Raw genomic sequence first — 57,360 nt, forward strand, 5'->3', positions numbered from 1 at the left:
TTGTGGCGGGCTACCAACGGGGTGCAGCGGTCGCCGTTTCAGTGGCACAGGACTACATTCTACCCAAGGGTCAGGATGTTTCCGCTGAGTTCGACAACCAACCCCATCTGGATTGGGCAGTTCTGGTGTTGAGCGACCCCATAGGAACCGAACTTGGTTTTCTTTCGCTTTCGGATGAACGTGCACAAGCGGGATACGTCGTGGGCTATCCTGGCGTCAGACCGCATATCCAGAGCCGGACCAAAACCTGCACTGCGAACCGGTTCGGCACCGGGCTGCTCCGTGCGATCTGCCCGGTGATGATGGGCGATTCCGGGGCTCCGTTGATCGTGGAAACGCCGGAAGGGCCTCAGATCGCGGGCATTTTGTCCCGTATTTCGCCGACCCCTCAGGGGATCGACGCGTTGTTTGTCGTAGTTCAGCAATTGGACGGAATTCAGGTTCCGTAGGCGGGGACGGGACCGACGATCTCGCCTACTGAAGCCAGAAGAATGTCGGCGATAACGTCCAATTCTGCGCGCGTCAGACGCACCGGCAGGCGCACGTCACAGGCTTTCATCAACATGTCACGCGTCTGCGGCAGATCGAACTGTTCGGGCAGAAACTGCCAGTTCCAGAATGCGCGGGCATTGTCTTCGCTCAGACCGAAGACCTGAACCTTGACACCGCGTGCGTCCGAAGCCGCAGCAAAGGCGCGGATTTCGGCCTCATCCATCCCGACCAGATTGAACTGGATCGAATCCGGTGCCCGGCGTTCAGGAGACAGCGGAGCAGGGACATTGATATGCGCCGAACTGTTCAGGCGCTTTGCCACATAGTCGTGGTTCGCCAAACCGTCCCGAACCCTTCGTGCCAGTTCAGGCAATTGCGGGCGTATCACGGCAGCGCTCAGGTTGCTCATACGAAGGTTGTATAGCGGCAATTGGTTCTGCCAGCGGGTAAAGGCCTGCTCCAACTCGGGCGAGTTGTCGCCTCGTGGCGTGTTGTGCTTCTTCCAGTTGTGCTCATACGCGCCCGACATGATCACAGCGCGGGCCACCAGATCGGCATCGTCTGTGATCAGAATGCCCCCTTCACCCGCATTGATCATCTTGTAGGACTGGAACGAAAAGCACCCGACCTTGCCGATCGTGCCAATGTTGCGACCGTGCCAGGTGGTGCCCAGCGAATGGGCGGCGTCTTCGATCACGGGGATGTCGCGCGCAGCGCACAGTTCCATGATCGCGTCCATATCCGATGTATGGCCCCGCATATGGCTGATGATCACAGCCTGAACGCTGTCCAGCTTGGCCGCAAAATCAGCCATGTCGATGCGATAGTTCTCGCCAACTTCGCAAAGCACCGGCACACAATCCGCATGAACAACCGAGGACGGCACGGCGGCAAAGGTAAAGCCGGGGATCAGCACCCGCGCGTCCCGGGGCAGGCCCAGTGCCTTCAGTGACAAAAACAACGCCGCTGAGCAGGATGAGACAGCCAGAGCGTATTTCGTGCCAAGCAAAGCAGCGAATTCGGATTCGAGCAGGGCGACAGGTGCGTCTTGCGGCGCTGTATAGCGAAACAGGTCGCCCGACTGCATCAAAGCGTCGATGGCATCACGTGCTGCGGCGGGGATGGGTTCGGCGTCATGGACGTTGGGTGGCAGCGTCATATTTGGATTTCCCGAATTCTAACTTTCGATTATCTAAATCAACTGCGCAGTCGATGCCAAGCCCCCAATCTAAGGATCGGCGAAATTTCACCAAATTGTCGTAATGGAACAAGGGTTCAGATACCCAAACGATCCCGCATTGCGTACCAGGTCATCGCCAGCACCAGCAGGGGGCTGCGCAGGGCAGGGCCTCCGGGGAAGGGCAGGGCGGGCACACGGGCCATGGTGTCAAAGCCTCCGGCCTGTCCCTGAATGGCCAAGGCCATCAGCTGACCTGCATGGGTTGCCGTTCCGACGCCATGACCGGAATAACCCGAGGCCGACAGAATATTCGGAGCAACCCGCGAAAGGTAGGGCATCCGACGCATCGTGATTGCCAGGGTGCCGCCCCAGGCATAGTCGATCTTGACATCTTTCAGATGCGGAAAGATCTCGGTCATCGGTTTGCGCACTGTAGCGGCGATGTCCGACGGGAACCGATAGCCATAACTCTCGCCGCCGCCGAACAACAGACGCCCATCGGCGCTGAGGCGGAAATAGTTCACCACGAATTTGGTATCCGCAACGGCAACATCGCGGGTGAGGACACGTGCTGCTTCGTTCTCCAGTGGCTCGGTCGCCGCAATGAAATTGTTGATCGGCATGACCCGAGCCGCCACCTTGCGGTTCAGCGCGCCGAGATAGCCGTTGCAGGCCAAAATAACATGTTTTGCGCGAACCGAACCACGCTCTGTGCGCACCAAGGCAGGATCGGCCTCATCGACCGCCACAACCTCTGTGCCTTCAAAAATGCGAGCACCTGCGCTTCGCGCGGCCCCTGCCAATCCAAGCGCATAGTTCAGCGGGTGCAAGTGGGCTGCACCCATATCCAGATAGCCACCTTTATAGGCCGGGGAGGGGCAGATGGCATGGCCCGCGTCTGCGTCCAGCAACTCGATCTGATCGTAGCCGTACCGGTCTGCCAGGTGGGCGGCGTGCGCGTGAAGCTCTTTTTGGTCTGACAGGGACAACCCAAGCCCGGCAATACCGGGTTTCAAATCGCAGTCGATCTGGTGCTTGGCGATCAGGGATTTGACCAGAGTTTTGGCATCTTCCGCCAAGTCCCACAGCTTGGCCGCATCATCAATGCCGACCAGACGTTCGAGATCTTCCTGATCCATCCGTTGGGCACTGCCCAGTTGCCCGCCATTGCGGCCCGAAGCGCCAAATCCGACGCGATGCGCTTCAAGCAAAACAACTTCCATGCCGGCCTCGGCCAGATGCAGCGCTGCCGAAAGCCCCGTGTAGCCGCCGCCGACGATACACACATCGGCCCGCACCTCGCCCTCAAAGGCGGGGAAACGGGCCATGGAATTTGCGGTGGCCGCATACCAGCTTGCTGGGTACTCGGTCTTTCGGTCGTTGGAATAGAGCAGGTTCATCTTTTTCTCGTTCCAAACATGGAAATCCGGCGCGAACCTTCAGGCTCAGACATTCAGCAACAGATGTTCACGCTCCCAAGGCGAAATCACTTGCAGGAACTCTTCATACTCGGCCCGTTTCACAATGCCGTAGACTCGTGCGAATTCCGCGCCCAGAACCTTGTGCAATTCCGTGGCCTCATCAAACAGATCCAATGCGTTGCCCATGACCTGAGGGATATCGCCCTCACCTTCATACGCATCGCCATAGAACTGACGACGCGGGCGTTCTTGCTGTGTGAGACCCAGATAACCACAGGCCAGGGACAGCGCGATCCCCAGATACGGATTGCAATCCATCCCGGCGATGCGGTTTTCGATCCGTCGCGCCTCGGGTCCCGACAGTGGGACGCGTATACCCGTGGTGCGGTTGTCGCGCGCCCATTCCAGATTGATCGGGGCCGCGTGATCTTTGACATAGCGACGATAGGAATTCACGTAAGGGGCCATCACGGCCAGACCGGCGGGCATATGGGTCTGCAGGCCGGCGATGAAGTGATAGAACGCATCTGTCTCGCCCCCTTGCGGGCCCGAAAAGATGTTGTCACCCGTCTCAATATCAATGATCGAGTGATGAATATGCATGGCCGAGCCCGGCTCATCCTCGATCGGTTTGGCCATGAAGGTCGCAAAGCAATTGTGGCGCAGGGCAGCCTCGCGGATCAGGCGTTTGAAATAAAACACCTCATCGGCCAGCTTGACCGGGTCCCCGTGGCGCAGATTGATTTCCAACTGACCTGCGCCGCCTTCCTGCGTGATGCCGTCGATTTCAAAGCCCTGATGTTCGGCGAAATCGTAGATATCGTCGATCACCGGACCAAACTCGTCCACGGCTGTCATCGAATAAGCCTGACGCGCAGCGGCCGGACGGCCCGAGCGGCCCATCATCGGCTCGATCGACTGGGCGGGATCGACATTGCGCGCAACCAGAAAGAACTCCATCTCTGGCGCAACAACCGGTTTCCATCCCTTGTCGCGGTACAACTGCACAACGCGTTTCAGTACGTTGCGGGGGCTGAAAGGGATCGGCTCTCCGTCACGATCATAGGCGTCGTGGATCACCTGCAAGGTCCAGTCGCCGGTCCAGGGTGCAGCGGACGCGGTCGAGAAATCGGGTTTCAGGATCATGTCCCGTTCGATGAACCCATCCTCCCCTGCAGCCTCGCCCCAGCCACCTGTGATCGTCTGGTAGAAGATACTGTCAGGCAGGTGGAAATAGCTCTGCCGGGCAAACTTGGATGCAGGAACGGCTTTGCCGCGTGCAATGCCGGGCAAGTCCGAGATGATGCACTCGACCTCGTCCAGTCGATGCCCCTCGATATAGGCTTGTGCCGCCTGCGGGAGTGCGTCTGTCCATTCGGCCATCAGGCCCTCGCTTTCTTCAGGAAGTTCGCCATGACCTGTGCGATCTGGGCGTTGTGGTCAGGCGCGGTCTGTCTGTTTGCTGCGGCTTGCATCAGGTCATTGGGCACCACGCCCTTGCCGCGCGTACGCATAAGACCGGCAACGAAATCGTTGGAGAACTCGGGATGCGCCTGAACTGTCCAGATCTGATCGCCATAGCGCAGCATCGCGTTCCGGCAAAAGTCGTTATGCCCGGTCACTTCGGCCCCGGCAGGAAGTTTAACCACCTGATCCTGATGCCACGCGTTCAGCCAGACTTTCTGTCCGTCAAAGTCATATTCGGTACGTCCGACGGCCCAGCCGCCGTCGAATTTCTTGACTTCTCCGCCCAGAGCCTGCGCGATGATCTGATGGCCAAAACATACGCCAACCAGCGGTTTGCCGCTGTCATGTATTTGCCGGATCAAGTCCTCCAGCGGGGGAATCCACGGCAAATCCTCATAGGCTCCGTGGCGCGAGCCGGTAATCAGCCAGCCGTCCGCGTCTTCTGCGCTGTCGGGGAATATCCCATCCACAACTGCAAATGTCTGAAAGTCCAGCCCGTGACCATCCAGCAAGGCAGGAAACAGGGAATCGTAGTCCCCGAATTCATCCTTGAGCAGGTCGGGGGTGTGGCCGGTTTGTAAGATACCGATTTTCATGAGTCACCGAATTTGATCAAATTCAGGAATACCCGAGTCTGCGCAGGCGGGCAAGGGGGTCAGACGGCTTCGAGGTAGCTGATCCAGTGTTGATCCTCGGGGCGATCCGCAAAGCGTGCGATCTCCTGCCGCTTGGTCATCGCCAGATTGCGGATCAAGCCCGTTGGAAAGAAGCGGGTAGCAATCGGGTCTGTCTCGAACAGGTCGACAGCTGCGGCCCAACTGTCTGCAAGCTGTGGCAAGCCTTGAATCTCGTAGGCGTTTCCGGTGATTGGGGGCGGCGCTTGCAAGGTGTCCGCGATCCCGACCAGAGCGGCACCAAGGACAGCGCTCAGCATCAGATAGGGGTTGATGTCGCCCCCCGCGACGCGATGTTCGATACGGCGCGCCTTTGGCGCTCCGCCTGGAATGCGGATAGCTGCCGTCCTGTTTTCGTAAGCCCAGCTTGCCCCGGTGGGCGCATGGGCGCTGGGCACCAGACGGGTATATGAGTTTCCATGCGGCGCAAAGATCAAGGTGCTGGCGGGCATGGCGGCAAGGCATCCTGCGACAGCGGATCGCAGCAGATCCGTGCCGTCCGGGCCGCCGTCGTCGAAGATGTTGCGCCCGTCCTGATCCAGAACCGAGAAATGCACGTGCATTCCGTTCCCGGCGTCATCGGCATAGGGCTTTGCCATGAAAGTTGCAGCAAATCCGTGTTTCCGCGCAAGGCCGCGCGTCAAAGCTTTGAAAAGCCATGTATCATCGGCGCAACGCATCGCGTCCTGGTGGTTCAAATTGATCTCGAACTGACCAATGCCGCTTTCTGAGATCGCGGTTTGTGCCGGTATGCCCATGGCCGCGCAACCATCGTAAAGGTCGGTGAAGAATGCCTCGAACGCGTCCATCTCAGCCACGGACAAGACGGCCTCGTCCAACAGGCGCCGCCCCGTGATCGGGTTGATCGGTGGCTGGGGTTGCAGGCCCGAGGCATCCAGCAGAGTAAACTCCAACTCGGTTGCCGCAACGACCGACCAGCCGCGTTCGGCGTAGCGCGCCAATACCGCGCCAAGCGCATGCCTGGGGTCGCCCTCAAAAGGGACGCCGTCATCGTCATACAGGCACATCGGCACCAAGGCTGTTTCCGTGTTCAGCCAGGGAACCGGAACCGGCCCCCGTTCGGTTGGAAGCAGAACACCGTCTGCATCGCCGGTTTCAAACACCAGTGGGCTGCCTTCGATGTCGGCGCCCCACAGGTCGACATTCAGCGCCGAGAACGGCATGCGCACAGCACCGCCCGCCAGTTTTTCAGCATAGATGGGTGGCACGCGTTTGCCGCGCATCTGACCATTCAGGTCACAGGCAGCGACGCGGAAATTGTGCAGGGTGTTCAGGTCCATCGGGGCAACCGCTCTTCTCGTCACCCGAGATGTAGCGAAGCCAGCCGGTCTTGTCACGGAATTTGATCAAATTTCTGCAAGTGGGGTAGGGCGTCGGCACTTATTGTGCCAACGCCCTGTCTACTGGATCAGACAAAAGTGGCGCCGTTTTCCGCCATAGGCAACGTCGTGACCTTCACGCCGGACAAGGCGCGGATGGCGTTGGCCAGCGCCGGTGCGGACGGGGGTGTGCCCGGCTCGCCCACACCGGTGGGTGCTTCGGCCGACGGTACGATATGCACGTCGATGGCCTGGATGTCGCCGATCCGCAGTGGCTCGTAGTCCGGAAAGTTGAATTGATCCACCGCTCCGCTGGTCAGCGTAATCTGGTTCCGCATGACGTGGCCGATGCCATAGCCGACCCCGCCTTCGATCTGTGCCTTGATCACATCAGGGTTCACGGCGATTCCGCAATCAACGGCACAGGTCACCTTTTCGATTCGGATGCCGCTGTCGATGTCGCCGGATACTTCGACCACCTCGGCCACATACGAGCCAAAGGACTTATGCACCGCGATACCCTGCGCATGCCCAGCCGGAGCGTTGCCCCAATCTGCCTGTTCGACGGCAAGTTTCAAAACACCGGCCTTGCGAGCCTGGTCGGTATTGGCGGCATCACTGAGATGTGCGAGGCGGAACTCGACCGGATCACGGCCTGCTGCCTCGGCGGCTTTGTCCATCATGGTTTCCATGACATAGGCTGTGTGGGTGTGGCCCACCGAGCGCCACCAAAGCAGCGAGGTCGCCTTGGGTGTGTCCGTCAGGCCCAGTGACATACCGGGGATGGCGTAGGGGCTGTCAGCGATGCCCTCAATCGAGCTGTGGTCGACGTCATCGTGGACCAGCACCGCCTCAAACGGGGTGCCCTTCATGATCGATTGCCCGGCAACTTTGTGTTCCCAGCCGACAACCGCCCCCTCGCCATCCAGACCGACACGGACCTTGTGGCCAAAGGCCGGGCGGTAGTAGCCGCTGCGAATGTCGTCTTCCCGCGTCCAGACCAGTTTCACCGGACGGGTTCGATCGGTCTGGACAAACGCCAATGCTGCTTCGACCTGATAATCCGCTTCGGGCGTCGCGCGACGACCGAACGAGCCACCTGCCAGCAGGGTCTTGATCTGAATCTTCTCAGGTGGAAGCTGGAAAATCTCAGCGAATGCAAAATGAGTGAGCGTCGGGATCTGCGCTGCGTCGTGCAGCAGGATACCGCCATCTTCCGTCTGTTCGATGGTGCAATTCATCGGCTCCATCGGGGCATGCGCCAGAAGCGGGAAGAAAAAGGTCTCTTCCAGCACCGTATCGGCACCATCGACCGCTGCCGCAACAGCTGCCATGTCCGCCTTGTTCACGTTGTACTGGGGTGCGGCGTCCAATGCGGCGCGAATTTCGGCCTCAATGTCATCCGAATGCCGGGTCTCGGCTGCCGAGATATCCCAATCGACCTCAAGCGCGTCCCGCGCCTGAATCGCGGCCCAGGTGTTTTCGGCATAGACCACGACGCCGGCCTGATTGGGCAGGGTGGCGGCATTGATGAACCCTTTGACCTCTTTCGCCGCGCTGTCGTCGAAATCTGCGACCGTGGCTCCGCGGGACTCGGGGCGCTTGATCATCGCGATCATCTGGTTGGGCAAATGCAGGTCCATACCATAGATGGCCTGACCGTTGCCTTTTATGGCCGAATCCTTGCGGCGCACATCCGGGTTGCCGATCAAACGGAACTCGGATGGATCTTTCAAACGGGGTGCGGTCGGGGCTTCGAGCTGAGCGGCGGCTGCAACGAATTCGGCAATCGGGCCTGCGGTGTCACCCGCTTTGACGATGCCCTCTTCTATCTTCACACCGGATGTATCCACGCCCCACGCCTGTGCAGCGGCTGCGATCAGCATCTCGCGTGCTGCAGCACCAGCCTGACGGTATTGCTGCCACGAGTTCGCAATTGCGGTCGAGCCGCCGGTTCCCTGGGCCTGTCCAAAAGCGAGGTTGGCATAAATCTGCGGGTTTGATGGCGCAAAATCGTATTCGATCTGGTCCATACGCAGGCCCAGTTCCTCGGCGATGATAGTCGGCAGACCGGTCGCAGGGCCTTGTCCCATTTCAAAATGTTTGACGATAGCGGTCACTGTGCCATCTGCGTCAATCTTGACAAACGGGTTCAGCAGAACGCCCTCGGATGAGGCCGCAGCAAGTGCGCCATCCGGACGAACGCCAACCAACAGGACCGCACCAGCGGCAGCGGCGCTTTTCAGGAACGCACGGCGAGAAGTGTTGATGGTCATGGATCAGACCTCCAGAATTTCGGATGCGCGCTGGATACCGGCGCGGATGCGTTGATAGGTGGCGCAGCGGCAGGCATTGCCGTACATGTATGCGTCGATCTCTTCAGCGCTGGGCTTGGGGTTTTCGGACAACAGGCCCACCGCCGACATCACCTGACCCGATTGGCAATAGCCGCATTGCACGACATCCACCTCGACCCAGGCCTGCTGGACGGCAGCTCCGATCTTGTCTGCGCCGACCGCCTCGATCGTGGTGATCTCGGCATCTTCGACGTCTTCGATATATGTCTGGCACGCGCGCACAGGCTCGCCATTCAGGTGCACGGTGCAAGCGCCGCACGCGGCAACACCGCAGCCGAATTTCGTTCCGGTCAGTTTCAGGTCGTCCCGTATCACCCACAGCAGGGGCGTGCCGGGTTCGGCGTCTACAGTATGTGTCTCGCCGTTCAGTTTCAGATTTATGGCCATGAGGGGGTCTCCATGTTGGCTTGCTACCCGAGTCGGTAAACTTGCGGGTTTACATGTGGCACAGAAGTGGGCGCATGTAAACTCTTGCGTTTACCTAGGGTTTGACCCGCCCCCGTCAATAGGTCTATAGCTCGGGCATGAACGAAATCAGCGCGCCCAATGCGTCCAAGTATGCGCAGATCATCGAAGCAGCCGTGGCCGAGTTCCAGGAAAAGGGATTTGCTGCGGCCAGTATGGATCGTATTTCACGCAAGGCTGAAGTGTCCAAGCGCACGCTGTACAAGTATTTTGAAAGCAAGGAAAACCTGTTTCGATCGATTGTGATCGAGCTGTCCAGCCGTTTTGCCGAAGTGCTGGAGATCAAGTATGAGAAAGGGCGCGATGTTCGCGCGCAGCTGACTGAATTGGCCTGGGCCGAAGGGCGAATTCTCATGCTGCCGGATGTGATGGCGATGTCCCGCATGGTCATCAGCGAAACTTTGCGCAACCCAGTGCTTGCAGCCGAGGCACAAGGCAAGCTCGACAAAACGGCCTCGTTCATCGCCATGCTTCGCGATGCGGCTGATGACGGGCAGTTGCAGATCGACAACCCCGATCAGGCAGGCCGCGAGTTTATTGGCCTGATCAAGGCGCGGGCCTTCTGGCCCTTGCTTTTCACAGGTACGGTTCTCAGTCGCGAAGAAATGACCGAGACCATCGACAGCTGTGTCGAGATGATAATGCGACGCTATGGTGTCGTGGATGCGTCGAAACCATCCTGAATTCGCGCAGCGACGGATTATCCAATGGTTCGGGTTCTTGCGACCGCCGCGTCCAGAGACGTGGTGATCAGTTCCGAAACGGACGATTGTTCCAGAGCTACCAAGCCTGCCGCCGTGGTGCCGGCATATGTGATCATCTCGTCCACGTAGCCAGCTGGCGTCATCTCGCCTTGTGACATGGTGTGGCCCGCTGCCAGAAAAAGCTGCCGAATGGACCGGTCTGCCAGCGTGTTTGGAATGCCTTGAGCCGTTGCAAAATCAACCATTGCTTTGGCAAAAAAGGCAACAAAACCGGGGACCGGGCCAGTAAGGGCCGTGAAGCATTCAATTTGCGCTTCGGTTTCGACCTCATCGCTCAGGCCGCAGGCTTGGAACAGGGCCAGCGTGGTCTGCCGGTCGCCCTCGGTAACACCTGCACTGGCGCACCATGGGGAATAGGCAAGCTTGTCCTGCGCTGCCGGGCTGCTCATGGCGCGGATCACGCGTCGGGACCCTGTAAGAGCCTGTAGCCGCTCCAGCGAGACGCCAGCCATCACCGAGACGATCAGCTTGTCCGGGGTCGTGATGCCGATTTGCTCGGCCGCTGCCGGGGGGACACACAGAACGACAACATCACATGTATCGGCAAGCTTTTGATTGTCTTGCGCTACATTCACGCCCGGATACTCCTTGGCAAGCGCGGATTGCCCGCTTCGGTTCGAGACCCAGAACCGTTCCGAAGGTATGATGTTTGCATCAAGAACCGCTTTGGAGATGGCCTGCCCAAGCATGCCAGTGCCACCGATAATTCCGATCTCAAGCTTTTCATCAGACATGGGTTTGTCCTTTCCAAGTCCTGGTCTTCCGCGTTGTGGCGCGTTCCGGACAAGCATGGTGCGTACTATGCTTCAACCGGTGCTCAGCATCAGGAATTCAGGTAATCGTGCCAAGCCCTTTGGGCTACATGCCATTGCGTGGTATCACGTGATCCCATTCTGTTTTGAAGAACAGCGCGTCTCCGTCCCAGCATTCCACACTGGCCTTGATCACAAAGTCCGTCGCCGTGGCCGTCTGCTGAGACCAAGTTTTGATATGGGTGTCCCAGTTGCCTCGGCGGAATCGGGTTTCCTGCGTCATTGTCGCAATTGCAGACAACGGATCATCCGGCAGAATGGAATAGGTCCGTTCTGAAACGTCGGAAATCTCGGTCCCGGTATCCAGAACTTTCTTCGCCGACGGCCCCATAACGCCGCCGTCGATAAAGACCCGCTCCGTATGACGTCCGGTGTCCGCATTTCTGGTTAACGTCCGTTCAGCGCCACCAGACCCGCGCATCGGCAGAACCGGAGCGTCAACCGGTGCCGGAACGGGCAAGTCACGCAGCGCAGAAGCGTCTTGTGTGACCGTGCGAACGGGAAGGGACAAAGTGGACGCCCCGGGAGTGATTGTAGCAGTCACGGGCGCAGGCGCCGGCCAGAGGACAGGCCAGTAGGCGGTTGCGATTTGTACCATGACCCGGTGCCCGACAGGAACGGAGTACCCGATTGCGTGCAACTGCACCCAGATGTCCATGTCCTGCCCGGGAACCACGGGTGCTGGATCTACATCACTTTCCCGATGCATCAGGTTGAAAAACCCGCGCGAAATCAAGGTCTGCGCGCCGTTCGGGGCTTCATCGATCAGCAGCGCAGCGATGAAGGCCTGAGGTTGATCAACGCTGACGCGCAATTTGATTTCGGGCTGGCCCAGAATACTGAGCGGTTCGCCCAACGGCTCAGATTGGAACGCCAACGCCCCAGCCGCATCGATGCGGCAATCCAGGGGCATGTCGCCGGGGATTGCAAAGGAACACATGTCCCCTCCGGCAGATCCGAAGGTTTGGGGCGAGGTGATCTGCAGCGGTGCGCCGGGCTCGGGCTGCTTGCCCAGCGCCCCGTTATTCAACCAAAGCGTTTGCGTCGCTACGTTCGGCGAAGGCCAACCCGGCTCTTCAACCCAGCTTCCGGGCCTCTGCAGATGCGTGCCCGCAGGCTGAACGCTGTCCAACATGTAAAACCGCAGCGCCGGTTCGTCAGTGATGCCCGTATCGATGCCCTTCAACCAATAGTCCCAAAAGCGCAGAACCTCGGCCACGAAATCCACCTGAGGGCCAGGTTTGCCCTCATGCGGGTAAAGATGTGCCCACGGGCCCATCAAGGCTTTGACCGGACCCTTCAAATGTTGAGCGATACGGAACGGTGTGTCACGGTAAAGGTCTGCCCATCCTCCGAAATAATAGACGGGTACGTTGATTGCGTCATAATCCTCGCAGATCGATCCGCGGCGCCACATCTCGTCATGGGTCTGGTGTTCCAGCCACATGGCGGGCCAGAACTCCATCGCCTCAAGCCGTTCGCGCCAGATGGTACGCCAATTGTCGTCTCCTACAATTTCCGGGTCTGGTGGGAATGCATTCAGCAACTGCATGATCGAGCCCCACCAGAAGTTGTCACCTGCCAAGACACCGCCATAGAAGTGGATGTCCTCGCGCCAGCGGTCGTCACAGCCCATCACCGGGGCGATGGCCTTCAAGGCAGGCGGACGTTTGGCCGCGACCTGGAACGAATTGTAGGCCCCCCAGCTTTTGCCAAACATGCCCACATTGCCATCGCACCAGGGTTGATCTGCCAGCCACGCGATGACATCGACCCCGTCCTTCGTTTCCTGATGCGAATACTCATCCTCGGCCAACCCACCGCTGTCACCATTGCCGCGTATGTCGACCCGGATCGAGGCATATCCGGCCTCGGCAAATCGCGGATGCATGGTTTCGTCGCGCAGACGGGTCCGGTCGCGGCGGCGGTACGGGATGTACTCCAACAGGCAAGGCACCGGGTTGTCCTGTGCATTTGGTGGCAGCCACAGGCGTGCGGCCAACCGCGTGCCGTCTGGCATCGGTATCCAGACAGTTTCGATCACTTCAACGCTGTTCACGCGTGGCCCCTTTCTTCGTGTTTGGCGTCGGGATATCCGAGAATCGCATGTCGCGGTCCGACGAACTGTTGCCATTCAACCAATGCCCGGAAACAGCTGCACGGCCGGCCTGTGGCTAAAGGGTATGAAACGCACATCCGGTTCTGCGCGCAAGCGATTAGAAATCTCACGCGGGAAAAAATGTGACTCAAGTTTACCAATCCGGTGTGATAGCCACACGCTGACATAAACCGGGGTTCCGTAGGTGACAGACAAGAACGCAACAAACTTGGACCGATCAGCCCGGCTGAGCGTGGCCCCCATGATGGATTGGACAGACCGTCATTGCCGGTTCCTGCACCGATTGCTGAGCGCACAGACGTTGTTGTACACCGAGATGGTTACGGCCCCCGCATTGGTGCGCGGTGGGGCATTGCATCTGCTGGACTACAGCCCTCAGGAGCATCCTGTCGCGTTGCAACTTGGTGGCTCGGACCCCGAGGAACTGGCGCATGCGGCGCGGCTTGGGGCTGACGCGGGGTATGATGAGATCAACCTGAACTGCGGGTGTCCTTCCGACCGGGTGCAATCCGGTACATTCGGAGCTGTGCTGATGAAGGACCCCGCGCGGGTGGCCGAGTGCATGGCGGCCATGCGCACAGCGGTCGAGGCCGAGGTTACCGTCAAATGCCGGATCGGAGTGGATGAACAAGACCCCAGGGACGTTCTGCCCGCCTTTCTGGATCAGATACAGGCGGCAGGCTGCCGTCGCGTGACAATCCATGCCCGCAAGGCGTGGCTGCAAGGGCTCAGCCCGAAGGAAAACCGGGATATTCCGCCGCTGGACTATGATCTGGTGCATCAGATGAAGGCCGTGTTCCCCGATCTTCATATCTCGATCAATGGCGGGATCACCTCGTTGACAGAGGCACGCGCGCATTTGGATGCCGGGCTGGACGGGGTGATGATCGGTCGCGCTGCCTATCATCAGCCGACCGACGTTCTGGCCGAGGCTGACGCGCTGATCTATCAGGCCGGGCCTGCGCGAGACCCGATCGATGTGGCACGGGAAATGGTGCCGTATATCGAACAGCACCTTGTCAAGGGCGGGCGGTTGCATCAGATCACACGGCACATGCTTGGCCTGTTTGCCGGACGCCCGGGCGCGCGCGCGTGGCGTCGTGCGCTATCGGAAGGAGCGGTGCAGGATGGGGCAGGGCCCGAAGTGATGCTGAACGCGCTGGATCATCTGGCGCCTCTGGCGGAAGTTTGAACAAAAAATCCGGTTGTTGACCGGTTTGGGGGAACGATGCCCGAAACGATGTTGCTGGCCCAGATGCTGGGCCTTTTGCTTGTGATCGGTGCGCTTGCCGGCGTGTTGGCAGGATTGTTGGGCGTGGGCGGAGGCATCGTGCTGGTGCCCGCGTTTTTTTACGCGTTCCAAACGCTTGGATATGGCGGGCCGCAATTGATGCAGCTGTGTCTGGCCACGTCACTGGCGACCATCATCGTGACATCGGTCCGATCAGTGTTGGCCCATAACAAGAAGGGTGCCGTTGACTGGGGTATCCTGCGCGGTTGGGGGCCGGGCATCGTAGTGGGTGCGGTAGTTGGCGTTCTGGTTGCCTCGGCGCTGCGCACAGAAGCGCTGCAGGCCCTGTTCGGCGTCCTGGGGATGGTGATCGGTGCCTACCTTGGATTTGGCCGCGCTGATTGGCGGCTGGGGGATGCAATGCCCAAGGGGATCAAGCGCGCGGTTCTGTCTCCCTCGGTCGGATTTCTGTCGGTGCTGATGGGGATCGGAGGCGGCAGTTTCGGTGTGCCGTTGATGAGCCTGTACAACACCCCGATCCACCGTGCAGTCGCAACGGCGGCCGGGTTTGGCGTGATCATCGCCGTGCCTTCGGTTCTGGGTTTTCTGTTTCTGGACATCGCGCCGGAACACAGGCCACCCCTGACCATCGGAGCGGTGAACCTTGTGGCCTTTGGTATCGTTGTTGCGATGACGATGATCACTGCACCATGGGGGGTGAAACTGGCGCACGCAATGAACCCCAAACCGTTGAAGCGTGTTTTCGCGCTGTTCTTGACGCTCGTAGCGCTCAACATGTTGCGTAAGGCACTGGGATGGTAGAGGATTTTTGGGCAAAAGGTTGGGTCAAATTCCCCTATGACCCAGAGTTGGCATTGTGGATTGAGCACGCGCTGCCTGCTGCGCGTCACTCGGTCCAGGATCCCGAATTTGCCGAGTGGCTGGATTGCGAGGGCACTTGGTTTGTCGGCGTTGATGCATTGCCAAATGACTCAGAGGGCCGGGTCGGACCGTCAGAGCCATTGTCTGGCATGGCGATCGATTTCATTGCCAACCATCTGGGCGCATTGCCGCTGCATCGCGGACAGGTGTCGGTCACGTATCCGGGTTATCCCCGGCCTCGGAAAGGTGAAAGCGAGGCTGCCGGGCGGTATCGGCGCAACCGTGACGCGGCCCATGTGGATGGGCTGCGACCCACAGGGGCGGATCGGCGTCGCCGGGTCGATGAACCTCATGCCTGGATTCTGGGCATCCCGCTGACCGAGGCCAGTCCGGAAGCCGCGCCGATGGTGCTGTGGGAGAGGAGCCACATACCGTTGGGCGCCGCGTTCAAAACTGCGCTGAAAGGGTACGCGGACGATGCCATGCATCAAGTGGATATCACCGACACCTATCAGTCGGCCCGTCAGGCGGTATTTGAAACCTGCCAGCGTATCGAATTGCCCGCCAAACCCGGCGAGGCGTATGTGCTTCACCGCCATTGTCTGCACGGCGTAGCCCCTTGGACGCAAGAGGCGACCGCCGGGTCGGACGGGCGTATGATCGCCTATTTCCGCCCAGAGTGCGAATATGGCGTGCCGGAATGGATTGAGACCCGATAGGGTTGCACTGCGCCCGGTTCAGACCCTTCCGGGTGAATTGAACAATCGGTTGAAACTACGTAGCCAGAGTTTGTTTGTGCAGGATAAGCGCTTTTTTAAGACGCAAACCCAGTCCGGCTATGCGTGATCGGATTTCGTCAGAGCGTTGGAAATGACGTTGGGGAACTGGCAATCTCGTTTCTTGACTGTCTGATCAAAAAAGTTAGAACCGATGTTGTTTTCCTCGTCATTCCGGCTGAGAACACTTTAGCCAGACCGCGCCGCTGCGGGTCGCCACTCACTCACGAACCCTGCCTGGGACTTGCACTGTTCAAGGCCCGGATAGGATCCGCAGCGGGCACATTTTACTTTGGATATTGCGATGCCCTGGAAATTAGTTTTGCAAAGATTGTCGCACCTGCGGGACCAGGACCGACCCATCCCGCAGGACGCAGCAAAAACCCCTGGTGAAAAATACCCCAAAACCAGCCAATCCGAGTTTGTCAGCCTGTTCCAAGAGGAATTGCGCAATGAACGCCCGGATCAGCGGCGCTCAAACAGTGCAGGTTCTGACTGATACAGCTAGTCCTTGAGGCGCGCGGCACGTCCGCCGCGCCGTTTGGCAAGGCGCGGTTTGCGCGCTGGCAGCGCGTCCATGATCTCGGCCCGTTCGCTGCTGTCCATCCGCGACCATCGTGAGATTTCGTCCAAAGTGCGATAGCACCCGGTGCAGATCCGTTCGGTCGGGTGGACGACACAAATCTGGACACAGGGGCTTTCAACCTCGTCCCGCTTCCATACCATGTTTGTCATCTACCGGCTCCGACCCGTTACAGAAAGCGCAATCTGTCCAGCGCACCTTGCAAGATATAGCCCGCGGCCACGTGGTCGATAACCTGTCCGCGACGTTTTCGTGTCGTATCCGCCTCAAGCAGTGCTTTTTCTGCCGCAACCGTGCTGAGCCGTTCGTCCCAGAATCCGATGGGGCAACTGGTCAGGCGGGACATGTTGCGGGCAAAGGCGCGGGTCGATTGGCACCGTGGCCCTTCGGTGCCGTCCATGTTTCTGGGCAAGCCCAGAACAATGCCTCCGATCTCGCGGTCCTCGATCAATTCAAGCAGGCGTGCCGAATCGAGGGTGAATTTTTTGCGTCGCACCGTTTCCAGCGGGCTGGCAACACCGCGCATCCGGTCCGAGACGGCGACACCAATGGTCTTTTCCCCCAAATCCAGCCCCATCAGCGCGGTCATCGGGGACAGCGATGCGGCAAAATCTTCGAAGCCATCGTGGATCATTGCGCGATCCCGGCTTGCAGCGCGGCGGCGTCGATCATTTGCAGAGCAGCGGGGTTGTCCGCGAACACAATCACGGCCTCGTCTCGGATATCGATGGCGCGTTGTGCCTGACCCAAAACCCCAAGAGCTGCGATAAGCCGTGCCCACTCTTCTGGCGACCCGCCTTCGGTGGCCAGCCGGTCTGACAATCGGTCGACCATGCCCTGGATCATCTCTTGCCTTTCTTCAGGCGTCATTTCGGCGGCAGCGTCGACGTCGCCCTGGTTGGGACCGGGTTGGCCCACGGCGCTTGGATCCGGACCATTGAAAACACCGGCGCGAAAGGCCAGTTCGTCCAGTTGCGCGCGAATTGCATCACCCCACGGCGCGCCAGCGGGTGCGTCCTGCAGGGTCGCAACCCAAATCGGGTACGCGATGTCCGGGCGCCCGATCTGCGCCAGCATCTGACCCCAGTAATACCGCGCCGGACCATGCTTTGCGTCACGATCCAGAGCTTGGGTCAAAGCTTGTTCAGCTTCGGGTGAAACATAGCCACCCGCCGCAAGGATCATCATCTCGGCCAGATCGGCATAGGCATCTGCCGTGGCAGTCTCACCCGTAAGTTCAATGACCCGTTCTTGTGCCGTGTAGCCAGCTTTGAAATTGCCTGCATTGGTTTCGTGCTGGGCCAGCAACATGTGCCCCTGCAGATCGTCCGGTCGGGCTTTGACTGTGTTGCGGAGCTGTTGCAGCAGCGTCGCATAGCTTTCATCCAATTGCCGAGGCTGCGGCGGCGTGGCAAGGGCTTCGGCGGCGCTTTGAGGTGGGCGGTTCGCGCGCACGTCCTCGGCCAGGTCCAACCGCGCGCTGAGCGGCATGTCTGGCAGACCCACTGCACCTGTTCGATGATAAAGGGCCAGCGCACCGCCGATCATGACCACCATCAAACCAACAATTGCCACCACCGACACCAGAGGTGAGGGCCCTTTTGCGGTTGAGCCGGCTTGCAACTGAGCATCGGCTGCCAATATGCGGCGCGAGATTTCTGTACGCACCCGGTCCGCATCGGCCTCGCCTATCACGCCCCGCGCCAGATCCCGATCAACACCGGCAAGCTGCTCGCGATACACCCGCAGGTCATAGGCCGCAGCCGGCTCATGGCTGCGGCGACCGCGCAGGAGTGTGATACAGAGAAATGCGGCAACCAGCAGCGCGATCAGAAATGTCAAAACCCAGAACGTCATTGTCTCTCCGAAAGTGTTGCCCTGACTTAGACCTGCTGGTCCGCCGACAAAAGGGACAAATGGCCGCGAATAGGCGACATGTCGCAATAGTGCGATATTGCGGCGCTGCGCGGCAGGGTTAAACTACGGGCACACGGCATATCTGCGCACAATCACCGAACCGGATGGATTCGCTCATGAAACACTATTCAGCTTTTGCTGTTGCGCGCGAGGCTCTGCGCTATCACACCGGATGGGAACGCGCCTGGCGGTCTCCTGAACCCAAGAAACGCTATGATGTGGTTATCGTCGGTGCGGGGGGGCATGGTCTGGCGACAGCCTACTACCTCGGCAAGAACTACGGCATTCAGAACGTTGCCATTATTGAAAAAGGCTGGCTGGGCGGTGGCAACACGGGCCGGAACACGACCATCATCCGGTCGAACTATTTGCAGGATCCGTCGGCGGCGCTCTACGAAAAGGCCCGGGGCCTGTACGAAGATCTGAGCCAGGAGCTGAACTACAACATCATGTTCAGCCCGCGCGGCGTGATGATGCTGGCCCAGACCCAGCACGAGATTCGCGGCTATCAGCGCACCGCGCATGCCAACGCACTCCAAGGCGTAACGACCGAGTGGATCACCCCCGAGCGCGTCAAAGAGCTGGTGCCGATTATCAATATCGACGGTCCGCGCTACCCGGTTCTGGGTGCGCTCTGGCAGGAACGCGGCGGAACGGCCCGCCACGACGCCGTGGCATGGGGTTATGCCCGCGCGTGCTCGGCCATGGGAATGGACATCATCCAGCAGTGCGAGGTTCAGGGTGTCCGGTCCGAAAATGGCCGCGTTGTCGGCGTGGATACGACCAAGGGTGCCATCGACTGTGACAAGCTGGGCATCGTGGTTGCGGGCCATTCCGGTCAACTGGCCGAAATGGCGGGGTTCCGCTTGCCGCTGGAGGCAATCGCCCTGCAAGCGCTGGTGTCCGAGCCGATCAAACCCTGCATGGATGTGGTTGTGATGGCCAACACCGTACATGGATACATGTCTCAGTCCGACAAGGGCGAGATGGTGATCGGCGGCGGCACCGACGGGTTCAACAACTACACCCAGCGCGGCAGCTTCCACCACATCGAGGAAACCGTGCGCGCTTTGGTCGAGACCTTCCCGATGATCTCGCGCCTGAAGATGCTGCGGCAATGGGGCGGGATCGTGGACATGACCGGGGATCGCTCGCCCATCCTGTCAAAAACGCCTCTGGGCGGATGCTTCATCAACTGCGGCTGGGGCACGGGCGGCTTCAAGGCCATTCCGGGCTCGGGCTGGGGCATGGCACAGCTGATGGCCACGGGTCATTCACCGCTGACCGAAGCCTTTACACTCGAACGCTTCAAAGAGGGCCGCTTTATCGACGAAAGCGTGGCCGCCGGAGTGGCACACTAAGGGCGTTGCCCGAGGTTGCCAGCTAACAGAATTCAGGTTGGCCCCGCGCCGACCGATCGCCAAAAGGATGACAACATGCTGATCCTGAATTGCCCGTATTGCGGCGTCGATGCTGAAGAAACCGAGCTGACTGCCGGTGGGGAGGCGCATTTGAAACGCTACGGTCCGGGCTCGTCCGATAACGAGTTCCACGACTATCTGTTCATGCGCGAAAACCCCAAAGGCGTGCATTTCGAACGTTGGCGTCACAGCAATGGCTGCGGCAAGTGGTTCCATGCCGCGCGCTGCACCCAAACGCTCGAGGTTTTTGGCACCTATCCCGCCCAGACAACCGAGCCGCCGCAAGAGATCAAGGACGCCATCACCGCCAAGCGCCCTGATTGGTCGTGGAGAGAGTTCGCCGTATGAGTCACTTTTTCCACAATACTCCCGTCGGAGGTCCTGATGCCTCCATCTGCGAAAGGTCCGCAAGATGAGCACCCGTCTCGCAAAACATGGCCGCCTGATTGACCGGTCCAAACCGGTGAACTTCAGCTTCAACGGTACTACCATGCAAGGGTATCAGGGCGACACGCTTGCCTCTGCTTTGCTGGCAAACGATCAGATGATGATGGGCCGGTCGTTCAAGTACCACCGCCCGCGCGGCGTTGTCGCCAGCGGCGCGGAAGAGCCGAACGCCTTGGTCGGTCTTGGGCAGGGCAACCGGTTTGAGCCGAACCAGCGCGCCACCACAACCGAGCTGTTCAATGGTCTGACCTCGGTCTCGCAGAACCACTGGCCAAACCTTGAGTTTGACATTGGCGCGGTGAACACGGCATTGGCCCGGTTCTTGCCTGCTGGTTTCTACTACAAGACATTCATCCATCCCAAACCCTTCTGGAAACACGTCTACGAACCGTTCATCCGCCAATCCGCCGGTTTGGGCAAAGCGCCGGACAAGGACAGCCGCGACGCGGATACCTATGAGCATTTCTATGCCTTCACCGATGTGCTGGTGATCGGTGGTGGCGTGGCGGGTCTTCAGACGGCCAAATCGGCGGCGGCCTCCGGTGCCAAGGTCATGCTGATCGAGCAGACGGCGCATTGGGGTGGCCGCGCTCCGGTCGATGGTGGAACCGTGAATGGTGATCCTGTGGATAAGTTCGTGGAACAATTAGTTTCCGAACTCGAAACAATGGACAACGTTACCATGCGCACGCGCTGCATGGGCGCGGGGGTCTATGATCACGGCTATGTGCTGGGGTACGAGCGTTTGAACGACCACCAACCCGGCACTCAGGGTCCGCGCCATCGCCTGTGGCGCATCCGTGCCAAGCAGGTCGTCACCGCAACCGGCGCTATCGAGCGTCCTTTGTCCTTCGCAGGCAACGATGTGCCGGGTGTCATGCTGGCCTCAGCCATGCGGGACTATGTGGTCAACTGGGGGGTGACACCGGGTCAGCGTGTTGTCGTCGCGACCAACAATGATGATGCCTATCGCACTGCGATTGTCCTCAAACAGGCTGGAGTGGATGTTTTGCGCGTCATTGACGCGCGCGCAACTGCCGGTCCGCTGGCAGAAGAGGCGCGTCAATTGGGCATCCGGGTCGATCCCGGCAAGGCCATCGCCAAGGTCAAAGGCGGCAAGCGCGTCAAGAAAGTCGCCATCTGCAACCAAGAGGGGATCGGCGGCGCCCGTGAAGAGGTCGAGTGCGACGCGGTCGCCATGTCGGGCGGCTGGTCGCCGGTTGTGCACATGTGGTCCCATTGCGGTGGCAAGCTGATCTGGGACGACGCCAATGCGCATTTCCGCCCCGACCCTGAACGTCCTCCGCTGGGTGCGGACGGCGAGGGCTTCGTGATTGCCGCGGGTTCGTCAAACGGTCCGCTGGCTCTCGGCGACGTTCTGACCGACGCGGATGCCGCAGGCAAAACAGCGGCGAAGGCGGCGGGTTACAAAGCAAAACGCACCAAGGCTCCTACAGGCGAAACGACGACAGAGGCACCGATGGCAGCTGTCTGGCTGATGCCTGCCAACGCCGACATCCAGCTGCGCATGAAGTCGTGGTTGGACTTTCAGAACGACGTGAAGGTCTCTGACGTTCAGTTGGCTGCGCGCGAAGGATATGAAAGCGTCGAGCACACCAAGCGCTACACCACGTTGGGTATGGCGACGGATCAGGGTAAGTTGAGCAACATCAACGGCTTAGCGATCCTTGCTGATGCGTTGGATTCCGAAATTCCGAAGGTCGGCACCACCACGTTCCGCCCGCCTTACACGCCGATCTCGCTGGCGTCGATCGGTGGCGAAGCGCGTGGTGAGGTGTTCCAGCCGATCCGTCAGACGCCGATGCATGACTGGCACGACAAGAACGGCGCCGATTGGGAGCCGGTCGGCCATTGGCGCCGAACCTATGTCTATGTCCGCCCCGGGGAAACCGTGCATGACGCTGTGAACCGCGAGGTGAAGAACACCCGCGAAAACCTCGGCCTGCTGGATGCCTCGACACTGGGCAAGCTGATCGTAAAAGGCCCGGATGCGGGCAAATTTCTGGACATGATGTATACCAACATGATGTCCACGCTAAAGGTCGGCAAATGCCGCTATGGCCTGATGTGTTCCGAGAACGGCTTCCTGATCGACGACGGCGTTGTTGCCCGTATCGACGAGGATACTTGGCTCTGTCACACAACTACAGGTGGCGCCGAACGCATCCACGCACATATGGAAGAATGGCTGCAGACCGAGTGGTGGGACTGGAAAGTCTACGTCGCCAACGTGACCGAGCAATATGCACAGGTTGCTGTGGTTGGCCCCAACGCCCGCAAGGTGCTGGAAAAGCTTGGCGGCATGGATGTGTCGAAAGAGGCGTTGCCCTTCATGGAATGGCGCGATGGCAAGATCGGAGACTTCGATTGCCGGGCCTACCGCATTTCGTTCTCGGGTGAGCTGTCTTATGAGGTCGCCGTACCCGCCAGCCAGGGTCAGGCCTTCTGGGATGCTTTGATGGACGCAGGCAAAGAGTTCGGCGTGATGCCCTATGGTACCGAATGCCTGCACATCCTGCGGGCCGAAAAGGGCTTTATCATGATCGGTGACGAGACCGACGGTACAGTGATCCCGCAGGATCTGGGCCTGCATTGGGCGCTGTCCAAGAAGAAAGAGGATTATCTGGGTAAACGTGCCCATTCTCGGACCCACATGGCCGATCCCGAACGCTGGAAACTGGTGGGTCTTGAGACTGTGGATGGTTCTGTCATTCCAGATGGGGCTTATGCAGTTGGCGAGGGCGTCAACGCCAATGGTCAGCGCAACATGATCGGGCGCGTGACCTCGACCTATTATTCGGCCAACCTGGGCAAGGGCATCGCGATGGGTCTGATCAAGCACGGTCCAGACCGGATGGGCGAAATTGTCGAATTCCCGGGCACCGATGGCAAAACTTACAAGGCCAAGATCGTAGACCCGATCTTCTATGACAAGGACGGGGAGAAGCAGAATGTCTGAACCCATCAGCGCATTGAACCACGCCTCGTATGACGGCATAGCGAAAGTCGAGGAATGCGGTCTGCAAGGCATGATCACCCTGCGCGGTGATCTGTCCGACAAGGTGTTGGTCAAGGCCGTCAAGGACGCCACCGGCCAGAACGTACCGGGCCAGCGCGAGGCCTTTGTTGATGGCGAAACCGGCGTGTGCTGGATGTCCACAGACGAACTGCTGGTCTTGGTGCCTTATGCCGAAGTCGAAGACAAACTGGCCGCAATGACCAACGCACTCAGCGGGACACACGCTCTGGCGGTCAACGTGTCGGACGCGCGCGCCGTGTTCCGTGTTTCGGGGCCTAACGCGCGCGAGGTTCTGGGCAAAGTCTCGCCAGTCGATCTGTCCACCGACGTGTTCCAGCCCGGCCAGATCCGCCGATCGCGTCTGGCACAGGTGGCGGGTGCGTTCTGGATGGACGACGATCAGACTTTCCGCATCGTTTGTTTCCGGTCTGCTGCGGACTACGCGTTCAAACTGCTGAAAGTTGCCGCGCAGCCCGGCAGTGAGGTCGGGGTTTACTGAACCAGAACCCGCAAGCACCAAGAAAGCTCCGGTTTTTGCCGGAGCTTTTTTTGACGTTGAGCGTTCTGTTCGCGCCTGAGGGCACAGTTTTAGCCTCGGTGCAACGATGTGTTCACGCGACAGGCTGTCTGCTTATAGGTCGGTCAGGTCAAACCAGGCCCGACCTTCGGCTTTCACTCTTCCACGCTGCATGTTCCTAGGCCATAGGGTTTGTTGGCGGCGTTGACGTTGATGAATGCCATCCGCACTTTCAGGCTGTTGTACGCAGGGTTGAGGTTGGCTTGATATCTGACTGACAGGTTGCCCCCTGCAGAGGCGCGAGCCATACGGTTCCAAACCATACGGTAACCTTTTTTGCCGCGGTTCTTGAGCTTGACTCCAATCCACTCGGGATTGTCGGCAATGAATGCTGTGCCATTCTCTGCGTCAACGCGAAAAACATATCCGGGCGCAATCCAGCCGAAATCGTCGCGTTGTGTCATTTTGCAGTTGTATGTGATTGTTTCGGCAAGGGCCGAGCTGGCAAAGAATGTGGCAACGATTGCCAATACAAGTCTTTTCATTTGTTCCAATTTTTGCTGATTTACCTGCGCCATCTCTTGCAACTGAAGCGCGAAGTCGCAAGGTGCAAATGTGATGCTGAGACACTCTGTCCAAGTGGCGCGTCAGTCGTTCAGTAGAATGGTATGATACCGGTCGAGCGCATCCGCAGTGAGCAGCGTTTCCATTTCAACAGCCCGCCCGTTTTCGTCACTGAGGCTGCCATAGAATTGAAGACTTTCCAGCAAATTCTGAACGCGCAGGCGCCTGTCAGGTTTGTCCAAAAGTGGCGGGTGTAGGGACAGCAACAAGGCAGGGCGCGATTGTCGAAGCCAGTTTAGCAGTGTCGGCAACACAAAGAATTCGGCCCCTTCGATATCCATTTTGACCAGTGAGACCCCCGCCAGATCCTTCGCGGCCTCGAACTGGTCCCAGGCGATTGTCAGCGCGTCGGTGCCATGCGCCCCGTCACGCAACAGCGAACTGGTGGAATCCCCGGGTTCACCGCGAACGGATGCCATGCGGGCCACTCCGAACTTCTCAGACAGCGCCACGCCAAACGCCGAAACGTTTTGAATGCCATTCAATTCAAGATTCCACGCCAGATGACGAAAGGCCGTTGGGTCCGGCTCGAAGCAAAACACATGGCGCGCGCGGCGGGCACCGTAAAGAACCGTCGGGCCGATCCAGGCTCCGATATCCAGATAGTCGCTGTCCGGGGTCAGGTATTTGTCAAGAACCGCGAATGTCTCAGGCTCCCACGCGCCGGCCGACGCTTTGCGCCAGAATTTGGAATGATAGGGGTCCAGACGGAACGATTCACCATTCAGGGTGCCGGCAAAGTATCCGCGAGCGCGGTAGAACATCTTGCGCGCCTGCGTCAGCATCGCGGACCTCCGGGTTTTCTTGTCTCGCCCCTTGACCTGCGGCGGCTGCCAAAGCATTTAACCCTTGGGAACCGCAACTTTTATTTTACAGGGGGCCGAGATGGCTTTTGAACTTCCTGATCTTCCTTATGCACATGACGCGCTGGCAGCCAAGGGCATGTCCGCAGAAACGCTGGAATATCACCACGACCTGCACCACAAGGCCTATGTCGACAACGGCAACAAGCTGATCGCCGGCACCGAGTGGGACGGCAAGTCGCTGGAAGAGATCATCACTGGCACCTACGACGCAAGTGCTGTGGCACAGAACGGCATCTTCAACAACATCAGCCAGCTTTGGAACCACAACCAATTCTGGGAAATGATGGGCCCCGGCGAAGGCGCTATGCCTGGTGAACTGGAAAAAGCTCTGACCGAGAGCTTCGGGTCCGTGGACGAATTCAAGTCGCAGTTCAGTGCCGCCGGTGCCGGTCAGTTCGGTTCGGGCTGGGCGTGGCTGGTCAAGAATGCCGACGGTTCGCTGGCCGTGACCAAAACGGAAAACGGCGTCAACCCGCTGTGCTTCAACCAGACCGCGCTGCTGGGTTGCGACGTGTGGGAGCATTCCTACTACATCGACTTCCGCAATAAACGCCCGGCTTACCTGTCGAACTTCCTCGACAATCTGGTGAACTGGGAAAACGTCGCATCGCGCATGTGATCCTTGACCCTGTTTGGGACAAGCGAGCCCGCCAGCAGAGATGCTGGTGGGCTTTGTTATGTTTGTGGGCCGCAAAGCCATGATCCGGTTATCCAGCATGCTGTCATCAGCCGAAATTCGACCGGTTCAGCCTATTCATCTTGCGCGTAGGGAGTGGGCGTGACAGTCCTTGCGTGACCAGCTGGCATTGTGCCGTATTGATGAGTGGACCCGTAACTTGCGCGGAAACCGTTTCCTAGATCACGCGATCCTTCTGGCGGGCGTTGTCCTGATGAGCGGGCCGGTCTGCCTGCTGCTGTGGCAATTGACCTCTGCGCTCGATCTCTCCGAGCTTTCGGCCTTGGTCGGTCGGGTCTGGCATGGCGGCGTCAGCAGTGCTGGCATCGGGGCCGGCGCGATGATGTGGAATTCGCTGGTATTGGCTTTGGGCGTCGCCATCTTGAAAAGCGTGATGTCTCTGATGGCCGCTTACGCGCTGGTCTTTTTTCGGTTGCCTTGCAGTGGGTTGATATACGGCGTCATCCTGATCGCGATGTTCTTTCCGATCGAGACCCGCATCCTTCCGACTTTTGCGGTCACCAGCGATCTCGGGCTGCTCAATTCCTACGCCGGTATGATCCTGCCAATCACGGCGAGCGGGTTGGGCGTTCTGGTTTTTCGTCAATACATGCGCCAAATTCCCGACGAGGTGCTGGAGGCCGCCCGGATAGATGGCGCTGGACCGCTGCGTATTCTGGTCGACATCGTCATCCCCTTGTCTCTGCCGATGATTGCCGCCGTCTTTGCGATCCTGTTTGTTTTGGGCTGGAACCAATATGTCTGGCCGATCATGATCACAACCACCAGTCAGGACCATGATACGCTGGTGCGAGGCATGGCGTATTCCGGCTTTGAGGGCACTGCGGGCATGGTACTGGCGCTTTTGGCGATGCTGCCTCCGGCGATTGTCGTGATTATGCTGCAGCGCTGGTTGATGCGGGGATTGACGGCAGGCATTCACTAGGGACGTCGCCGTAGCAGACAGCCGGTTGCTGCATCTGCGCAGGTGAAAACCTGCCCAAGAATTCAACATTCGAACTCAGACGGGATTGTACGCGGCCCACCAGTACTTAGATATGTATGGCGGAGGGAGAGAACCGCACCCAATTCGAAACACAGGCAAACACCGCGCTGAAACACTCTGGCCGCGCGGCAAAGAACTTGTGTCCGGTGGATGAGGGACGGCCAAGGAAACCACAACGGGAGAGCACAATGGCTGCACTTGAACAGGGAACCTGGGTTGTCATCGCAGACGGAGAGAAGGCGTTGTTCGTCGAGAACATCACCGATGCCGAGGATCCAAATCTGGTCGTCGTTTCAGTTGAAGAGCATGAGGCGTCTGAACGCCCGACTGATCGGGCCGGACGTCGATCTGATCCAGGACCCAGGCAGAAATCGGCTGTTGAGGAGCCGAACTGGAAAACCCATGCACGATCACTGTTCGTGCAGGACCTTGCCAATCTTCTCAACCGCAAAGGCCTGAAGGGTAAGTTCAACAGGCTTGTTCTGGTCGCCAGCCCTCATGTGCTCGGTCTGCTGCGCCGTCGTCTGCACAGTGATGTGCTGGCCAAGGTCGTGGCCGAAGTGGACAAAACGCTGACCAATCACCCCTTGCACAAGGTCGAGCAGGTCCTGAAACATCACCTGCGACCAGCACCGCGTCTGGCTTAAGCGCCTTTGTGGGCGGTTTCGGCCGCCCAGTTCGCGCTGACCCTAGCCGAGTTTTTCGCGCAGAACCGCGATAGCCGCATCCGCGTCGTCGACCCAGGTTACAAATTCTGACAAGGACCGGTCGGCAAAGCCCTGCTCGATCACCTGATCCAGCAGGGCGCGGAGCGTATCCCAATACCCACCCACATTGACCACAAGGATCGGTTTGTCGTGCAGGCCCAGTTGGCGCCACGTCAGCGCTTCGAACAACTCGTCCAACGACCCCGGACCGCCAGGTAGGACAACGACGGCATCCGCGTTCATGATCATGACCTTTTTGCGCTCGTGCATCGTTTCGGTGATCACGAAATGCGTCAAATCGGTCTTGCCGACTTCGCGGCGAACCAGATGCACCGGAATGACGCCAAACGTCTCGCCGCCCGCAGCCTGCGCCGCGCGCGCAACTTCGCCCATCAAACCGACATCTCCGGCCCCATAGACCAGTCGCCAGGCTTCGCGGGCCAATGCTGTTCCAAGATGCTGAGCAGCGGCGGAATAGGCTGGATTGCTGCCATTGCGTGACCCGCAATACACACAGACAGATTTCTGGGACATGGAATGCGGGCTCCGGTCTTGTGTCAGACGTTTTGACCCCTGATAGCGAGATTGATAGGTTGGCTCAACCGTCCGCCGGAATGCGAGCCACTCAAAGCAGTTTCGCCGCGGAGTGAAAGGGAAGTAATGAACGCCAAATCAGGAAGCGGAAGCTCGGGCAACTTCATCTGGGGGGTGCTGGTCGGCCTCATTGCGATTCTGGGAGCGGGCGGCCTGTATCTGTCGGGTGTGTTCACAGAAGGACCGCAGTCGGATCAGCAATCGCAGGAACAGCCTGTAGACGCCCCGGAAACCGTCCTGACCGAGGGTGCGACGCCGGCACCACAAAACACAGCGCTGGAACCTGCAGAGACCGAGCAAGCACCACAGGACACGTCTGACGTCGCGACAGATCAGCCTGACGAGGATGTCCAGACCAATGACCCTCAGACTGCGCCTGATGAAACCGCAGTTGCAGCCGAACCGGCACCTCGTCCCGCCCTGGATCAGATATTTCTGTCCACCGACGGCAGCGCTCTGTTGTCTGGTGAGGCCGAGCCGGGCAGCCAGGTTGATGTTCTGCTGAACGGAGAGGTTTTGCATCAGTTTACAGTGGATGAGACAGGGCAGTTCGCTGAGTTTGTGACCGTTCCCTTCAGCGAAGACCCGCAAGGGCTTGTCCTGCAATCGACCGATGGGGACGAGACAACGCAGTCGGATGACTACCTGATCGCGGCTTTGCCCGAGCCAGCCCCGATTGCACCGCAGGACACAACAGACGCCCCGACCGAGGAGGGTGCTGATCCAGAGGTGGCTCAAGAAGCTCAGCCCGATGAAGACAGCATTGCGACCCCTGCACAGACCGAAGAATCCGCGCCTGATCAGACCGCAGATGAGGCAACCGACGATCAACAGGTCGCCATTCTTCGGTCCGGCGAAGAGGGTATTGAGCTGGTTCAGCCCCCATCGACAGAAACGGCGATCCCCGAGCAGGTCGAACTGGACACCATCGGGTATTCTGACACAGGCGAGGTTCAACTGACCGGGCGTGTCAGCGAAGGGTCGGCGGTACGGCTCTATCTTGACAACCGCCTGGTGGCCGATTTGACGCCGGAAGAGGATGGAAACTGGAGAGGGGAACTCGAAGGGATCGACGCCGGTGTCTACACGTTGCGGGTGGATGAGGTGAATACCGACGGAACTGTCCTCAGCCGCGTCGAGACCCCGTTCAAGCGCGAAACGATCGAGGTTTTGCAAGCTGTCGACCCTCAGGACCCCGACCAACCCGCGGACGCGCCTGCGCCAATCCGGTCGGTTACGGTTCAGGCGGGGGACACTCTGTGGGCCATATCGCGTGAACGGTTCGGGGACGGCGTTCTGTATGTGCGCCTGTTCGACGCCAATCGCGACCTGATCCGCGACCCCGATCTGATCTATCCGGGCCAGATTTTCACGATCCCTGAGTAAGGTGAGGCTCTGGCCTGTTCCAGCGCCCAAGCCTAAGTTAGATCCCAGACAAGACAGGTAGCGCGACCTATGCCCCCAATGACTTCGGATGAGTTGGCCGATATTGACGAACGCCGGTCCGGCTTGCGGACGATTCGCAAGGTTGCACCCTACATGTGGCCAAAGGACAAGCCATGGGTAAAGCGCCGGATCGTGATTGCGATGTCTATGCTGGTGCTGGCCAAGTTGATCGCGGTCTATACGCCGATCCTGTACAAAGGGGCGGTGGATGCATTGGCAGGTGAGGGCGTGCCGCCCTTGGCGTTGGGAGCGGTCGGGCTGACGGTCGCCTATGGCGTCGCACGCATGATGACCGTCGGGTTCCAGCAATTGCGGGATGCCGCCTTTGCGCCGGTGGGCCAACGCGCTTTGCGGGCGCTGGCATTGGAGACGTTCCAGCACATCCACCAACTGTCCATGCGTTACCACGTGACCCGCCGCACCGGTGGCCTGAGCCGCATCATCGAGCGGGGCGTCAAAGGTGTCGAATTCCTGCTGCGGTTCCTGCTGTTGTCGATCGGGCCGTTGATCCTTGAACTGCTGCTGATCTCGGTGGTTTTGATGTGGCTCTTTGATGTTTGGTATCTGGTCGTGGTGGCGGTGACGATCGCGCTGTACATCTGGTTTACCTTCGCCGTCACCGAATGGCGTGTGAAGCTGCGCCGCGAGATGAACGATCAGGATACCGAGGCCAATCAGCGCGCGATCGACAGCCTGCTGAATTTCGAAACTGTCAAGTATTTCAACGCGGAAACACGCGAGGCTGATCGCTACGATGTCTCGATGAAGGCCTATGCAGGTGCTGCGCTCAAGACGGCCTATTCCTTGGCCTTCCTGAATTTCGGTCAGTCTTTCCTGATCACGTGCGGCCTGATCGGGGTGATGGTTCTGGCGGCTGTCGGGGTACAGAACGGGTCTCTGACCGTGGGTGATTTTGTTATGGTGAACGCCTACATGATACAGATTACCGTGCCGCTGAATTTTCTGGGTACTGTCTATCGCGAGATCCGGCAATCGCTGGTCGATATGGGGCAGATGTTCGACCTGCTGGAGCAACCCGCCGAGGTCACCGACAAACCCGGTGCGCCCGACCTGAACGTCAATGGCGGAGAGATGACGCTGCAGGATGTGCGCTTTGGATACGACCCGGAACGTGAAATTCTAAAGGGTGTGTCATTGTCGGTTCCGGCAGGACAGACCGTTGCAATCGTGGGGGCGACAGGATCGGGCAAGTCCACCATAGGTCGGTTGCTGTTTCGCTTTTACGATGTCACCGGTGGTGCGCTGAAGATCGATGGCCAGGACGTGCGGGACGTGACGCAGACCAGTCTGCACGCCGCCATCGGGGTCGTGCCTCAGGACACGGTGCTGTTCAACGACACGATCCGCTACAATATAGCCTACGGGCGCGACGGGGCCACGCAGACAGACGTGGAAGAAGCCGCGCGGGCAGCGCAGATTCATGAGTTCATTGCCTCACTGCCCGAGGGCTATGACACCAAGGTCGGTGAGCGCGGGTTAAAATTGTCGGGCGGTGAAAAACAGCGCGTCGGGATCGCCCGGACATTGCTCAAGAATCCCCCGATCCTGCTGCTGGACGAGGCGACTTCGGCCCTCGATACGGACACCGAACAGGATATCAAGGACGCATTGGCCCGCGCGGGTGAGGGGCGGACCGTGATCACGATCGCCCACCGTCTCAGCACGATTGCCGAGGCCGATCAGATCGTGGTTCTGGAAAGCGGCGAGATCATCGAGCAAGGCACGCATGATGAGCTGTTGGTGCGCGAGGGGCGATATGCGCAGCTTTGGAACCGCCAGCAATCAGACAGTCAGGCGGCCTGAACGTCTGCTTGACCGATACACAAAAGGGCCGGAACATCCGGCCCTTTCAAGGTTACTCCGCGGCTTTCAGGGGCGAGCCGGGTGGGGAGTCCGAATGGTCCTCGCCGTGATCCTCACCCTGGTCTGATACCTGTTGTGTTTGATCATCCCAGACAATCTCGCCCGATTGCATCGCGCGCGCGCTATGACCGATCGCCATGTCATGGGCGATCTGGCTGGTGCGACCCGCACCCATCCGGGCCAGCGCCCTGGCCAGCCAGACGGCGTAGGTCGTCACCCAGACCCGCAAGGCAAGAAGCGAGGGTGTGACGATCAGCGTCAGAACCGTGGCGACACCCAGACCGAAGACCACGGCAGTGGCAAGCTGCTTCCACCACAGCGCCGTCGGGCTGTTGATGGTGTAGCCACCATTGATGAAGTCCAGCGACAGGCCAAACATCATCGGGGTCAGACCGGCCATCGTGGTCAATGTGGTCAAAAGAACCGGGCGAATGCGCGCCTCGGCGGTGCGGACGATCGCGTCGATCCGGGGCATATAGCGGCTGTATTCCTGATAGGTGTCGATCAGAACGATATTGTTGTTCACCACGATCCCGGCCAAGGCGACAATCCCCGTGCCGGTCATGATGACCGAGAAGGGTTGTTGCATCACCAGCATCCCGATCAGCACGCCAGTTGTGGACAGGACCACCGCCAGCAATACAAGTACCGAGTTGTAAAAGCTGTTGAACTGCGCCAGCAGGATCACGAACATCAGCCCCAGCGCGGCAAGGAAGGCGCTGGACAGGAAGGCCTGGCTTTCGGCTTGGTCTTCCTGATCGCCGGTCCACTCCCAACTGATAGTGCGGTCGAACGGGTCGGTGTCCAGCCATTCGGTCAGGACGGCGATGCGCTCGTTGGGATTGATCAGGGTGACGCTTGTGTCGCCTGCATCGATGGCCGTACTCAGATCCTCCAGACTGTCTGCTCCGGTCAGTTGCACAAGGTCAAACTGCTTGCCATCGGGCATCGTCAGCGTTGATCCGGTAGGTTCAGCGCCCTCTGCCAACGCACGCACGATAGCCAGCCGGTGCTCAGCGCCGTCGGGGCCGACCGTTGCAACCTTGCTCAGACCCGTTTCGACATCTGCTTTGACGTCGTAGTACCGTTCTTGGTTGATGCGGTTGATCTCGGCCAGCTTGGCCACGGGTTGGCGCGTCACGAAGTTGGACAGCGGCACCAAACCGTCGGATGTGCGGACTTTCAGAGTATCAAGCGTGGACAACACCCGATCTTCTTCGGGCAAACGTACGCGGATTTCGATTTCCTCATCCGTCGTGTCGGGCCGCATCTCGCCCAGCAGGATACCGCGTGTCACCAGTTGCACCATGGCTCCCACAGTGGCCACATCCGCACCAAAGCGTCCGGCCTTTGCCACATCCACATCGATCTGCCAGTCAATTCCGGGCAGGGGCAACGTGTCTTCGATCTTGATCAGGCCCGGCGTGCTGTCAAAGATTTCGCGTGCAGCAAGGGTTGCAGAGGTCAACTCTTCCCATCCGTCGCCCTTGATGCGCAGGTGAACAGGTTTGGCCGAAGACGGGCCTTGCGACAGCACCAGAAGCTCGACTTCAAAACCCGGCAATTCCGACAATTGCTCGGTCAGTTGGTCAACGACAAAGTTGCCATCGTAATCTGGCGCGACAAAATGGCGGTCGAACAGTCCCCCCAGAATGGGTTCGTGGACATTGGGGCGGTCTTCCCATGGAATGATCTCGAACTGTACACGTCCAATCGTGTCCGCGGGTTCGGACGCTCCGCCGTCGTTTTGATTCAACCCGCCTTCGCCTGCGAAGGAAAAGACGTTGATGACAGCCGGATGCGCGCCGATAATCTGTTCGGCTGCCAGAACCATGGCATCTTTTTCCGCCAGCGAGAGGTTGCCGCGCGCCCGGACATAGGCGGTGGCCTGTTCCGGTTCACTGTCTACGAAGAACTCAACACCGCGATTGTTGGCACTGAAGATCGTCATCACTGTCATGACTGCAAAAACGACAGCGGCGATGGACACGATCGGCATGATCGGGTTGCCTACAAGGAACTTGACGAAATAGCCAAACGGCGTGTGGTCTTTTGCGGTATGTACCTTTGTGTCAGGCGCGCGTTGGATTTTGGCCGCGCCCAACGTCACCGACCCGCCAAACGCCCCGATCATCATCAATATCGCACCGAACAGCCGCCCACCCGCAGGAAGCAGGTAGTCCGGGTTGACCATCTGCATGGCCCCCAGAAACACGAGGTAGAAGGTCGGAACAACGAGGGCCGCGCGCAACCACCATGGGGCCACACCACGCAGCCAGTTCGACGCTCGGTCGAATACGCGGCTCAGCCGGCCCGACACGCCACCCACCACGGGCAGATAGACCAGTGCAACGATCAATGAGGCTGACAGAACGAAGATCAGCGTTATGGGCAGCATCTTCATGAACTCGCCGGGCACACCCGGCCAGAACAGCATGGGCAGAAAGGCACACAGCGTCGTTGCCGTTGATGACACGATGGGCCAGAACATCCGCTGCGCGGCTTCGACATAGGCATGCATCGGGCCCACGCCTTCCTTGATGCGCTTGTCGGCGTATTCAACAACAACGATCGCGCCATCAACAAGCATACCGACGGCAAGGATCAGCCCGAACATCACCATGTTCGAGATGGTGACACCCATGGCCGCGAGAAAGGCAAAACACAGCAGGAAAGAGGTCGGGATCGCAAATCCAACCAGCAAGGCGGCGCGTGTGCCAAGCGACGCCAAGACCACGATCATCACCAAGGCAATCGCGGTCAGGACGGAACCTTCCAGCTGGGTCACCATCGAGTTGACGATGCGGCTCTGGTCATTTGAGGTGCCGACTTCGACAGCGGCCTGCAACTCGGTCGGCCAATCGGATTGGGCTTTGGCCACGGTGACTTTTACCTGCTCGACCGTGTCGATCAGGTTGAAGCCTTTGCGTTTGACGACCTGCAACGCCACAGTCGGGATATTGTCGAAGCGGGCGGTGCCCTCACGGTCTTCGAACGTATAGTTGATCTTGGCCAACTCTCCCAGAGTGACCACCCGGTCGCCATTGACCTTGACTGGCAGGCCGTAGACGTCCTGCGCGGTTTTGAACGAGGACGGGATCTTGACCGAGAATGTGCCCTGAGGCGTGTCGACCTCACCAGCGGCGATCAGTTGGTTGTTGTTCTGAACGACATTGATCAGTTCGGCGGCGGTGACGTTGTAGGCCTCAAGACGCAGGGGGTCGATGATGACCTCAAGCAATTCGTCGCGGTTACCTGCAATCCCGGCTTCCAAGACCGAGTCGAGCGACTCCAGATCATCCTGCAAGTCTTTGGCAATGCGCGCCATGGTGCGTTCGGGAACCGCGCCGGACAGGTTGACAATGACAATTGGGAACTCCGAGAAGTTGAGCTCGCTCAGCGAATACTGCTCGGCCCCATCGGGAAACTCGGCCTGCGCGCTGTTCATCGCATCGCGGACATCGGCAGTGATCGCAGTTTTGTCCCAACCGAAATCAAATTCGAGGAAGACGCCGGCATACCCTTCGGCAGCGGTCGCGGTCATGTTGTCCAGACCGTCGAGATCGGCGAGCTCGGTCTCCATCGGTTTGACCAACAGGTTCTCTGCATCCTCCGCTGAAATACCGGGGAAAACAACCGAGACAAACAGGGCCGGAATCTCGATGTCCGGCTCACCTTCCTTTGGCAGGCTGACATAGGCAAACCCGCCGATCACAAGCGAGATCGCAATGAAGGCCATGACCATTCGGGCCCGTTCGGCGGCCCAGCTGACGATTCCCGTCATTATTCAGCCTCCCGGTAGGTCGGGTTCACCGTTACACCTTTGATGACGAATTCCTGTCCGACAACGATGATATCCGTAGTTTCGGGCAGACCGCCGATCCATACACCTTCGGCCGTGTCGCGCAGCACCTGTACCGGCATGAAATCCACCACGTTGCTTGCGCCGATGGTGCGGACGCCCAACTGCCCTTCGTTGCTAAGGGTCAGGGCCGATTGCGGTAGCAAATGCGCCTTGGCCCCTTCGGCCGCAATGCGGATCGTCGCCGTCTGACCGTCGCGGATGGTCAGATCCGAATTCGGGACGCTGATCTCGACCTCGAAGGTGCGGGTGGTTTCGTCAGCTGAGCGGCTCAGGAACGTTACACGCCCCTCGACCTGACGGCCGGTAACCAGCTGTGCTGTGGCAAGTGCCCCGACCTGAACACGGTTGACCTCGGTTTCCGGCACAAATCCGACCAGCTTGATCGGGTCCAGCTGGATGATCGTTGCGCATAGCGACCCAGGTTGCATCAGGCTACCCAGCTCAGCGGTATCGCTTTCCAGAAGGCCCTCGAACGGCGCTTCGATGGTTAGACGATCCATTTCACGCTGTGCGGCTTCGACCTCGGCCGCGGCGGATTCGATTCCGGCCCGCGTGGATTCGAGCCCGGCTTCGGCGGATTTGATACCCGCCTCTGCGCTGCTCATCGCAGCTTCGCTGGACACCCGCCGGGTTTCCGAGCCAAATCCGGTTTCGGACAGTTTGCGCGCGGCTTTCAGGTTGATGTCGGCTTCAGCCACCAGCGCGTGCGCCTCTTCCAGGCGGGCCTCTGCCTCGGGAATGCGGCTTTCGGCCTCGAGCTTGCCGGCTTTGGCCTCTGCCAGACTGGCGGGGCGGGTGCCCGGGTCAAGCTGACACAGCAGATCACCCGTCTCGACAAAAGCGCCACGGCGCTTGGGCTCGGAGACGACGGTGGACGTTGTCTCGGCCAGCACTTCGACTTGGCGGTTGGCCTGGGTTTGGCCACGCAAGAGCACCGCGCTGTCAATTTCTCGCGCAATCGACCGCAGCGCGACCACGCGGATCGCGTTTTCGTCAGAAGTTTCAGCGTCGGCTGTTTCGGTCTGCGAGTTGGTGCCTTCCCCAACGTCATCCCGACCAGCAAAGGCGAACAAAGAGTCGCGCTCGAAGACAAGGAAATACAGCGCTACAATCACCAAAGCGGCATTGATGAATGAAATCAAACGCATACAGTCATAACTCCCAGAGCTTTGTGCCGGTAATACTTCGGCGTACATGCTGGAAAATGGGGTCCAGCACATGTCATTTCTACGCTGAACTGAATAGTTTGGTTTATTTTTTTTCGCAAGGGTACATCAGGTCCGCGAATATGTGCAAAATCCGGCCCTTGGCTTGGCCGTGGTGCCGGGGTATGACATGGCGCACTATGACAGGATACACAGCCCGGGGGCAGGGATGAGCAACACCGACAGTTTCATTGATGAGGTCACGGAAGAGGTGCGCCGCGACCGGCTGTACCTGCTTTTGCGCCGCTGGGGCTGGGTTGGTGTTGTCGCCGTTGTCCTGATTGTCGGTGGGGCAGCGTTCAACGAATACCGCAAGGCCCGTGATGCATCGCAGGCGCAGGCGCTTGGCGACGACATCCTGGCCGCGCTGGCTGCAAATGATTCTGCGGACAGGGTCACAAGCCTGCAGCAGGTGCAGACTGAGACGCCGGGTGGGGATGCTGTTTTAAAAATGCTTTTGTCGGCTTCGCAAGTGGATGCAGGGTCCCAGCAAGACGCGATCGACAGCCTGAACGCAGTGGCGGTTCAGGGTGATCTGCCTGAAATCTACCGTGCTGTTGCAAGCTTCAAGGCCTTGTTGCTGCAATCGGACACCATGCCGGCAGCGGATCGTCGCCAGCAGTTCGAGGCATTGGCGGCACCGGGCGCGCCTCTGCGTTTGTTGGCGCAGGAGCAACTGGCCCTGATCGATGTATCCGAGGGCAATGTAGACGCCGCGCTGGAGCGGTTGCAGGCATTGCGTCAGGACGCCGAGGTGGGTGTAGACCTTCAACAGCGCGCGGCCCAGTTGATCGTGGCATTGGGTGGAGAGCCCGCGCCACTCGTAGCCCAGCAGGGCTGATCTGGCGGTACAACACGGAATGACAGGCGAATTCGGATTAGTATGGTGACACGTTTTTTCTCTCGCATGGGTTTGCCGGTTGCGGCGTTGGCCCTGACTGCATTGGCCGCCTGTGAAGAACCCGAAAACATCCTTCCGGGCGAGCGTGAGGATATCCGCCCCGCTTCGGACACCGAAACCGTTGAGACAAGCGGTTCACAGCCGATCAGCCTTCCGGCACAGAGTTCGAATGCCAGCTGGTCGCAGAGCCCCGGGACGCCAGCGTTCCGCACCACCAACGCAGCCTTGCGCGCCACACCTCAGCGCGTGTGGTCAACCTCGATTGGTGACGGAGACTCGCGCAAGCGCCGCATTACCGCCGAGCCGGTTGTGGCGGGTGGCTTGATCTACACGCTTGATGCGGGCGCTACCGTTTCAGCGGTTTCGCCGCAGGGGCAGGTGGTCTGGAACACCAGCCTCATCCCCGCAACCGATGGGGATTCGGATGCCACAGGCGGCGGAATGGCCTATGCGGACGGTGTGGTGTACGTGTCGTCCGGGTTTGGGCGGTTGACGGCGCTGGATGCAAAAACCGGCGCAATCCGCTGGCAAAAACGCCTGAATGCCACGGGCAGCGGATCTCCTTTGGTCAGTGGCGGGCTACTGTATCTGGTTGCAGGGGATGAAACAGGCTGGACCGTCAGCACCAAGGATGGTCGCATCCAGTGGCAGGTGGAAGGCACGCCCAGCGTCGGTAACGTTCTGGGCGCGCCGGCACCGGTGCTGGCCTCGGACCTTGCAGTATTTGCCTTTGGCTCGGGTGACATTACCGCAACCTTCCGCCGTGGCGGGATCAACCGTTGGAACGCGTCAGTGGCCGGTGGTCGCCGGGGTCGCGCCGCTGCACAGATTGTTGACGTGACCGGCGGCCCGATGGTGGTAGGAAATACGATTTACATTGGCAACCATTCCGGGCGCACCGTTGCATTTGATGCAGGATCGGGCGAGCGTCGCTGGACGGCTGATGAAGGCGCTGTGGATACGGTCTGGCCTGCGGGGGACAGTATTTTCCTGATCAGTGATCGCAGCCAACTGGTTCGACTGAACGCGGCTGACGGATCTATCATCTGGGCGCAGGACCTGCCGGGATTTGTCAAGGACAGACCTGGCCGTCGCGGTCCGATCTTTGCCCATTATGGTCCGATCCTGGCGGGGGGGCGCATTGTGGTTGCCTCGAATGACGGGTATCTGCGGTTCTTCAATCCGGTGAACGGCGCATTGCTGCATCAGGTTGAAGTGCCGGGGGGCGCGACCACGACACCGGTCGTGGCCGGGCAGACGCTGTACGTCGTGTCGACCAAAGGTGAACTGCACGCTTTCCGTTGATCACAAGATGCGCTAAAGGGCGCACCTTGAGTCTTGAAAGTTGAGAACATGTCGCTGACCCTCGCCATCGTGGGGCGCCCGAATGTGGGCAAATCCACCCTGTTCAACCGCCTTGTGGGCAAACGTTTGGCCCTGGTCGATGACCAGCCTGGCGTGACGCGCGACCTGCGCGAAGGCGAAGGGCGGCTGGGCGATCTGCGCTTTACCGTCATTGATACCGCGGGTCTTGAGGACGCGACAGACGACAGCCTGCAAGGCCGGATGCGCCGTCTGACCGAACGTGCCGTGGACATGGCGGATGTCTGTCTGTTCATGATCGACGCGCGCACGGGCCTGACCCCGACGGATGAGATGTTTGCCGAAATCCTGCGCAAACGGTCAAAGCACGTGATTTTAGCCGCCAACAAGGCCGAAGGCTCGGCCGCAGATGCCGGTGTGCTTGAGGCATACAATCTGGGCCTGGGTGAGCCCGTGCGCCTTTCGGGCGAACATGGCGAGGGAATGACGGACCTGTATGCCCAGCTGATGCCATTGGCGGATGCCGCTGAAGAGCAGGCAGAAGACGACACGCCGCAGGTCGATATAGAACTGGATGAAGACGGTGAGGGTGAGGCACCTCTGATCACCGATGCAAAACCGTTGCAGGTGGCGGTTGTCGGGCGACCCAATGCGGGCAAATCGACGCTGATCAACAAGATCATGGGCGAAGACCGCCTGCTGACAGGACCTGAGGCCGGGATTACCCGCGATGCGATCAGTCTGCGCGTCGATTGGGCCGACCCGGACGGAAGCAGCACGCCGATGCGTATCTTTGATACGGCGGGAATGCGCAAAAAGGCCAAAGTGCAGGAGAAGCTGGAAAAGCTCTCCGTCTCGGACGGTCTGCGTGCCGTCAAATTTGCTGAAGTTGTTGTTGTTTTGCTGGATGCCGCGATTCCTTTTGAACAACAGGACCTGCGGATCGCCGATCTTGCCGAGCGCGAAGGCCGTGCGGTTGTTGTCGCTGTCAACAAGTGGGACGTTGAAGAGAACAAGCAGGACAAGCTGCGCGAGCTCAAAGAATCCTTTGACCGTCTGCTGCCGCAACTGCGAGGCGCGCCGCTGATCACAGTGTCCGCAAAAACAGGTCGGGGACTCGAGCGTCTGCGCGCTGCCATTCTGCGAGCCCATGACATCTGGAATCGCCGAGTGCCGACTGCGGCGCTGAACCGCTGGTTGACGGCCATGCTGGAACAACATCCGCCGCCGGCCCCTCAGGGGCGCCGGATCAAGCTGCGCTACATGACGCAGGCGAAAACGCGCCCGCCGGGATTTGTCGTGATGTGCTCGCATCCCGATAAGATGCCTGCCAGCTACACCCGATATCTGGTCAACGGTCTGCGCGAGGATTTTGACATGCCCGGCACGCCGATCCGCCTGACCCTACGCGGGCAAGGCGACAAAAACCCCTATAAGGGACGGCGCAAGAAAAACGCGGGCGCGTTGGCCAAGCACCTCAAGGGGCGCGCGTAACTACGCCAATTTTCAGCATTTTCAGCGCGAGGGCGTGACAGTGCTGTTTCCACGCGCTAGCATTCGCTTGTGTGCATTTGTTTTCGTGCGCGCGGCTTGCAACTGTGCAGACTGTGCATATTTTTTGGTTCAAATTTAACCGGGCCATCGTGGGAGCGGGCTGGATGGATCTGAGGGAATACACAAGACAATACGCTGTTCAGGACAACAGGCTGGCAGCGCTGAGCTATTTTGGAACATTTGCGGTGTATTTTGCATCGCTGGCCTTGGCGATCGGATATGTGGATCGCTGGTACATCATGCTACCGGCAGGGGTTGTTTTTGCCTTCTCCGCCGTGCGTCTCTATGTGTTGCAACATGATTGCGGCCATCACTCGCTGTTTGAAACACGGCAACAGAACGAATGGGCGGGGCACGGGTTGTCGCCGTTCACCTTTGCGCCGTTCGAGGTGATGAAGCAGAACCACAATCTGCACCATTCAGGGATCGGCAATCTGGAACATCGCGAGACCGGTGAAATCCACACCATGACCCTGCGGGAATGGAACCAGGCCAATTGGACGAAACGCCTGTTCTATCGCCTGTATCGCAATCCTTTCATTCTGGTGCCTTTAGGGGCGCTGTTCACCTATTTCATACGGTATCGCTGGCCCAAAAACACGGTCAGGTTCGGCGTGAAGGGCGTGGTTCTGCACAATCTTTCGATCGTCGTGTTTTTGGGTCTGCTTTATCTGATCGCAGGCACGACGGGCATTCTGGTCTGGCTGGCGTTTTCGTTCCTGGGCGGCATGCTGGGTGTGTTCCTCGTGTATCTGCAACACAATTTCGAAGACACCTATTGGGACCGTCGCCCGGATCTGGACCCGCAAGTGGCGGCGTTGCAGGGCTCGTCGGCGCTGGATTTCGGCTGGTGGTTCGACAATGCGGTGGCCTGTATCACCCTGCACGACATTCACCATTTCAATGCGCGCATTCCGTCTTATCGCTTGCGCGCATGCCATTATAACTTGCCCCCTGAATACACGCCGCGCCGGATCAAGTTCCCCGAGGCGGTTGCGGCACTGAATCTCAAACTTTGGGATGAAGATGCCAAACGACTTGTGCCGTTTCCAAAGAAATCCCGATCCGCGGATTTGGCCCATAGTAGCTAGGGAGTCAGCGGTTTGGTGCCCTGGCTTGAAGATGCGTACATCTTGTGTATATACATGAGCGCAGGGAGACAGAGAAAGGACCCGGAATGACCGCAGTGACCGATGTAAAGGGCGTAGGAGAAGCGCTTGCCAAATCCTTGTCCGAGAACGGCTTTAAATCAGCCGAGGCCTTGGCGAAGGCCAAGCCAGACGATCTGGTCAAGGTCCCGAGAATAGGTTTAGCGCGGGCTGCCGTACTGATTGCCGCCGCAAAACAGGCAGCAACCGCCAAGCCTGCAACGGCGAAACCGGCAGCCGCCAAACGTGCACCGGCGACACGTCGTGCGGCCCCACGAAAACCTGCCGTGCGCAAGCCTGCGACGCAACGTTCGGCCTCTCGCAAGACAGTCGCGGCCGCAGCGGCAGAAAAGCGGGCTGCGGACGCCGCCAAGAAAGCGGCAGAAGAAAAAGCTGCTGCCGATGCCGCCGAGGCCAAAGCCCGTAAAAAGGCCAAGGCGAAGGCAAAGGCCGAGAAAGCAGCCAAGAAACGTGCCGAGATGGAAGCGGCGTTTTCCAAGGCAAAGGACAAAGTGAAAGAAAAGTCCAAGAAGGGTAAAAAGTCCAAGAAGGACGGCAAGAAGAAAGATGCTGGCAAGAAAGACAGCAAGAAAAAAGACAAGAAGAAGGATAAGAAAAAGGCGAAGAAGTAAGCCCTCTTCGCCTTGCCTAATTTCCGACCGGCGCCCTTTCTGGGTGTCGGTTTTCTTATGCCAGCGTTCCGTCCAGTTGCAGCGTCAGCTTGCCGCCCAGGTAGGGGCCCAGAACATTGGGGAGGGTCACGGTGCCATCCGCGTTCTGCCCGTTTTCCAATACTGCAATCAGACAGCGCCCAACAGCCAGACCCGAACCGTTCAGCGTGTGGACAAATTCGGGCTTGCCGCCGCCCTCGGGACGAAAGCGGGCATTCATGCGGCGGGCTTGAAAATCACCGCAGGTCGAGACGGAACTGATCTCGCGATACGTGTCCTGACCAGGTAGCCAAGCCTCGATATCGTATGTGCGACGCGCGCCAAAGCCCATGTCACCGGTACACAGGATGACAGTCCGGTAGGGGATACCCAGCGTTTCCAAAATACCCTCGGCACACCGGAGCATGCGTTTTTGTTCCTCATCCGATTGATCCGGATGCGTGACCGAAACCATCTCGACCTTTTCAAACTGGTGCTGGCGCAGCATCCCGCGCGTGTCTTTGCCTGCGCTGCCGGCCTCGGACCGAAAGCAGAGCGAATGCGCGGTATAGCGGCGGGGCAGGTCGCTTTCCTCGATCATCGTGTCATTGACGATATTGGTCAGCGAAACCTCGGAGGTCGGGATCAGCCACCAGCCTTCGCGCGTCTGATAGCTGTCTTCGCCGAACTTGGGCAATTGACCGGTGCCTTGCATCATCTCGGAGAGAACCAGAACGGGGCCGTTGACCTCGGTCAGGTCATTCTCGTTGATATGCGTGTCCAGCATGAACTGGGCCAGAGCCCGGTGAACGCGGGCGACGCCACCGGACAGCAGAACAAAGCGTGAGCCTGAGAGCTTGGCGGCGGTTTCGAAATCCATGCCGTTTTGGACGGCGTCGATTTCAAAATGCTCTTTGGCCGCAAACTCCATCGCGCGCGGGGTGCCCCAGCGGTTGATTTCAACATTGTCGTTCTCATCCGCGCCTTCCGGTACGTCCTCGGCAGGCAGGTTGGCGATGCGGATCAGCTGGTCGGTCAGCAAAGCATCCAGATCTTTCGCCTCATTCTGCATCCGGGCGATCTCGGCTTTTTTCTCGGCGACCAGCGCGCGCAGGCGCTCGAACTCGGCCTCATCGCCGCGACCCTTTGCAGCGCCAACTTCTTTGCTGGCCTTGTTCTGTTCGGCCTGCGCAGTCTCGGCTGCGAGGATCTTGGCCCGACGGCTTTCGTCCAGTCGCAGCAGGTCTGACGACACCGGCGCGTCCCCACGGCGCGCAAGAGCGGCGTCGAAAGCGTCAGGGTTTTCGCGAATGGCGCGGATGTCGTGCATGTCTTAGATCCTTGCTGCGTGAATCACTCAGGCCGCTTATGCACCATATGTCGGGAAGGGTGTAGCGCTGGTTGACCATATTGCGCCTAACTGTCTGACGCCTCTTCGTGATGCGCCAGATGCCCGTCCCATTCTTCGGCGGGGATTTTGGGTTCGGGCGGGTCAGCCATGTAGGATGGGGTCATGATCTGTACGTTGTTTTCGTTGAAAACGGCGACAATGTTGCGATGCAGGTCTGACCGGATTTTCGGGATGATGCTGCCCCGTGTGGTATACCCGTTGATCTGGTAGTTGATCGCGTAATCCGCCAAAGCGGTCCACAGCACAAAAGGTTCCGGCTTGGCCTTGATCCCCTTGGTGCGATGAGCGGCTTCGATCAGCATCGCCTCGACCTTTTCCGGTGGCTCCTCATAGCCGATTCCGACCGTTGTATACAGCAACAACCCACTGCCATCCGTCTTCTTCGAGAAATTCACCACGTCCGAATTCATCAATTGGGCATTGGGGATCGAGATCAGCTCATTCTTGATGGATTTGAGGTGCGTCTCCATCAGCTTGATCTGCACCACGTCACCAATGTGGTCGCCGATCTGGATACGGTCCCCGATCGAGGTGGAGCGGCGATAGATGACAAACAATCCAGCCAGCATGTTTGACACAACCGAGTTCGCGCCCAACGACAGCATCGCGCCGACCAGAATGGTCAGCCCCTGGAAGGCCGCGGAATCCGAGCCCGGAATGTAGGGAACCGCAAAGACGAGCGCGATCAGGATAACGGCGACGCGGCTGATGTTGAACGTCGGGTTCACCCAGTGCTTTTCGAAATCGCCCATTTCGAACGAGCCTGCCTCGACCGCGTCAAAGAACACGCGCATGCCCCGAATGACATAGAGCGTGATCCAGGAAATCAGGGCCAACATGATCATGTTGGGGATATAGCTGACGATCCCTTTGACAATCTGAAGAACCGGTTGGGTCAGATACGTCAGCAGCAACTGGGCGAAATAGCGTGTTTCCGCAAAGGCCAACAGGACAAAAGACAGGTAGTAGTAGAAGCCCAGAAAGAAGAACCCCAGCAGCACGAAGTTCAACCCATATCGGATCAGGGCGGCAATTGCCTCGGCTTGCACGCTCTTGGCGGTCGCCGTCTCGACATCCTTCAGATATCGTTTGACCAACTGCAGTGTCTTGCGCTGGATACGCCGGTGGAGCCACCGGATAATCACGATGAAGAGAACAAACCCAACGGTCCATGCCAGGGCCTCAAGCGCGCCGGAAACTCGGGCTTGGTCGGTTCGATTTGCGCGGTAGGCTTCGATGGCACCCTGGATGGCGTTGCCGTGCAGCAGGCTGAGGATGTCCAGCTCCATCTGATCCAGCTCGGAATCCGCTTCGGTGACGATTGAAACGAATGTGCCGTCGGCCAGAATTCGGGTGCCCAGTTCTGTCTCTTCGTACCGTATGTCGACCGTCGAGGCGTCGGACGCTTCCGCAACCGCGACGATCCGGTTCTGAACCTCTTCGGCCCTTTCATCGGCAGGCAATGCGCTTGAGCCGCGCAGGCGGAACAAGGTGTCGCCATCAATGATGACCGGGGCTTTGAAAACCTCGGACTCTGTCTCGGATTCGACCTGAGAATCAGGCGTCGTTTCCTGGGCCAGAGCCGGCAGGCTGAACACAAGCGGGCAGACAGCCACCAACAGCAAAAGCGTCAGCCACCGCAAGGGTTTATAAAGATACGTCATTGCCCCTCCTGTCTGTTGACTATATCCCAGTTGTCAAACCTGCCTAGGGCATATCTGCAACGGTAGGGACCATCTTTGACCGCGTTGACGAGAACTTGGTGGGGCACAGCGCCGCCATTGCTTGCAAACGGGCATATCAAAGCATAGGTTCCCGCCAAATTTGCGGAACGGTGCCGCAATTCAAAACAAAAGGAATATCCCATGGATGGTGGCGCAATCGCCCAGTTTCTCCCGCTGATCCTGATCTTCGCGATCATGTACTTCCTGCTGATCCGTCCGCAGCAGAAGAAGATGAAGGAACATCAGGCCATGGTCGAGGCCGTACGCCGCGGTGATCAGGTCGTCACTCAGGGCGGTCTGATTGGCAAGGTGTCGAAGGTCAAGGAAGGCGAGAACGAGATCGAAGTCGAGATCGCGGACGGCGTCAAGGTTCGTGTGGTGAAATCCACCGTTGCACAGGTTTTGAACAAGACCGAGCCTGCGAAGTAACTTCGCCTTACACTTCCTTGAAAAGGCAGGGTTATGCTGCAAATTGATACCTGGAAGCGGGTTCTGATCTGGCTGGTCTGTGTGACCGGTCTGCTCTTGGCTCTGCCGAATGCGTTTTACACGCGGGTCGAACAATCCAATGACGCCAAGGCCGCGATTGAACTGGGCGCAAACACCCCGGAAAATCAGGCCGAGGCCGAGCTTTGGCCGAATTGGTTGCCGTCGTCTCTGGTCAACCTGGGGCTTGATCTCAGGGGCGGTGCGCATCTGTTGGCCGAGGTCAAGGTCGAGGATGTCTACGAATCCCGGATGGAAGCAATGTGGCCGGAAGTCCGCGATGCGCTGCGTGACGAACGCGCTACGGTCGGCACAATCCGCCGTCAGGATTCGCCCCCAGATCAGATTCGGGTTCGCATCAGCCAGCCCGAAGGCATGTCCCGTGCGCTGGAAGTCGTGCGCGGTCTGGCCCGACAGGTTCAGACCCTGACCGGAGTGGGGGCTACGGATATCGAAGCCTTCGCCGATGGCGACACGCTTGTTGTGCAACTGTCCGATGCGGAAAAGCTGTCCTCGGATGACCGGACGGTTCGCCAATCGCTCGAGATCGTGCGTCGCCGGATTGACGAGGTCGGCACCCGCGAGCCGACCATTCAACGTCAGGGTGCAGATCGTATCCTGATCCAGGTGCCCGGCATCGGCAGCGCCGGAGAGTTGAAAGATATCATTGGAACGACGGCGCAGTTGACCTTCAATCCGGTGGTCAATCGCGGCACCGACCTGGACGCCACAGCAGGCATAGGCGAGGAAGTCGTCCCATCAATCGATGAGAACGGCGTCTACTACATCATCGAATCCGCCCCCGTTGTAACGGGTGAGGAACTGGTGGATGCGCAACCTTCGTTCGATCAGAATGGTCGCCCGGCGGTCAGCTTCCGCTTTAACACCTCGGGTGCGCGGAAATTCGGCGACTACACTTTGGAAAACATCGGCGCCCCCTTTGCGATTGTGCTGGATGACGAAGTGATTTCGGCACCTGTGATCCAAAGCCACATCCCCGGCGGGTCGGGCATCATCACCGGCAATTTCAGTGTCGAGGAAAGCACCAATCTTGCAATCTTGCTGCGGGCAGGGGCGTTGCCTGCGGAACTGGTGTTCCTGGAAGAACGCACAATCGGCCCCGAACTGGGGCAGGACAGTATCGACGCGGGCAAGGTTGCAACCATGGTGGCCTTTGCCGCCGTGCTGGTGTTCATGGCCCTCAGCTACGGGCTGTTCGGTGTCTTTGCCAATATCGCTCTGATCATCAACGTGGGGCTTCTGTTCGGCCTGTTGTCCCTGATCGGGGCAACGCTGACACTGCCGGGGATCGCGGGGATCGTCCTAACGGTTGGTATGGCCGTGGACGCCAACGTGCTGATCTTTGAACGGATCCGCGAAGAGCTTAAGTCCGCCAAGGGACCTGCGCGTGCCATCGAGCTGGGCTATGAAAAGGCGCTGTCGGCAATTCTTGACGCAAACGTCACCACATTCATCACCGCGACCATCCTGTTTGCGATGGGCAGCGGGCCGGTGCGCGGGTTCGCCATCACTTTGGGGCTGGGTATCCTGACCTCGGTCTTCACCGCGATCTTCGTAACACGCCTGATGGTCGTCATGTGGTTCGAACGCCGCCGTCCGAAAACAATCGAGGTTTGACATGAGACTGAAACTCGTACCCCAGAACACCTCGTTTGATTTCTTCAGCCGTTGGAAAGTCTGGCTGGGTATCTCGGGCCTGATGATGGTGGTCGCCTTCGTCTCGTTCCTGTTGCAGGGCCTGAATTTCGGCATCGACTTCAGGGGCGGCACTACGATCCGTACCGAAAGCGTGCAACCGATTGATGTAGGGCTGTACCGCGATGCCATCGCGCCTTTGGACCTGGGTGATGTGACAATCACCGAGATTTTCGATCCCACATTTGGCCCGGACGAAAATGTTGCCATGATCCGCATCCAGGCGCAGGCCGAAGCTGAAGCGGTTGAGGTTGCGACCATCCTTGCCGTGGAAGAGGCCCTGCAGGGCGTGGTGCCGGACATACAGTTCGTCTCGGTGGAATCGGTAGGCCCGAAAGTTTCGGGCGAATTGATCCAGACAGCCGTCATCGCTGTTGCTTTGGCCATCGGCGCGGTGCTTGTCTACATCTGGCTACGGTTCGAATGGCAATTTGCCCTTGGGGCCGTGGCGGCGCTGGTTCATGACGTTATCCTGACCATCGGCATCTTCTCGGAACTGCAAATCCGCTTTGATCTGGCCATTATCGCGGCGCTTCTGACCATTGTGGGCTATTCGCTGAACGATACCGTGGTTGTCTTCGACCGGGTGCGCGAGAACCTGCGGAAGTACAAGAAGAAAGACCTCAAAGAGGTTCTGAATATCTCGATCAACGAAACCCTCAGCCGGACGGTGATGACCTCGGTCACCACGCTGTTGGCGCTGATCTCGCTCTATGTGCTGGGCGGTGACGTGATCCGCGGGTTTGTCTTCGCAATGATCTGGGGTGTGATCGTCGGTACCTATTCCTCGGTCTTTGTCGCGTCGACCATCTTGTTGTGGCTGGGGGTCAAACGCGATTGGTCCAAGCCGTCCAACAACGCGGGCAACCAGTTTGCCAACGTGGATGCCTGAGTTTTTCGGCCAGTCCCCACAGGGGCTGGCCGTTATCTTTTTCGCTGCTTTTCTGGGCGGGGTCATACGCGGCTTTTCGGGTTTTGGAACCGCCCTGATTTTCCTGCCCATCGCTACGCCGTATCTGGGTCCGTTTGGTGCCCTGATCGGGCTGACGATTATGGACATCTTCGGGCCACTGCCAAACCTGCGCCGTGCGTGGAGCGCAGTGAACAAGGGCGACCTGACACGTCTTTTGATGGGGTGTGCTGTGGTGCTGCCGCTTGGTCTGTGGGTTCTGACGCAGGTCGCGCCCGAGGTGTTTCGGTATGCGGTCAGCATCCTTGCGCTTGTCATGCTTGCCATCCTGATCCTCGGCTTGCGTTACCATGGCCGGGTCAGCCGAACGATGGTCACCGGTATCGGCGGCGCAGCGGGTTTTCTAGGTGGTGTTGCCGGGTTGCCCGGTCCAGCGGTCATCCTGTTCTACATGTCGCGCCCGCTGCCGGTTGACGTCATCCGGGCGACGATCCTGCTGTTCCTTTTGGGTTTCGACTTTCTGCTGCTGGGTTTTCTGACCGGGATGGGGCAGGTGACGCTGACCGCAACTGCGCTTGGGTTTACACTTGCGGTTCCGAATCTGCTGGGAAACTGGCTTGGCGGCTGGCTGTTTCGACCGGAACTCGAACGTCTCTATCGTGCGGCCGCGTATGTCGCGATTGCGCTGGCGGCCTTGTCCGGACTGCCCGTTTGGGGGTAAACAATGCAGATGCGACTGAATGAGATCACATACAGCAATGCTGAGCCCGTCGATGGCTATGGCCCGGGTTTTTTTCGCATCGGGGGACAGGTTTACCACGGCGGTGTCCTGACCGGGCCAACCGGCACGCAGCCATGGGAAGGCTACACTCAGGACGATCCTTTGCTGAAACTGTCAGGCACCGTGGACGTCCTGTTCATCGGTACCGGAGCCGATCTGGCACACATCCCCGCGGCGCTGCGCGAGGCCTTGGAACAGGCAGGCGTCGGCGTTGAAATCATGAACTCCCCCGCCGCTTGCCGCACCTACAATGTGCTGCTGTCCGAGGGTCGCCGCATCGCGTTGGCCCTGATCCCGGTGTAACGGGATCCTCTTCATCTGGCCCCAAATATCCCGGAGAGCGCGAGAGGCTGGCCTCTCGCATCCGCCCTCATCGACAGGCACCGCATTTTGAACCCTGCGGCAAATCCCACCTTTTGCCTGCGTCCCCAATCGGATAAGCGGGTCACATGACACTGACCGTTACCGATCTGGCCATCACCCGTGGCGGCGTTCCCGTTCTTGAGGGGCTCAGTTTCACCCTCAATCCCGGTCATGCGCTGGTTCTGCGGGGGCCCAACGGGATCGGCAAAACCACCCTGCTGCGCACTCTGGCAGGGTTGCAGCCACCCCTGACGGGGCACATTCAAGGGGCTGAGGATCAGATCGCCTATGCGTCCCACTCTGACGGGTTGAAACCAACCCTGACCGTGTCGGAAAACCTGAAATTCTGGGCGTCGGTCTTTGGGTCACATGACATCCAGCCGGCACTGGACTCTTTCGCACTGAACAAACTTGCGGACCGCTACGCCGGCAACCTGTCCGCCGGACAAAAGCGAAGGCTGGGTCTGGCGCGGATGCTTGTCACAGGGCGGCCGATCTGGATGCTGGATGAACCGACGGTCTCTCTGGATCAGAATGCGGTTCAGATGTTCGCCGATGCCGTGCGCGCGCATCTGGGGCAGGGCGGGTCCTCTTTGATCGCCACCCATATCGATCTGGGTCTGGATGGAGAGGTTCTGGATGTCGGTCCCAACAAAGCCAGGCCCAAGCCCATAGACGATTTTGACGGAGGCTTCCTGTGATCGCCCTGCTGCTGCGCGACCTCAAACTGGCCTTTCGGGCCGGCGGGGGTTTTGGTCTGGGTCTGGCCTTTTTCCTGATCGTGACCGTTCTGGTTCCCTTTGCTGTGGGGCCGCAATCTTCGCTGTTGTCGACCATTGCGCCTGGCGTTCTGTGGCTGGGTGCATTGCTGGCCTGTCTTTTGTCGCTTGACCGCTTGTTGGCCCTGGATTGGGAGGATGGCTCACTCGACCTGCTGGCAACGGCACCGTTGCCACTTGAGGCGGTTGTTTCGATCAAGGCGCTGGCCCATTGGATCACCACCGGTCTGCCTCTGGTACTGGCTGCCCCTTTCCTGGGCGTATTGCTGAACCTGCCTGTGCCGGGCTTTTTCTGGCTGGTGGTTTCGCTGCTGCTTGGAACCCCGGCCATGAGCGTTATCGGAACTTTCGGCGCAGCCCTGACTGTTGGGCTGAAGCGTGGCGGCTTGCTGCTTTCGTTGCTGGTGCTGCCCCTGTACGTGCCGACCCTGATTTTCGGCGCAGAAGTGGCCCGCCGTGGCGCCACCGGGATGGAGACGCAGACCCCGCTTCTGATGCTTGCCGGAATCACTGCGGCGACAATCGCCTTGCTGCCGTTTGCCAGCGCCGCAGTCCTGCGGATCAATCTGCGATGAAGCACCGCAACTTTGACGAAGGTCAATTGAGAATTCATCCGAGTCAGACTAAGTAGTGTCCATGTCTATCGCAGCCAAAGCCAACTCTCTTTGGGAGTATGCCAACCCGCGGAAATTCCTCGCCACCAGCGAGCGTGTGTTGCCATTCTTCTGGATCACCTCGGCGCTATGTATCGTGGTCGGTCTGGTGTGGGGCTTTTTCTTCACGCCTGATGATTTCAGGCAAGGGTCAACTGTCAAGATCATCTACCTGCATGTCCCCTCCGCCTTGATGGCGATCAATTGCTGGCTGATGATGCTTGTGACTTCGCTGGTGTGGCTGGTACGCCGTCACCATGTCAGTGCGCTGGCCGCGCGGGCGGCTGCACCTGTTGGCATCGTGATGACGCTTATCGCGCTGGCGACCGGTGCGATCTGGGGTCAGCCGATGTGGGGCACCTGGTGGGCCTGGGATCCGCGCCTGACCTCGTTCCTGATCCTCTTTCTGTTCTACCTTGGCTATGTCGCCTTGTGGGAAGCGATCGATGACCCAGACACCGCTGCCGATCTGACATCGGTCCTGTGTCTGGTGGGGTCGGTCTTTGCCATCCTCAGCCGCTATGCGGTGAATTTTTGGAATCAGGGCCTGCATCAAGGGGCGTCGGTCATGCGGGCCGGTGCAGTGACCGGGGCCGATACCGAAGAGAAGGTCAGCAATATCTTCTTCTACCCCTTGCTGGTCTGCATCATCGGTTTTGTATTGCTGTTCATCGCTTTGGTTCTTTATCGCACTGGCACCGAAATTCGGGCGCGTCGGGTCAAGGCCTTGTTGGCACGGGAAAGGGTGGGAGGCTGATGCCTGATCTTGGGAAGTACGCGGACGCTGTCCTGTCGTCTTATGCAGCCTCAATTCTACTGCTGCTGGCGCTTGTGGTGTTCAGCGTGATGCGGGGCCGCAAGGTACGGGCCGAAATGGAGCAAGTGGAACAAAGGATGTCGCGCAATGGCTAAGATTTCTCCTTTGATGATTGCGCCGCCGCTGATCTTCGGAGCCTTTGCCGTGCTTGCCGGGATCGGGATGTTTCGCGATGATCCCAACGCCCTGCCATCCGCCCGCGAAGGCCAGCCTGCGCCCCCGGTTGTCTTGACCGAGTTTCCGGGCAAAACCCTGTTCGACGATGCAACCCTGCGGGATGGCGAGGTCAAGTTGGTCAACTACTGGGCCAGTTGGTGTGCCCCATGCCGGGCCGAACACCCGAACCTCGAAGCACTGTCGGACGAGGGTATCCCGATTTATGGCATCAACTACAAAGACAAGCTGAACAATGCCAATGGGTTCCTGTCGGAACTGGGCGATCCCTACGAAGGAATCGGCCGCGACGAACAGGGCCGCATGGCGCTGGATTGGGGCCTGTACGGGGTGCCGGAAACATATGTGATCGATGGTGAGGGCACCGTTATTCTAAGGTTTGCCGGGCCCATTACCCAGCGTGTGATCGAAAGCACGATCCGACCCGCGCTGGAAAAAGCAGCTGGCGGCTGATCCCGAACCCTAGAGCCTGTATCCACCCGTCACGGCTAATACCTCACCGGTGATGAACGCGGCATCATCGGAAGCGAGGAAACGCACGGCCCTTGCAATATCCTCGGGGCGTCCGACACGTCCGACTGCGGTGTCCTTTACGAACAGCGCTGTCAAATCATCCGGGCGTGGCGCTTCCGGAATGTTGATCGCTCCGGGGGCCACGGCGTTCACCCTTATCCCGCTTGGGCCAAGCTCTTTTGCCATGCCGCGCGTCCAAAGGTTCAGCGCTGCCTTGCTTGCGCCATAAGTTACCGCGTCCTTCGGCGGCAAAACTGCGTTCATCGAGGATATGCTGACAATTGCCGCGCCCGGTTGCAGATGCGGCAAGGCGGCTGCCAACAGGGCTGCTGGAACCAAAAGGTTCAAATCCAGAATCGAATGATGATCATTCCGGTCAAAGGTCTCTTTCGGGGTTGTTTTCACAGCCCCTGCATTGTTCACGATCACATCCAGACGCCCAAATCTGTCGATGACCTGCTGGATCACAGCCTCGGGCTGCCCATCCTGAGTGAGGTCTGATTGCAAGGACAGCGCGGTGCCGTCAGGCCAATCCTGCTCTGGTTTTGTAGACAGCCAAGTGAACGCGACGCGATGGTCTCGGCTGAAATCGTCTACGATTGCGCGCCCGATACCCCGTGCGCCTCCGGTGACCAGGGCTACTTGTTTCATGCCAGAAGAAAACCGGCAAACCAGCCGACTTTCAACACCGTTTTTGACGAAACAATTCTTCTATCTTCGAACCAGAATCCAGATCATTGCCGCGATGAAGGCAAACGTGACGAGGTTCATCAACGTGTCCGTCAGATCACCGATCAACATCGTTCAACCCCTCTTCTGCCAGCCCGCGGAACAGGCAAACCATTAACAAAACCGAGATGAAAACAAACGGAAGAGCCCCCAGTGAGATCAGGATCTTAACCGAGTCCACCGACCCTGAAAGGATCATTGCGACGCTCAGCAGGCCAAGCAGGACGCCCCAGATCAAGCGAACACGTGGCGGTGGGTTTTCATCCCCTTCCGAGGAAAACGTCCCCAGAACGAATGCAGCACTGACCACGCTGGTGACGATAAACAGAAAGGCGGCCAGTATCGTTGCAAGCGTGGTGACAAAGGAAAAAGGCAGCCGATCCAGTAGCGCGAAGGTGACGCGCTCGATATTGGTCTGAGTGTAAGCCAGCAGTTCACCCGCTCCGTTGAGCGCCTCGAACAAGCCGATGCCGCCGAATGCACCAAACCAGAGGATCGAGAACAGGGTAGGTGCAAACAAAACGCCGATCACGAATTCTCGTATCGTTCTGCCACGAGAAATACGGGCAACAAAGACGCCTACGAAAGGTCCCCAGGCGATCCACCACACCATGTAAGTGAGTGTCCAGTCGCTGAACCATCTGGTGACATCATCGCCAAAAAACGTGAAGGTCTGAAAGCCCCGGGGAATGACATTGGTGACATAGTCGCCAAAGCCTTGAACAACGGTGTTCAAAAGATACTCGGTCGGACCAAGAACCACCGTGTAGGCAACCAGACAGATCGCAATCAGCATTGCTGCATTCGACAAGCGCGCCATGCCTTGACCCAGATCTATCAAAAGCGCTGGGATATACGCGGCGACCATCGCAAGGAAGACCGCGCCGATCAAAAACGCCCCAACCGTCTCGCGACCGCCAAGCACAGCGATCCCGTCTGCCACCTGGAACACGCCCATGGCCATGGATCCGCCGACCCCGATGGCGATTGCGATGATGGCCATGAAATCGGACAGCCATCCTACGCGCTCGGCCCAGCGTTCGCCGGGAAACAGGCTTTTGATTGGTGCGCTGACCATCATCCCGGTTCCACGTCGAAAACTGAAATAGGCGATTGTCAGTGCGGTGGAGCCGTAAATCGCCCAGGCGTGCAGACCCCAATGAAAATTCGTCGCCAGCATGGCCTGTTGGGCGGCAACGTAGTCTGGGGCCATGCCAGAGATGAAGTTGAAATGCGTAAGAGGTTCGGCAACGGCCCAGAACAACAATCCGACCCCCATACCGGCCGAAAACAGCATCGAAATCCAGGTGGCGGTTGAAAACTCTGGTTCTTCATCGTCGCGGCCAAGTCGGATGTCGCCATAGCGCGAAAAGGCCAAAAACAGACATCCGATCAGCATGCCCGAGGCGGCGAGCATCACAAACCATCCCCGGCTGCGAAACGTTTGCTGCACGATACCGTTGGCCCAGGTCACCAAGCTTTCAATATCGATGACACCCCACATCCCGATCACCGCGATGACGCTGAGTGAGCAAACCAGCAGGGCGTTTGGCTTTTTCATGGCACGGTTTTCCGAAAATCGACTTTCGGAACAGTTCCAGATTTTCAGCTGAATAACCAGAAAACAAAAAACCCCCGGCTGAGGGCCGGGGGTTTCACTGCGTTTTGCACTACGGCGTTACGATTCCTTTGCGAGGTTGCGTAGTACATAATGCAGAACGCCACCGTTTTCGATGTACTCGATCTCGGGGGCCGTATCGATGCGGCACTTCAGAGTGATGGTTTTTTCGGATCCGTCGCCATAGGTGATTTTGCAGGGGACGTCCTGCAGCGGTTCAACCGAATCCAACCCATCAATAGACACCGTCTCATCGCCTTTCAGGCCCAGCGTCTTGCGCGTGTCGCCGCCGGTAAACTCGAACGGAATCACGCCCATACCGACCAAGTTTGAGCGGTGGATACGCTCAAAGCTTTCCGCGATCACAGCCTTCACGCCCAGCAAAGCGGTCCCTTTGGCTGCCCAGTCACGGGACGAGCCAGCGCCATATTGTTCGCCGCCAATAACCACCAATGGGGTGCCATTGGCCTGGTAGGCCATGGATGCGTCGTAGATCGAGGTCTGTTCGCCGTCGGGCCCTTTGGTGTAGCCGCCTTCGACCCCGTCCAGCATCTCGTTCTTGATGCGGATATTGGCGAAAGTGCCGCGCATCATGACCTCGTGATTGCCACGGCGCGAGCCGTAAGAGTTGAACTCACGCGGCTGAACCTGACGTTCGATCAGATACTTGCCTGCCGGTGACGTAGTTGCAAAAGACCCGGCCGGAGAGATGTGGTCGGTCGTGACCATGTCGCCCAGGATTGCCAGAACCTTGGCCCCTTCGATGTTCGAGATCGTGCCCGGTTCGGGCCCCATACCCTGAAAGTAGGGCGGGTTCTGGATATAGGTCGAGGTCGGAGGCCAGTCATAAGTTTCCTGTTGCGGAACCTCGACCTCGCGCCATTTCTCGTCGCCTTTGAAGACATCGGCATATTTCGACTGGAACGCCTCGCGGGTGACGGTTGCCTCGACCAGTTCCGCGATCTCGCTTTGGGTGGGCCATATGTCTTTCATGTAGACGTCATTGCCGTCCTTGTCCTGACCGATCGGTTCGGACGTCAGATCAATGTCCATCGTGCCGGCCAGCGCATAGACAACGACCAACGGCGGCGAAGCCAGATAGTTGGCGCGCACGTCCGGCGAAATCCGTCCTTCGAAGTTGCGGTTGCCCGACAGGACCGATGTGGCGACCAGATCGCCCTCGGCAATCGCCTCCGATATTTCTTTCTGGATCGGACCCGAGTTACCGATACAGGTGGTGCAGCCATAACCCACAAGGTTGAACCCGATCTTGTCCAAGTCCTCTTGCAGACCGGCTGCTTCAAGATAGGCTGAGACCACCTGTGACCCCGGCGCCAGGGAGGTTTTGACCCAAGGCTGGCGATCCAGACCCAGAGCTGCTGCCTTGCGGGCCACCAGACCCGCGCCGATCATGACATAGGGGTTCGAGGTGTTGGTGCAGGAAGTGATCGATGCAATCACAACCTTGCCCGACTCCATTCCATAGCTTTCACCTTTGACTTCGACCTGCTTGCCCATCGGGCGTTTGAAGGTGTTGGCCATTTCCTCAAGGAAAGCCGCCTTGGCGTCGGTCAGCTTGACATAGTCCTGCGGACGTTTCGGACCCGAGATCGCGGGGACAATGGTGCCCATGTCCAACGACAGGGTATCGGTGTAGATCGGGGCATAGTGCTCATCCCGCCAGAAGCCGTTTTCCTTGGCGTAGGCTTCGACCAGTGCCAGACGGTCTTCGTCCCGTCCGGTGTTGCGCATGTAACGCAGGGTCTCGCCGTCGATCGGGAAAAAGCCACAGGTTGCGCCGTATTCCGGGGCCATGTTGGCGATGGTTGCGCGGTCGGCCAGCGGCAGACGATCAAGGCCGTCGCCGTAGAACTCGACAAATTTGCCCACGACGCCCTTTTCACGCAGCATCTCGACAACTTTCAGTACCAGATCAGTACCGGTGGTGCCTTCGACCATCGCGCCGGTCAGTTCAAAGCCCACGACCTCGGGGATCAACATCGAAATCGGTTGACCCAGCATCGCGGCCTCGGCCTCGATCCCACCAACGCCCCAGCCCAGAACGGCCATGCCGTTGACCATGGTGGTGTGGCTGTCGGTGCCGACCAGCGTGTCTGGGTAGGCGACCTCGTCTCCGTTCTGATCCTTGTCCGTCCAGACGGTCTGGGCAAGGTATTCCAGATTGACCTGATGGCAGATGCCGGTGCCGGGAGGTACAACGCGGAAGTTGTCAAAGGCGTTCTGACCCCATTTCAGGAACTGATACCGCTCCATATTCCGTTCATATTCGCGGTCCACGTTCATTTGGAACGCGCGCGGGTTGCCGAACTCG

General features: G+C 59.0%; 52 protein-coding genes (2 of these 52 only partly in view). 30 read left to right on the forward strand and 22 right to left on the reverse strand.

Going from position 1 to position 57,360, the window contains the following annotated elements; all coding sequences use genetic code 11:
- On the forward strand, nt 1-449 hold the 3' portion of the coding sequence (locus ACR0L4_RS11250; RefSeq protein ID WP_480513228.1) for a trypsin-like serine peptidase. The gene continues 319 nt to the left of window position 1, outside the view; 449 of the gene's 768 nt are visible here — the last part of the coding sequence; its start codon lies off the left edge, out of view; its stop codon occupies nt 447-449.
- Here ACR0L4_RS11250 and ACR0L4_RS11255 read toward each other — a convergent pair.
- The 7 genes from ACR0L4_RS11255 to ACR0L4_RS11285 form a co-directional block, all read right to left on the reverse strand.
- A complete protein-coding gene (locus ACR0L4_RS11255) occupies nt 437-1,651 on the reverse strand; it encodes a DegT/DnrJ/EryC1/StrS family aminotransferase (protein WP_480512971.1) in 1,215 nt (404 codons plus the stop codon). The genes ACR0L4_RS11250 and ACR0L4_RS11255 overlap by 13 nt on opposite strands.
- Nucleotides 1,652-1,767: 116 nt before the next feature.
- Complete coding sequence (locus ACR0L4_RS11260; RefSeq protein WP_480512973.1) at nt 1,768-3,072, reverse strand: NAD(P)/FAD-dependent oxidoreductase; 1,305 nt, start codon at nt 3,070-3,072, stop codon at nt 1,768-1,770.
- Nucleotides 3,073-3,117: 45 nt separating this feature from the next.
- Nucleotides 3,118-4,476, reverse strand: coding sequence for a glutamine synthetase (locus ACR0L4_RS11265; RefSeq protein ID WP_170751010.1), 1,359 nt, complete (start codon nt 4,474-4,476; stop codon nt 3,118-3,120).
- On the reverse strand, nt 4,476-5,156 hold the full coding sequence (locus ACR0L4_RS11270) for a type 1 glutamine amidotransferase (RefSeq protein WP_480512975.1): 681 nt from the start codon (nt 5,154-5,156) through the stop codon (nt 4,476-4,478). Before ACR0L4_RS11270 ends, ACR0L4_RS11265 begins: the two co-directional genes overlap by 1 nt.
- Before the next feature lie 59 nt (nt 5,157-5,215).
- The gene (locus ACR0L4_RS11275; RefSeq protein ID WP_480512977.1) at nt 5,216-6,535 is read right to left on the reverse strand and encodes a glutamine synthetase family protein; all 1,320 of its coding nucleotides are present in this window, start codon (nt 6,533-6,535) and stop codon (nt 5,216-5,218) included.
- A gap of 128 nt (nt 6,536-6,663) precedes the next feature.
- On the reverse strand, nt 6,664-8,850 hold the full coding sequence (locus ACR0L4_RS11280) for a xanthine dehydrogenase family protein molybdopterin-binding subunit (protein WP_480512979.1): 2,187 nt from the start codon (nt 8,848-8,850) through the stop codon (nt 6,664-6,666).
- A gap of 3 nt (nt 8,851-8,853) precedes the next feature.
- Nucleotides 8,854-9,318, reverse strand: coding sequence for a (2Fe-2S)-binding protein (locus ACR0L4_RS11285; protein WP_480512981.1), 465 nt, complete (start codon nt 9,316-9,318; stop codon nt 8,854-8,856).
- 137 nt (nt 9,319-9,455) lie between these two features.
- On the opposite strand from ACR0L4_RS11285, the gene ACR0L4_RS11290 reads away from it, so the two are divergent.
- Complete coding sequence (locus ACR0L4_RS11290) at nt 9,456-10,079, forward strand: TetR/AcrR family transcriptional regulator C-terminal domain-containing protein (protein ID WP_170751000.1); 624 nt, start codon at nt 9,456-9,458, stop codon at nt 10,077-10,079.
- Between the two features lie 17 nt (nt 10,080-10,096).
- Here ACR0L4_RS11290 and ACR0L4_RS11295 read toward each other — a convergent pair whose 3' ends face one another.
- Together ACR0L4_RS11295 and ACR0L4_RS11300 are read right to left on the reverse strand one after the other, a co-directional pair.
- Entirely contained in the window at nt 10,097-10,894 is a 798-nt protein-coding gene (locus tag ACR0L4_RS11295; protein ID WP_480512984.1) for a pyrroline-5-carboxylate reductase family protein, read from the reverse strand.
- A gap of 124 nt (nt 10,895-11,018) precedes the next feature.
- Entirely contained in the window at nt 11,019-13,031 is a 2,013-nt protein-coding gene (locus ACR0L4_RS11300) for a CocE/NonD family hydrolase (protein WP_480512986.1), read from the reverse strand.
- Between the two features lie 244 nt (nt 13,032-13,275).
- Here ACR0L4_RS11300 and dusA point away from each other — a divergent pair, with 244 nt between their 5' ends.
- From dusA to ACR0L4_RS11320, 4 genes are all read left to right on the forward strand, one after another.
- Entirely contained in the window at nt 13,276-14,283 is a 1,008-nt protein-coding gene (gene dusA, locus ACR0L4_RS11305; RefSeq protein ID WP_480512988.1) for a tRNA dihydrouridine(20/20a) synthase DusA, read from the forward strand.
- 36 nt (nt 14,284-14,319) lie between these two features.
- On the forward strand, nt 14,320-15,144 hold the full coding sequence (locus ACR0L4_RS11310) for a sulfite exporter TauE/SafE family protein (protein ID WP_480512990.1): 825 nt from the start codon (nt 14,320-14,322) through the stop codon (nt 15,142-15,144).
- Nucleotides 15,138-15,923, forward strand: coding sequence for a hypothetical protein (locus ACR0L4_RS11315; protein WP_480512992.1), 786 nt, complete (start codon nt 15,138-15,140; stop codon nt 15,921-15,923). The genes ACR0L4_RS11310 and ACR0L4_RS11315 overlap by 7 nt, the downstream gene beginning before the upstream one ends.
- 361 nt (nt 15,924-16,284) lie before the next feature.
- Nucleotides 16,285-16,479, forward strand: coding sequence for a hypothetical protein (locus tag ACR0L4_RS11320; RefSeq protein ID WP_480512994.1), 195 nt, complete (start codon nt 16,285-16,287; stop codon nt 16,477-16,479).
- Between the two features lie 5 nt (nt 16,480-16,484).
- Here ACR0L4_RS11320 and ACR0L4_RS11325 read toward each other — a convergent pair whose 3' ends face one another.
- The 3 genes from ACR0L4_RS11325 to ccmI are packed head-to-tail and all read right to left on the reverse strand — an operon-like array spanning nt 16,485 to nt 18,420.
- The gene (locus ACR0L4_RS11325; protein ID WP_170750988.1) at nt 16,485-16,715 is read right to left on the reverse strand and encodes a DUF1289 domain-containing protein; all 231 of its coding nucleotides are present in this window, start codon (nt 16,713-16,715) and stop codon (nt 16,485-16,487) included.
- 17 nt (nt 16,716-16,732) lie between these two features.
- Complete coding sequence (ruvX, locus tag ACR0L4_RS11330) at nt 16,733-17,197, reverse strand: Holliday junction resolvase RuvX (protein ID WP_480512996.1); 465 nt, start codon at nt 17,195-17,197, stop codon at nt 16,733-16,735.
- A complete protein-coding gene (gene ccmI / locus ACR0L4_RS11335; protein WP_480512998.1) occupies nt 17,194-18,420 on the reverse strand; it encodes a c-type cytochrome biogenesis protein CcmI in 1,227 nt (408 codons plus the stop codon). The genes ruvX and ccmI overlap by 4 nt, the downstream gene beginning before the upstream one ends.
- 176 nt (nt 18,421-18,596) lie before the next feature.
- Between ccmI and ACR0L4_RS11340 the strand changes: the two genes are divergently transcribed.
- The 4 genes from ACR0L4_RS11340 to ACR0L4_RS11355 all read left to right on the forward strand — a co-directional run bounded on the left by ACR0L4_RS11340 (nt 18,597) and on the right by ACR0L4_RS11355 (nt 23,887).
- On the forward strand, nt 18,597-19,841 hold the full coding sequence (locus ACR0L4_RS11340; RefSeq protein ID WP_170750982.1) for a sarcosine oxidase subunit beta family protein: 1,245 nt from the start codon (nt 18,597-18,599) through the stop codon (nt 19,839-19,841).
- A gap of 75 nt (nt 19,842-19,916) precedes the next feature.
- Nucleotides 19,917-20,249 (forward strand): sarcosine oxidase subunit delta, encoded by a 333-nt coding sequence (locus ACR0L4_RS11345; protein ID WP_480513001.1) that lies wholly within the window; start codon nt 19,917-19,919, stop codon nt 20,247-20,249.
- Nucleotides 20,250-20,313: 64 nt separating this feature from the next.
- Nucleotides 20,314-23,328: a sarcosine oxidase subunit alpha family protein gene (locus ACR0L4_RS11350; protein WP_480513003.1), complete on the forward strand. Its 3,015-nt coding sequence runs from the start codon at nt 20,314-20,316 to the stop codon at nt 23,326-23,328.
- Nucleotides 23,321-23,887 (forward strand): sarcosine oxidase subunit gamma, encoded by a 567-nt coding sequence (locus tag ACR0L4_RS11355; RefSeq protein ID WP_480513005.1) that lies wholly within the window; start codon nt 23,321-23,323, stop codon nt 23,885-23,887. Before ACR0L4_RS11350 ends, ACR0L4_RS11355 begins: the two co-directional genes overlap by 8 nt.
- Nucleotides 23,888-24,060: 173 nt before the next feature.
- On the opposite strand, the gene ACR0L4_RS11360 is transcribed toward ACR0L4_RS11355, so the two are convergent.
- A complete protein-coding gene (locus ACR0L4_RS11360) occupies nt 24,061-24,483 on the reverse strand; it encodes a hypothetical protein (RefSeq protein WP_480513007.1) in 423 nt (140 codons plus the stop codon).
- Nucleotides 24,484-24,552: 69 nt separating this feature from the next.
- Nucleotides 24,553-25,314 carry an FkbM family methyltransferase gene (locus tag ACR0L4_RS11365; protein WP_480513009.1) on the reverse strand — a complete coding sequence of 254 codons (762 nt, stop codon included), beginning with the start codon at nt 25,312-25,314 and terminating at the stop codon, nt 24,553-24,555.
- A 100-nt stretch (nt 25,315-25,414) separates the two neighbouring features.
- Between ACR0L4_RS11365 and ACR0L4_RS11370 the strand changes: the two genes are divergently transcribed.
- The 3 genes from ACR0L4_RS11370 to ACR0L4_RS11380 all read left to right on the forward strand — a co-directional run bounded on the left by ACR0L4_RS11370 (nt 25,415) and on the right by ACR0L4_RS11380 (nt 27,724).
- Nucleotides 25,415-26,014, forward strand: a complete 600-nt coding sequence (locus tag ACR0L4_RS11370; RefSeq protein ID WP_170750970.1) for a superoxide dismutase — start codon at nt 25,415-25,417, stop codon at nt 26,012-26,014.
- Nucleotides 26,015-26,183: 169 nt separating this feature from the next.
- Nucleotides 26,184-27,017, forward strand: coding sequence for an ABC transporter permease subunit (locus ACR0L4_RS11375; protein ID WP_480513011.1), 834 nt, complete (start codon nt 26,184-26,186; stop codon nt 27,015-27,017).
- A 248-nt stretch (nt 27,018-27,265) separates the two neighbouring features.
- Entirely contained in the window at nt 27,266-27,724 is a 459-nt protein-coding gene (locus tag ACR0L4_RS11380; RefSeq protein WP_480513013.1) for a host attachment family protein, read from the forward strand.
- A gap of 42 nt (nt 27,725-27,766) precedes the next feature.
- Here ACR0L4_RS11380 and ACR0L4_RS11385 read toward each other — a convergent pair whose 3' ends face one another.
- The gene (locus ACR0L4_RS11385) at nt 27,767-28,318 is read right to left on the reverse strand and encodes a TIGR00730 family Rossman fold protein (RefSeq protein ID WP_170750966.1); all 552 of its coding nucleotides are present in this window, start codon (nt 28,316-28,318) and stop codon (nt 27,767-27,769) included.
- Between the two features lie 126 nt (nt 28,319-28,444).
- On the opposite strand from ACR0L4_RS11385, the gene ACR0L4_RS11390 reads away from it, so the two are divergent.
- Both ACR0L4_RS11390 and ACR0L4_RS11395 read left to right on the forward strand, forming a co-directional pair.
- A complete protein-coding gene (locus tag ACR0L4_RS11390) occupies nt 28,445-29,764 on the forward strand; it encodes a LysM peptidoglycan-binding domain-containing protein (protein ID WP_480513015.1) in 1,320 nt (439 codons plus the stop codon).
- A gap of 69 nt (nt 29,765-29,833) precedes the next feature.
- Nucleotides 29,834-31,648 (forward strand): ABCB family ABC transporter ATP-binding protein/permease, encoded by a 1,815-nt coding sequence (locus tag ACR0L4_RS11395; RefSeq protein ID WP_480513017.1) that lies wholly within the window; start codon nt 29,834-29,836, stop codon nt 31,646-31,648.
- Between the two features lie 52 nt (nt 31,649-31,700).
- On the opposite strand, the gene ACR0L4_RS11400 is transcribed toward ACR0L4_RS11395, so the two are convergent.
- Both ACR0L4_RS11400 and ACR0L4_RS11405 read right to left on the reverse strand, forming a co-directional pair.
- Nucleotides 31,701-35,492 (reverse strand): efflux RND transporter permease subunit, encoded by a 3,792-nt coding sequence (locus ACR0L4_RS11400; protein ID WP_480513019.1) that lies wholly within the window; start codon nt 35,490-35,492, stop codon nt 31,701-31,703.
- A complete protein-coding gene (locus ACR0L4_RS11405) occupies nt 35,492-36,721 on the reverse strand; it encodes an efflux RND transporter periplasmic adaptor subunit (RefSeq protein ID WP_480513022.1) in 1,230 nt (409 codons plus the stop codon). The genes ACR0L4_RS11400 and ACR0L4_RS11405 overlap by 1 nt, the downstream gene beginning before the upstream one ends.
- Before the next feature lie 226 nt (nt 36,722-36,947).
- On the opposite strand from ACR0L4_RS11405, the gene ACR0L4_RS11410 reads away from it, so the two are divergent.
- The 5 genes from ACR0L4_RS11410 to ACR0L4_RS11430 all read left to right on the forward strand — a co-directional run bounded on the left by ACR0L4_RS11410 (nt 36,948) and on the right by ACR0L4_RS11430 (nt 42,336).
- Nucleotides 36,948-37,619: a hypothetical protein gene (locus ACR0L4_RS11410; RefSeq protein WP_480513024.1), complete on the forward strand. Its 672-nt coding sequence runs from the start codon at nt 36,948-36,950 to the stop codon at nt 37,617-37,619.
- A gap of 42 nt (nt 37,620-37,661) precedes the next feature.
- Nucleotides 37,662-38,984, forward strand: a complete 1,323-nt coding sequence (locus ACR0L4_RS11415; protein WP_480513026.1) for a PQQ-like beta-propeller repeat protein — start codon at nt 37,662-37,664, stop codon at nt 38,982-38,984.
- Nucleotides 38,985-39,032: 48 nt separating this feature from the next.
- The gene (gene der, locus ACR0L4_RS11420) at nt 39,033-40,496 is read left to right on the forward strand and encodes a ribosome biogenesis GTPase Der (RefSeq protein WP_480513028.1); all 1,464 of its coding nucleotides are present in this window, start codon (nt 39,033-39,035) and stop codon (nt 40,494-40,496) included.
- Nucleotides 40,497-40,660: 164 nt separating this feature from the next.
- Nucleotides 40,661-41,647 (forward strand): fatty acid desaturase, encoded by a 987-nt coding sequence (locus tag ACR0L4_RS11425; protein ID WP_170750954.1) that lies wholly within the window; start codon nt 40,661-40,663, stop codon nt 41,645-41,647.
- An 86-nt stretch (nt 41,648-41,733) separates the two neighbouring features.
- On the forward strand, nt 41,734-42,336 hold the full coding sequence (locus tag ACR0L4_RS11430) for a helix-hairpin-helix domain-containing protein (protein WP_480513031.1): 603 nt from the start codon (nt 41,734-41,736) through the stop codon (nt 42,334-42,336).
- A 55-nt stretch (nt 42,337-42,391) separates the two neighbouring features.
- Here the strand turns inward: ACR0L4_RS11430 and serS are convergent, their stop codons facing one another.
- Together serS and ACR0L4_RS11440 are read right to left on the reverse strand one after the other, a co-directional pair.
- On the reverse strand, nt 42,392-43,684 hold the full coding sequence (gene serS / locus ACR0L4_RS11435) for a serine--tRNA ligase (RefSeq protein WP_480513033.1): 1,293 nt from the start codon (nt 43,682-43,684) through the stop codon (nt 42,392-42,394).
- Between the two features lie 86 nt (nt 43,685-43,770).
- A complete protein-coding gene (locus tag ACR0L4_RS11440) occupies nt 43,771-45,429 on the reverse strand; it encodes a mechanosensitive ion channel family protein (protein ID WP_480513035.1) in 1,659 nt (552 codons plus the stop codon).
- A 201-nt stretch (nt 45,430-45,630) separates the two neighbouring features.
- Here ACR0L4_RS11440 and yajC point away from each other — a divergent pair, with 201 nt between their 5' ends.
- From yajC to ACR0L4_RS11490, 10 genes are all read left to right on the forward strand, one after another.
- Nucleotides 45,631-45,918, forward strand: coding sequence for a preprotein translocase subunit YajC (gene yajC / locus ACR0L4_RS11445; protein WP_170750947.1), 288 nt, complete (start codon nt 45,631-45,633; stop codon nt 45,916-45,918).
- A gap of 33 nt (nt 45,919-45,951) precedes the next feature.
- Nucleotides 45,952-47,613, forward strand: coding sequence for a protein translocase subunit SecD (gene secD / locus ACR0L4_RS11450; protein ID WP_480513037.1), 1,662 nt, complete (start codon nt 45,952-45,954; stop codon nt 47,611-47,613).
- Nucleotide 47,614: 1 nt separating this feature from the next.
- Complete coding sequence (gene secF, locus ACR0L4_RS11455) at nt 47,615-48,583, forward strand: protein translocase subunit SecF (RefSeq protein ID WP_480513039.1); 969 nt, start codon at nt 47,615-47,617, stop codon at nt 48,581-48,583.
- Nucleotides 48,576-49,322: a TSUP family transporter gene (locus tag ACR0L4_RS11460; RefSeq protein ID WP_480513041.1), complete on the forward strand. Its 747-nt coding sequence runs from the start codon at nt 48,576-48,578 to the stop codon at nt 49,320-49,322. Before secF ends, ACR0L4_RS11460 begins: the two co-directional genes overlap by 8 nt.
- A 9-nt stretch (nt 49,323-49,331) precedes the next feature.
- The gene (locus tag ACR0L4_RS11465) at nt 49,332-49,685 is read left to right on the forward strand and encodes an Mth938-like domain-containing protein (RefSeq protein WP_480513230.1); all 354 of its coding nucleotides are present in this window, start codon (nt 49,332-49,334) and stop codon (nt 49,683-49,685) included.
- Between the two features lie 146 nt (nt 49,686-49,831).
- The gene (gene ccmA / locus ACR0L4_RS11470; RefSeq protein WP_480513043.1) at nt 49,832-50,446 is read left to right on the forward strand and encodes a heme ABC exporter ATP-binding protein CcmA; all 615 of its coding nucleotides are present in this window, start codon (nt 49,832-49,834) and stop codon (nt 50,444-50,446) included.
- A complete protein-coding gene (gene ccmB, locus ACR0L4_RS11475) occupies nt 50,443-51,099 on the forward strand; it encodes a heme exporter protein CcmB (protein ID WP_170750936.1) in 657 nt (218 codons plus the stop codon). Before ccmA ends, ccmB begins: the two co-directional genes overlap by 4 nt.
- Nucleotides 51,100-51,160: 61 nt before the next feature.
- Nucleotides 51,161-51,934 (forward strand): heme ABC transporter permease, encoded by a 774-nt coding sequence (locus ACR0L4_RS11480; RefSeq protein WP_480513046.1) that lies wholly within the window; start codon nt 51,161-51,163, stop codon nt 51,932-51,934.
- Nucleotides 51,934-52,089 (forward strand): heme exporter protein CcmD, encoded by a 156-nt coding sequence (gene ccmD, locus ACR0L4_RS11485; RefSeq protein WP_480513048.1) that lies wholly within the window; start codon nt 51,934-51,936, stop codon nt 52,087-52,089. Before ACR0L4_RS11480 ends, ccmD begins: the two co-directional genes overlap by 1 nt.
- Entirely contained in the window at nt 52,082-52,621 is a 540-nt protein-coding gene (locus ACR0L4_RS11490; protein WP_170750930.1) for a DsbE family thiol:disulfide interchange protein, read from the forward strand. The genes ccmD and ACR0L4_RS11490 overlap by 8 nt, the downstream gene beginning before the upstream one ends.
- A 9-nt stretch (nt 52,622-52,630) precedes the next feature.
- On the opposite strand, the gene ACR0L4_RS11495 is transcribed toward ACR0L4_RS11490, so the two are convergent.
- The 3 genes from ACR0L4_RS11495 to acnA form a co-directional block, all read right to left on the reverse strand.
- A complete protein-coding gene (locus ACR0L4_RS11495; protein WP_480513050.1) occupies nt 52,631-53,332 on the reverse strand; it encodes an SDR family NAD(P)-dependent oxidoreductase in 702 nt (233 codons plus the stop codon).
- 136 nt (nt 53,333-53,468) lie between these two features.
- Nucleotides 53,469-54,971: a BCCT family transporter gene (locus ACR0L4_RS11500; RefSeq protein WP_480513052.1), complete on the reverse strand. Its 1,503-nt coding sequence runs from the start codon at nt 54,969-54,971 to the stop codon at nt 53,469-53,471.
- 117 nt (nt 54,972-55,088) lie between these two features.
- A protein-coding gene (gene acnA / locus ACR0L4_RS11505) for an aconitate hydratase AcnA (protein ID WP_480513054.1) crosses the window boundary here: on the reverse strand, nt 55,089-57,360 show its 3' portion. 419 nt of this gene lie beyond the right edge of the window; 2,272 of the gene's 2,691 nt are visible here — the last part of the coding sequence; its start codon lies beyond the right edge, outside the window; it ends in the stop codon at nt 55,089-55,091.

It is taken from the genome of Ruegeria sp. AB5, from assembly GCF_056542645.1.

Bases quoted from the DNA above. Each gene is read 5' to 3' on its own strand.
- ACR0L4_RS11255 (WP_480512971.1), bottom strand. From the start codon at position 1,651: ATGACGCTGCCACCCAACGTCCATGACGCCGAACCCATCCCCGCCGCA.
- ACR0L4_RS11260 (WP_480512973.1), bottom strand. From the start codon at position 3,072: ATGAACCTGCTCTATTCCAACGACCGAAAGACCGAGTACCCAGCAAGC.
- ACR0L4_RS11265 (WP_170751010.1), bottom strand. From the start codon at position 4,476: ATGGCCGAATGGACAGACGCACTCCCGCAGGCGGCACAAGCCTATATC.
- ACR0L4_RS11270 (WP_480512975.1), bottom strand. From the start codon at position 5,156: ATGAAAATCGGTATCTTACAAACCGGCCACACCCCCGACCTGCTCAAG.
- ACR0L4_RS11275 (WP_480512977.1), bottom strand. From the start codon at position 6,535: ATGGACCTGAACACCCTGCACAATTTCCGCGTCGCTGCCTGTGACCTG.
- ACR0L4_RS11280 (WP_480512979.1), bottom strand. From the start codon at position 8,850: ATGACCATCAACACTTCTCGCCGTGCGTTCCTGAAAAGCGCCGCTGCC.
- ACR0L4_RS11285 (WP_480512981.1), bottom strand. From the start codon at position 9,318: ATGGCCATAAATCTGAAACTGAACGGCGAGACACATACTGTAGACGCC.
- ACR0L4_RS11290 (WP_170751000.1), top strand. From the start codon at position 9,456: ATGAACGAAATCAGCGCGCCCAATGCGTCCAAGTATGCGCAGATCATC.
- ACR0L4_RS11295 (WP_480512984.1), bottom strand. From the start codon at position 10,894: ATGTCTGATGAAAAGCTTGAGATCGGAATTATCGGTGGCACTGGCATG.
- ACR0L4_RS11310 (WP_480512990.1), top strand. From the start codon at position 14,320: ATGCCCGAAACGATGTTGCTGGCCCAGATGCTGGGCCTTTTGCTTGTG.
- ACR0L4_RS11315 (WP_480512992.1), top strand. From the start codon at position 15,138: ATGGTAGAGGATTTTTGGGCAAAAGGTTGGGTCAAATTCCCCTATGAC.
- ACR0L4_RS11320 (WP_480512994.1), top strand. From the start codon at position 16,285: ATGCCCTGGAAATTAGTTTTGCAAAGATTGTCGCACCTGCGGGACCAG.
- ACR0L4_RS11325 (WP_170750988.1), bottom strand. From the start codon at position 16,715: ATGACAAACATGGTATGGAAGCGGGACGAGGTTGAAAGCCCCTGTGTC.
- ruvX (WP_480512996.1), bottom strand. From the start codon at position 17,197: ATGATCCACGATGGCTTCGAAGATTTTGCCGCATCGCTGTCCCCGATG.
- ccmI (WP_480512998.1), bottom strand. From the start codon at position 18,420: ATGACGTTCTGGGTTTTGACATTTCTGATCGCGCTGCTGGTTGCCGCA.
- ACR0L4_RS11340 (WP_170750982.1), top strand. From the start codon at position 18,597: ATGAAACACTATTCAGCTTTTGCTGTTGCGCGCGAGGCTCTGCGCTAT.
- ACR0L4_RS11345 (WP_480513001.1), top strand. From the start codon at position 19,917: ATGCTGATCCTGAATTGCCCGTATTGCGGCGTCGATGCTGAAGAAACC.
- ACR0L4_RS11350 (WP_480513003.1), top strand. From the start codon at position 20,314: ATGAGCACCCGTCTCGCAAAACATGGCCGCCTGATTGACCGGTCCAAA.
- ACR0L4_RS11355 (WP_480513005.1), top strand. From the start codon at position 23,321: ATGTCTGAACCCATCAGCGCATTGAACCACGCCTCGTATGACGGCATA.
- ACR0L4_RS11360 (WP_480513007.1), bottom strand. From the start codon at position 24,483: ATGGCGCAGGTAAATCAGCAAAAATTGGAACAAATGAAAAGACTTGTA.
- ACR0L4_RS11365 (WP_480513009.1), bottom strand. From the start codon at position 25,314: ATGCTGACGCAGGCGCGCAAGATGTTCTACCGCGCTCGCGGATACTTT.
- ACR0L4_RS11370 (WP_170750970.1), top strand. From the start codon at position 25,415: ATGGCTTTTGAACTTCCTGATCTTCCTTATGCACATGACGCGCTGGCA.
- ACR0L4_RS11380 (WP_480513013.1), top strand. From the start codon at position 27,266: ATGGCTGCACTTGAACAGGGAACCTGGGTTGTCATCGCAGACGGAGAG.
- ACR0L4_RS11385 (WP_170750966.1), bottom strand. From the start codon at position 28,318: ATGTCCCAGAAATCTGTCTGTGTGTATTGCGGGTCACGCAATGGCAGC.
- ACR0L4_RS11390 (WP_480513015.1), top strand. From the start codon at position 28,445: ATGAACGCCAAATCAGGAAGCGGAAGCTCGGGCAACTTCATCTGGGGG.
- ACR0L4_RS11395 (WP_480513017.1), top strand. From the start codon at position 29,834: ATGCCCCCAATGACTTCGGATGAGTTGGCCGATATTGACGAACGCCGG.
- ACR0L4_RS11400 (WP_480513019.1), bottom strand. From the start codon at position 35,492: ATGACGGGAATCGTCAGCTGGGCCGCCGAACGGGCCCGAATGGTCATG.
- ACR0L4_RS11405 (WP_480513022.1), bottom strand. From the start codon at position 36,721: ATGCGTTTGATTTCATTCATCAATGCCGCTTTGGTGATTGTAGCGCTG.
- ACR0L4_RS11410 (WP_480513024.1), top strand. From the start codon at position 36,948: ATGAGCAACACCGACAGTTTCATTGATGAGGTCACGGAAGAGGTGCGC.
- ACR0L4_RS11415 (WP_480513026.1), top strand. From the start codon at position 37,662: ATGGTGACACGTTTTTTCTCTCGCATGGGTTTGCCGGTTGCGGCGTTG.
- der (WP_480513028.1), top strand. From the start codon at position 39,033: ATGTCGCTGACCCTCGCCATCGTGGGGCGCCCGAATGTGGGCAAATCC.
- ACR0L4_RS11425 (WP_170750954.1), top strand. From the start codon at position 40,661: ATGGATCTGAGGGAATACACAAGACAATACGCTGTTCAGGACAACAGG.
- ACR0L4_RS11430 (WP_480513031.1), top strand. From the start codon at position 41,734: ATGACCGCAGTGACCGATGTAAAGGGCGTAGGAGAAGCGCTTGCCAAA.
- serS (WP_480513033.1), bottom strand. From the start codon at position 43,684: ATGCACGACATCCGCGCCATTCGCGAAAACCCTGACGCTTTCGACGCC.
- ACR0L4_RS11440 (WP_480513035.1), bottom strand. From the start codon at position 45,429: ATGACGTATCTTTATAAACCCTTGCGGTGGCTGACGCTTTTGCTGTTG.
- yajC (WP_170750947.1), top strand. From the start codon at position 45,631: ATGGATGGTGGCGCAATCGCCCAGTTTCTCCCGCTGATCCTGATCTTC.
- secD (WP_480513037.1), top strand. From the start codon at position 45,952: ATGCTGCAAATTGATACCTGGAAGCGGGTTCTGATCTGGCTGGTCTGT.
- secF (WP_480513039.1), top strand. From the start codon at position 47,615: ATGAGACTGAAACTCGTACCCCAGAACACCTCGTTTGATTTCTTCAGC.
- ACR0L4_RS11460 (WP_480513041.1), top strand. From the start codon at position 48,576: ATGCCTGAGTTTTTCGGCCAGTCCCCACAGGGGCTGGCCGTTATCTTT.
- ACR0L4_RS11465 (WP_480513230.1), top strand. From the start codon at position 49,332: ATGCGACTGAATGAGATCACATACAGCAATGCTGAGCCCGTCGATGGC.
- ccmA (WP_480513043.1), top strand. From the start codon at position 49,832: ATGACACTGACCGTTACCGATCTGGCCATCACCCGTGGCGGCGTTCCC.
- ACR0L4_RS11480 (WP_480513046.1), top strand. From the start codon at position 51,161: ATGTCTATCGCAGCCAAAGCCAACTCTCTTTGGGAGTATGCCAACCCG.
- ccmD (WP_480513048.1), top strand. From the start codon at position 51,934: ATGCCTGATCTTGGGAAGTACGCGGACGCTGTCCTGTCGTCTTATGCA.
- ACR0L4_RS11490 (WP_170750930.1), top strand. From the start codon at position 52,082: ATGGCTAAGATTTCTCCTTTGATGATTGCGCCGCCGCTGATCTTCGGA.
- ACR0L4_RS11495 (WP_480513050.1), bottom strand. From the start codon at position 53,332: ATGAAACAAGTAGCCCTGGTCACCGGAGGCGCACGGGGTATCGGGCGC.
- ACR0L4_RS11500 (WP_480513052.1), bottom strand. From the start codon at position 54,971: ATGAAAAAGCCAAACGCCCTGCTGGTTTGCTCACTCAGCGTCATCGCG.